Here is a 57,671-nt window from a genome sequence, read left to right as displayed (position 1 = left end):
ACCTGAGGGAAATAGGTGTCAGTAAATAAACCAATTCGCATAAATTACCTCACTTTTTGCCCAAAGCCGCCTGCTCCCGATAGAACTTCAACCAGATTTCCAGTAAATGCTCCTCCGAGTACTCTTTAGAAATTTCTCTAGCTTTTTCTTTTAAGTCTTTCAACTTTTCAGGACGATCTTTGTATTCGAGAATAGCTTTTCTCATCTCTGAAACATCACTTGTAGCACGATAATTCCCTTCGAGAATAACCTTGTATAGATCTAAATCCCTTAGCATAATCGGTGCTTCACAACTAGCTGCTTCTAAGATGGTCATCGGGAATAATTCGTTGTAACTTGGTAGCAAGAAGAGATCCGCTAAAGCATAGAGCTCTCGCATTCGCTCTGGAGGAACAATACCTGGAAAAATTAGATTTTTAGGTGGATTGTCCATGATTTTTTTATAGCGTTCATAACCATCTGTCATCCCACCAAATGAAAAACCACCAGCCCAGATAAAAGTAATTTCTGGCAATTCCTCAGCAAGACGGATAAAGTCATCAATCCCTTTACGTTTCTGAACCTGACCCGCACCAACAACAACAAACTGATCCTCAGCTAAATCCATTTCCTGACGAAGTTTTGCTACTTGGTCAGCTGGCAGTGGATGCCATTTTTCCTTATTTACAAAGTTTGGAATATAAGTTACTTTTTCACGTGGAATACCAGCTGCCACCAAATCCTCGATAAACATGGGATTAACCACTACCAAGTGTTCCATTCGGTTGTAAAATGAAAAAACATAACGTTTGATAATTCCCTTTAAGAAAAATGGAATTTTCAAACTCCCCTCAAGCGTATCAGGCAAAAAATGCACATAGCCAATTTTTCTCCCAGATCGCTTCTTTTGAAATGTAGATAAATAATAAGGGAAATCAATGGTATGAAAGTGAGTTACATCTGCCTCAACAGGAAGATTCTCCGTAACAATTAGCTGGTCTTGGGCATCACGATGTAGAAGACGTACCAACTCACGGTAGGCTCCTGATACTCCTTGACCAGCCACTTTTTCACTTGAACTTAGCATATTAATACGCAATTTTTCGTTTTCCATACCTTTCATTATACCATTTTATTTCTAGAAAATCAGCAAAAGAAAGAGAGACCAGAGGAAAAAGGATAAATTTACCCTATTTTCCAATCATCTCTCACATTATTCTTAGTCTTTATTTAATTCCTAGGGCGATACGTGCATAGCGACTCATTTTTTCAACTGTCCAAGCTGGATACCAGACCAATTTAACTTCGGTATTGGTTACCTCAGGCACATCTGTCATCGCATCATGTATCTGGTCTGTCAAAAGGTCAGCCAGTGGGCAGCCCATAGTTGTCAAGGTCATATCAATTTCAGTGTGACCTGTTTCACCATCAAAACGAATTTCATAAATCAAACCTAGGTTGACAATATCAATCCCCAACTCAGGGTCGATGACTTCTTCCAAAGCATTTAAAATGCGTGTTTTGATCGTTTCAATTTGCTCTTCTGTATAAGCCATGTTATTCCTCACTCTTAGTCTTCAATAAAATCACGAAGGGGTTTACTGCGACTTGGTTGACGCAATTTTCTCAAAGCCTTAGCCTCAATCTGACGGATACGCTCACGAGTCACGTTAAAGACTTTCCCAACATCTTCAAGAGTACGCATTTTTCCATCGTCCAAACCGAAACGCAAGCGCAAGACGTTTTCTTCCCGGTCTGTGAGAGTATCCAAGACTTCATCCAACTGCTCGCGTAAGACGATACGAGTTGTGTAGTCTACTGGATTTTCAATCACTTCGTCTTCGATAAAGTCCCCAAGATGGCTATCGTCCTCTTCACCGATCGGTGTTTCAAGTGATACTGGTTCTTGGGCAATCTTTAGGATTTCACGGACCTTGTCAGGTGTCATATCCATACGCTCAGCAATTTGTTCAGGAGTTGGATCTTGCCCCAATTCTTGAAGGAGATTCCGCTGTTCACGGACAAGCTTGTTAATGGTTTCTACCATGTGGACAGGGATACGAATGGTACGAGCCTGATCAGCGATAGCACGAGTGATTGCCTGACGAATCCACCAAGTTGCGTAAGTTGAAAACTTAAATCCTTTAGAGTAGTCAAACTTATCCACTGCCTTCATCAAGCCCATGTTGCCTTCTTGGATCAAGTCAAGAAATTGCATACCACGTCCTACGTAGCGCTTAGCGATAGAAACCACCAAACGAAGGTTGGCTTCTGCAAGACGTTGTTTGGCTTCGATATCACCAGCCTCAACTGCTAGGGCCAATTCTTTTTCCTCTTCGTTGGTCAAGAGAGGAACGACCCCGATTTCCTTCAAATACATACGGACTGGGTCATTCACCTTGGCAGAGGTTGAGCCAATCAAATCCTCATCACTGAGTTCAGGCTCTTCTTCTGTACTAAGGACACGTGCACTTGGATTCCCTTCGTTATCCGTGATAGAAATTCCAGCATCCTGAATCCGTTGCAAAAGGTCTTCAATGCCGTCTGCATCTAAAGTGAAAGGAATAACCAGACTTGAGTTGATTTCATCGTCTGTTGCTGTTCCTGTTTTTTTGTGGTTACGGATAAAGTCTGCTACTTGCACATCAAATGTGGTTACTTCTTTTTGTTTTGTTGCCATTATTACTCCATTCTTCTCTTTTGGGAAATCAATCGTTGCAATTCTTCCAAGGCTGTGTCTGTATCTCCTACATGACTAGCTTCCTGCACTTTCTTTTTAATCCTTAAATTGTCTTTGCTGAGGAGGGCACGATTACGAGTCGCTTCGACTTCAGAAAGTTCTTGAGGCGACATCTCTGTTGGCAAATCTAGACCAAGAACATGGTACCAGGCATTTTCAACCTCAGGAGTCTGATGAGACAGTTCCTCTGATCCGATTTCTCCCTCTACACTTAATAATTCGTAAAGAATCTGAAATTCTGGGGTATCAAAGAAAAAATCTTCTCTTAATCGGTAGTCATTTAAAACAACTGGATTCTCAGCCATCCTATAAAGGAGATGAGCCTCCGCTCTCATAACTGCTGTCAGTTGCCGCGTCACAGGCAAACTAATCGCTACTGGCGTAGGATGCTCCTTGACCCTCTCCTGTCTTTGAACAATCCGACTTTCATTTACAATCTGTTCCACCTGCTGGTAATCAAAGGAAGGTAGGTTATCCGCCAGAATGTGGATGTAAGAATTCTGGGCAGTGATAGACTTTTCTTTGGCGATTAAGGGCGCAATCTTTTCAATGAACTCAATTTGCGCTTGCAAGTTATCACTATTTTCTGGCTTGAGTTGCTGAATATAGAACTCTATGGGACTAATCCGAGTCTTGGTTAAAAGGTAAGCCAGGTCTTCTGGAGAATTCTTTTGCAAATACTCATCTGGATCCATGGCATCAGGTACTCGGACAACTTCCACTGAAAACTCTTTTAACTCCTCTAGTGCCTTGGCTGTCGCTGCCTGCCCTGCCTTATCACCATCATAGCTGAGAACAATTTTTTTGGTAAAGCGTTTAAGGTGGTCAACATGCTCCTTGCTCAGCGCTGTTCCCATAGAAGCCACAGCATTTTCTATACCAGCACGGTAGGCCGCGATCACATCCATGAAACCTTCCATCAGGTAGAGTTCTGCTATCTTTCCAGTTGCTTTTTTAGCCTTGTCCAAATGATACAATTCGTAACTCTTATTAAAAATTGCAGTCGAACGGCTATTTTTATACTTGGCAGTCTGATTATCCGTTTCTTGCCAAATACGACCTGAAAAGGCAATGACCTGTCCCTTGTCATTGGTCAAAGGAAAAACAATACGTCCGAAAAAGGTATCAAAGAACTGATTGTCATCTGACAAATAAAACAAGCCCGAATCCAATAAATCCTTTTCCTCAAACTTGCCAGATAAACGTTGGTAAAGATAGTTTCTCTCGGCTGGAGCTAGTCCAATTTGGAAGTGCTTCAGGACATCATCCGTCAATCCACGTTTGTAGAGATAAGCCCTTGCTTCTTCTCCCATCTTGGTCGTCATGAGGATTGCATGGTAAAAGCGTGCTGCTTCTTCATGCATATCATATAGAGCTTGATGAGGAGAAAGCTGTTGAGGACGAGACTGGATAGGCATAGCTAGTTGAATACCGACACGCTCACCTAAGTGCTGAACGGCTTCCATAAAGGATACACCTTGGTACTCTTCGATGAACTTAAAAACATCTCCTGAGCGCCCACAACCGAAACAATGGTAAAACTGCTTGTCTTCAACAACATTGAAAGAGGGGGTCTTTTCACCATGAAAAGGACAGAGCCCTAAATAGTTCCGTCCAGCCTTTTGTAAAGAAATCACGTCACCTATGACTTCCACAATGTTGGCATTGTTTTTGATTTCTTCAATGACTTGTTTGTCAACCATACACAATACCTCCATCTTATCATAGTTTCACGTTATCTAGTATAGCTTATTTCTGAAAAAAAGTAAACCATTTCATACACTTTCCGTAATTCTCTTTGCCTTATTTTTCTTGATAGAATGGGAAGATAAAAAACTCAGAAACACTTCCATATTTCTAAGTTTTTCTTCTCTATTTTTTGACGAAAAATTCTCTACTTTATTCAAATAATTGATAGTAGTCTGAAATCTTCATTTTTGCTTTTTCTTCTTTGTTCAAATCTTGGATGATACGACCTTCTTTCATGACAATCAGACGATTGCCATACTTCAACGCATCCTCCATATGGTGGGTAATCATCAAGGCTGTTAGATGATCCTTGTTGACAAACTCATCTGTTAATTCCATCAAGGCCACACTAGTTTTTGGGTCAAGTGCTGCTGTGTGTTCATCCAACAAGAGCAACTCTGGTCGCTTTAAGGTTGCCATCAAAAGACTCAAGGCCTGACGTTGACCACCTGATAGAAATTCAATCGGAGTGTCCAGATGTTTTTCAAGGCCATTTCCAACCTTTTCAATGGTAGCCTGAAACTCTTCTCTATGACTTGATAGTCTTCTAGGCAGGAGCCCTCTCTTCTCACCACGAAACTTGGCAATCAAAAGGTTTTCTGCAACGGTCATACGAGGAGCCGTACCCATTTTAGGATCCTGAAAGACACGAGACAAGTACTTAGCTCGCTTTTCTGGTGAAAAATGCGTCACATCCTCGCCCATGATACGGATACTTCCACTTGTTAAAGGTAGGGTACCTGCAATAGTGTTAAAAAGCGTTGACTTTCCTGCTCCGTTTCCACCTAGGATGGTAATGAAATCATGTTCAAAAATCTCAAGAGAAACATCATTTAGAATGATTTTTTCCTCGTCAAAGCCATTCGTGATGACTTTGGTAGCATTTTTTAATTCTACAATTGCTGTCATTTGCTAAACTTGACTCCTTTCAGGTATTTGCTTTTGAAGGTTGGAATCATAAGGCAAACTGCCAAAATCAAGGCGCTATATAGTCGTAAATAGCTCGTGTTAAATCCAAGAGCAATCACTCCCCATACGAGGAACTGATAAGCGATAGACCCTACAACTATGGTCATGAGTCGCTCCGCTAGGGTCAAACTCTTGAACAAAACCTCACCAATAATCAAGCTAGCAAGCCCTACGACAATCACTCCAATTCCTCGAGAAACATCTGCATATCCTTCTTGTTGAGCAATTAATGCCCCTGCAAGCGCGATAATTCCATTTGAAAGAACCAAACCCATGAGTTCCATACGACCAGTATTGATACCAAAGCTACGAGCCATATCAGGATTATCACCTGTAGCGATGTAGGCCTGACCTAGTTTGGTATCTAGGAAAAAGAGCATGAGACCAATAACAAGGGCAACAAAGATAAAACCAGTCAGGAGTTGATTGAGGTCTGAATCGAAAGGCAAGACATCCTGAATTTGCTTGGTTCCAAGAAGACCCAGATTGGCACGCCCCATAATCATCAGCATGATGGAATGGCAAGAAGTCATGACCAGAATCCCTGATAAGAGGGTTGGGATTTTTCCTTTGGTATATAAGAGACCTGTCGCCATTCCAGCTAGACAGCCTGCTCCTACTGCGGCTAAGGTTGCTAAAAATGGGTTAACTCCCTGTGTTATCAAGGTTACAGCTACTGCTCCCCCAAGAGGAAAAGAACCTTCAGTAGTCATATCAGGGAAATTCAAAATTCGAAAAGTCATAAAGATTCCCAAACCTAGAATCGCCCAAACCATCCCCTGAGAAATAATGGATACTATCATAATCTTTCACTCATTTCTTTCTTTAGTAAAAATGGGAGGAGATGTCCCCAACTCCTCCTTTATCTTTATTCAATCACTTGTCCTGCTTCTTTAAGAACAGACTCAGGAATGGTGATTCCAAGTTCTTGCGCTAGTTTTTTGTTGATAACCGATTTACCAGTTGAGAAGACATTAACTGGAGTATCAGCTGGTTTTTCACCTTTCAAAACTTTAGCAATCATCTTACCAGTAGCCACTCCAAGATCGTGTTGGTCAACTACTACAGATGCCAGACCTCCTGCTTCTACCATGGCAGTGGCACTTGGATAGATTGGCTTTTTAGCTGTTTGGTTGCTTGAAACAACTGTTGAGAATGCTGATGCGATGGTGTTGTCAATTGGAACCCAGATTGCGTCGACCTTGCTAGTCATAACGTTGACTGTTGAAGCAATTTCATTTGTTGAAGGAACTGCAAATGCTTCGACTGTCAAACCTGCTTTTTCAGCATAAGCCTTGAATTCTTCTACCTGTGTTTTTGAGTTATCTTCGCTACTTGAGTAAAGAGCTCCGATTGTTTTCACATTTGGTGTCAAAGTTTTAATCAATTCCACTTGCTGTTCAGCTGGGTTATGATCTGACACCCCTGTGATGTTGCCACCTGGTTTTTTCAAATCTTTGACCAAGTTAGCACCGATTGGATCTGTAATAGCAGCCATGATAACAGGTAGGTCTTTTGTAGCACTAGCAAGTCCTTGAGCAGCTGGTGTTGCAATCCCAACAACAACATCATTTCCATTTGCCACCAATTGTTTACTCATGGTTGCAACCTTGCTCTGATCTCCTTCAGAGTTCATAAAGTCGATTTTTACCTGATCGTCCTTATAGCCTTCTTCAGCTAGTCCATCTTGAATCCCTTGGTAAATCAAGTCCAAGGATGGGTGACTAACAAATTGAAGGACACCAACCTTAGCAACCTTTTGCTCTTCCTTAGCTGCTGGCTTGTTCATTGATGAATAAATCAAGCTAGCCACTACCAATACTGCTAATCCAGCGATAATTCCAATCAAACGTTTATTTTTCATATTCTTTCTCCTTAATTCTTTTATCTTAGCTTTTTAAATCACATCATCAAGCGATGCCATCGTTTAAATTCCATCATCATCCTCCTAATAGAAAAAGTCCTCACACAAAAAACTTGTGTGAGGACGTCGATGCGCGGTGCCACCTCAATTATAGGGAATCCCCCTATCTCTCAATCTCGCTTCACGAGTTGCACTGTAAGGTGTGCTCACCGAATTCTTATGATTTCAAATTCTTTATAACATTCAGCCCAATTTTCATCACTTTCATCTATCTGTTTCCACCAACCACAGACTCTCTAAAAAACTTCAATGATTACTTTCTGAATGTTTAAATTATATCATTTTTCAATTACTTGTCAAGACTATTTTTAGAATTTTTTAAACAATTCAAAAACTTCCCCTAGAAAAAGAGGAAGTTTAGAAAATATCAGCCTGAATTACGCAAACCTGTTGCAATTCCGTTAATGGTTGTATGAATCAGTTTTTCTTCGTCTGCCGACAATTCGCCACGACGTTGACGTTTAATCAACTCCAACTGGATGTAGTTAAGGATATTAAAGTAAGGCATACGATAGTTTAGACTGTCTTTTAGGTAAGAGTTTTCTGCCAATAGTTCGTCATAACCTTCAATAGCTAAAATAACATCCTTGGTCAATTGCCATTCATCTAAAATAGTGTAAAAGATAGCTTGTACTTCTTCATCTTCACAGAGCTTGGCATATTCAAAAGCAATGTTCATATTAGACTTGGACAAGACCATGTCCACATTGGAAAGTAAAGATTGGAAGAAAGGCCAGTTTTGGTACATATCACGAAGAAACTCGATATTTTTCGGATCTTGATCAATAAACTCTTTAAAGCTGGATCCCACTCCATACCATCCAGGGAACATGACACGACTTTGTGACCATGAGAAGACCCAAGGGATAGCACGCAAACCGCCAATTTCAGTGATGGTCTTACGAGCTGCTGGACGCGAACCGATATTGAAGCTTGAAATAGCCTTGATCGGACTGGATTCAAAGAAGTAGTCATAGAAATGTTCATTTCCAAAGACCAAGTCACGGTAGATATCATAACTACGGTCCACTACTTGATCCATAATAGCTTCGTAACGGTTTGATGTGTTGGTATCACTCTTCTTCTTGGTAATCATACGGTTAATGGCTGCAGAAACCAACATCTCAAGGTTGTAATAAGCAGCATCTTTGTTACCGTATTTGTTTCCAATCACTTCTCCTTGCTCAGTCAGACGGATACGGTCCTTGATAGACTTGAGTGGTTGGGATGTAATAGCTTCATAAGTTGGTCCACCACCACGACCTACAGTACCACCACGACCATGGAAGAAAGTGACTTTAACGCCAAATTCATCCCCAATAGCAGTCAGTTGTTGTTGGGCTTTATAGAGGGTCCAACACGATGACAGATAGCCACCGTCCTTGTTACTATCAGAGTAACCGAGCATGATTTCCTGATAGTTATCTTTTGATGCAATCCATTTTTTAGCCAAAGGAAGAGAGAAATATTTTCTCATGGTTTCTTCCGAATGATCCAAGTCTTCGATGGTTTCAAAGAGGGGAACAATCTGAACACGAGCTTTTTGAGCATCCACCAAGCCGACTTCCTTAAGCATAATGGCTAGTTCGAGCATATCGGATACACTTGTTGCGTGCGAAATGATGGTTTGACGAATGACGTTTTCACCCAGTTTATCCTTCAACTTACGCGCAGCTTTAAAGATAGATAGTTCTTTTTCAAGCAGTTCTGACTTTTCAGCATGAGTCGCTGAGAGGATACGAGGGTCTTCTTCCAACTCTTTTAAGAGGAGGCTACATTTTTCATCTTCAGATAGATCGCTATAGTGATCGTTGATACCAGCAGATGCTAGCAATTCAGCTACACAGGCTTCATGAACACTGGAATCTTGGCGCATGTCGATAGAGGCAAGGTAGAAGCCAAAGATTTCGACAGCTTGCATCAATTCGACAAATTCTCCAGAAATCAGGTATTCCCCTTTGTTCTCAAGGAGAGAATCGCGAATCGCCAACAAATCTTGATAGAATTCATCTGCAGTGGCATATCTAGGCTGAAGTTCCTTGTCTTCAATGAGATAAGCCTTGGTTGCCTGCATCTTAGCTTGGATATCAAAAAGAGCACGACGATAGAGTTCTTTTTCACGATAAATCGAGTTATCTTGTGACTTCAGCGCCATCTCACGAACCTTGTCGCTGACATTCACAATACTGGTTGAGAGTGAGAATTCACGATAGAGGTTATAAATCTTCTCATCGTAGTAATTCATGATGACTTCACACTGTGTCAAGGCTGATTTGTTGAGGGTTTCAGCAGTTACGAAAGGATTGCCATCACGGTCTCCTCCAATCCACATTCCCATGGTAATCGGTTTTGGATGTTGGAGCTCGATGCCTTGTTCTTTAGCTAGTTTCTTATACTCAGCCGTCAAACGGGGAACAGCATTCAGGAAAGAACTTTGGTAGTACTCCATCACGTTGGTGATTTCGTTGGTTACTTTCAATTTCTTCTCACGAATCATGTCCGTTTGCATGATAATCTCAATATAACGACGGAGATCCGTGTGCCATTTTTCTTTGTTAATCAAGCCTAGTTTTACATCACGGTACTTACGCAAAAGATTATGGATGTGATTGGTCAAATCCAACATACTCTTACGTTGGACTTGCGTTGGATGGGCGGTCAAGACAGGAACGACATTTAACTTTTCTAAAATTTCAGCTGCATTTTCTTTTTCAGCTACCATCTTAATCGTTGTAGATAGTTTCCCTAGATAGTCTTGGTCCACATTGTTTTGGTGATTGATTTCATAGGCCAAATCCACATCCTCAGAGATATTAATCAAAAGTGGAAGGATAGAGAAATAGCGTGAAATGTAAATCATTTCTTCATTCGAAAGACTGGTCACTAGGTCATTGAGCCCTTGATAATTCTCGCTAGTTGATAATTCCTTCAACTGGATAATCTTTTCAAAGGTTTCTGGCGCCAGCATATTTTTTGTGATATCTTCTAATAGCTCAGTCAGAATCAAGACTTCTTCTTGGACGACTGCTTTATTACTATAGTTTTCTAATTTTTGAAGAGACATAAACTTTCCTTTCCATATGATCCTTATAGGTTTTCAGAAGTTTGACCTTTAAATTCTCTGATAAGTTTGGCACGTTTTTCGCTGGCATCGATATTTAAAACAAAAGCTATGGCTACGGATAAGACCAGAAGGCTATTCCCACCTTGTGAAAGGAAGGGGAAGGTTACCCCTGTAGAAGGAATCAAACCAGAAATCCCACCTATATTGACAAAGACCTGAACAAGGATCATGCCTCCGACACCGATAGCGAACATAGAGTTAAAGGGATCCTTAGCTCGAATTCCGACTAAGATAATTCGCAAAATCAAGAAGAAGACCAGAGCTAAAATCATACTGGCTCCAACGAATCCAAACTCTTCGATGACAATCGAAAAGACAAAATCCGTATGGGCTTCTGGCAGATAACCACGCTTCTCAATAGAATTTCCCAGTCCCAGTCCGAACCAGCCTCCATTTACCATGGCATAGTAGGAATTTGCGAGCTGGTGTCCTGCCCCCGCCAAGTCATTAAAGGGATTAAAGAAAGCACTGAAACGTTTAGCAACGTAACCAAATACAGGAATTTGAGAGAACTTTTCAACCCCTACAAAGCGAATGACAGACAAGACTAACATTGAGCTTCCTGCCAAGAGAGCCAGAATGGTCGAGAACCAACGATAGGCAATGCCGCTAACGGTATACATGATGAGCGCCACCAAGACCAAGATGGTCGCATTTCCCAAGTCTGGGAAAATTCCCAAGCTACCAATCAGAACCAGCAGAACAAAACGCCAGTCGTTAAAAGCTCGAGGCAGCCACTGATTCTGTGTCAAAACCTGGAAGTCATAAACCGCAATCTCATCTTGTTGTTTTGAAAATCGATGTGCCAGGTACCAGATGATGATAATCTTAAGGTACTCCGCAGGCTGAATCGTTACAGGTCCTACAGAAATCCATCCGTATGCTCCATTGATAGGTGTTCCGACCAGTCGCGCCAGAGCTAAAAGAACCATCTCCACAATCATCACGATAAAAATGAGACGTCCGTTTCTTAGGAAACCTAATTTTAATTTATAGATTAAGGCAATCAGAATCAAACTAGCTATCCAGAAGATCCCCTGGTTTCGTACCAATTGAAAGGCACTTTTCCCTTCTTCGATCAAGGTTGCACTCGTTGTCGAGTATACCACAATCAGCCCCAAAATCGATAAAAGGAAGTAAGGAATCAAAATGGAATAGTTTAGTAGGTGCCTTTTACTAATTTTCATATTTCACCACTCTAATAGGAACAGAAGCTTCTGTTCCCAATTCCGTTTTATTTTCTAGTTTTGATTGCTATTATACCATTTTTTCAGAAAGAAAAAAACTCTTATCCTTTAATCCTTCGAATTTTACTCATTTTCTAGTTTCAAGCATAAAAAATACAAACCTCTTTTGAGATTTGTATTTTAAGTTCTTAGTTAGATGAAGAGCTGCTGCTTGAGCTTGAGTCACCACCACCGATGTATTGGGTGAAGATATTTTGGAAGGCTTGGTCTTTAACCTTGATGTTTGCTGCTTGCAATTCTTTACCAATGATTCCTTGAACAAAGGATGAATCATTTTGTTTTTGAGTCAAGATGATGGTCTTCAATTTTTCTTTGTAATCCTCTATATTAGAAGATTTTTCTGTTTTCTTCGTTACTTTGATGATGTAGAACTGACTGCTGTAGGCTTGTGTTCCAGTAGCTGTAATCACATCAGAAACTCCGTTCACATCCAAGGCAAAGGCTGCTTTCTTGACTTGTTCTGGAAGTTCTGTAGAAGCAGAGTCAAAAGTGATTTCGCCACCATTTTCTTTTGTCTTATCATCGTTAGAGTTGTCTTTTGCCAACTGAGCAAAATCTGCACCTTCTGCTTTAGCTTTTTCAAGCACTTCTTTTGCCTTATCTTCATTGTCCATACGGATGATTTGAGCAGTTACGTCTGGTGTATAAGCCTCAAAAGCCTTTTGGTAGGCTTCGTCTGTCAATTCGCTCTCAGCGGCCTTCTTAACAGCCAATTCAACCAATTTGCTAGTACGGATTTGAGCTTTACGAGTCTCAGGTGTCATACCTGCACGTTGAAGCACGCTGTTGTAGCTGTCGCCGTATTTCTTTTGTTCTTCAGCAACGGCGTCATCTACATCTTTATCCGTTACCTCTGATCCATATTGTTGTTCAAATACTTTTTGGATTGTCATATTGAGCAAGACTTGTTGTGCGGTTGGATTGTTCTTTACTTCTTCAAAGAATTGATGCTCTGTAATCACATCGCCCTTCATGCTGATCAAATCTTTTCCTTCAGAACTGTTTGAACAAGCTGCAAGTGTTGCTACTGATAAAAGTGTGATGGCTCCTGCCATAAGTTTTTTCTTCATTTTTACTCCTTTTACGGTAAGTGTTACCTTATCTATTTTACTATATTTTCTTAAATTTTTCTGAAAATCATTCACTCTCAGGAAGTTGAACATCTGCTACATTCTTTCGTAACATGAGAATGCCATCCCCAAGTGGAACTAAAGTTGCTGTTAAATCTGGATTATCTAACGTTGCGTCGAAAAGTCTTTGCAAACCTCGGTAAATGGTTCGTTGACCACGGCGGACTTCCATGATGTCCTTGGCAACATCTCCTCCTTGGAAAATATCATCCAAGACCACCACTCCACCGACTTCCAAATGTTTAAGGATTTCAGGTAGAAAGACGATATACTTGGACTTGGCCGAGTCCATAAAGACAAAATCATAAGTTTCTGTCAGACTAGATAAAACATCGACTGCATCTCCCTCTAAGAGGGTAATTTGCTGACGACTGTCAAACTGGGCAAAGTTTTCCTTGGCAAAGCCTATCATTTCTGGATTTCGATCAATCGTTGTAATCTTGGCATCTGGCGCATGTTCTGCCATCAAAAGTGCTGAAAAACCGATAGCCGTCCCAATTTCCAAAATGTTCTTGGGCTGTATGGTCTCCATGAGAAAACGGAAATACGCAACCGTTTCATGGGGAATAATGGGAATGTTTTCCTTGCGAGCGAAGGTCTCCAATTCTTTCAGGGAGCCTGTCACCTGCTTTTGACGCTGGCGCATGAGTTCAACGATTTCTTCCTTGACGACGGGCCGACGCATATTGTGATTGGCATTTTTACTATAAGACTCTACCATCTTAAGCTAGTCCCAATTTTTCAACAAGGGCTTCAAACTCGTTCAAGCGACGTTCAAAGACTGCAAAGGCATCGTTAAGATAGTCTTCCTTCTCCATATCAACACCAGCTTTTCTCATGACATTGAGCGGATAGTCAGACTTACCAGCCTTGAGGTAGTCGATATAGCGGTCACGATCTTCTTGACTACCATGGACAATCTTTTCAGCTAAGGCTGAAGCAGCTGCAAAACCAGTTGAATACTGATAAACATAGTAGTTATAGTAGAAGTGAGGAATGCGCGCCCACTCGTATTGGATCTGAGGATTGTCTTCCTTGTTGAGTCCGTAGTACTCTTGGTTCAAGTCCGCGTAGAGTTTATTGAGGAAATCACTTATCAAGACTTCTCCATTTTGATCTGCTTGGTGAATGGCATGTTCAAACTCAGCGAATTGAGTCTGACGGAAGACTGTTCCACGGAAACCGTCCAAGAAGTTATTAAGGATAGCAAAGCGTGTTGCATCGTCTTCTACTTCTTCCAACAATTTCTCTGTCAAGATATTTTCATTGGTCGTTGAGGCAATCTCAGCCAAGAAGATAGAGTAATCTCCGTAAACATAAGGCTGAGTTTCACGAGTATAGCTTGAATGCATACTGTGACCTGTTTCATGGACAAGGGTAAAGAGATTATCTAGATTGTCCTGCCAGTTGAGAAGCATAAAGGCATTGGTGTCATAGGAACCACCAGAATAGGCACCTGAACGCTTGCCTTGATTTTCATAGACATCAATCCAACGCTCGCTAAAGGCACGTTTGACACGGCTCAAGTAATCCTCACCCAAGACTGCCAAGGCTTCTTCTGCTTTCTTCAAGGCTTCTTCGTAGGTAAAGCTGTATTCTACTGAAGATAGCGGTGTGTAGACATCATACATCTTGAGATCTGAAATCCCCAAGATTTTAGAACGAAGTTCGAGGTAACGATGCAAGAGTGGCAAATGCTTGCGAACTGCTGCTACTAGATTGTCATAGACACTTTCTGGAACAAAGTTTGCTGCGAGGGCTGCATGGCGAGCACTCTTATAGTTGCGAACTTTGGCACGGTAGTTTTGCACCTTAACATTTGTCTGCAAGGTCTTGGCATAAGTGTGTTGGAATTGCTCGTAAGTCGCATAAAGGGCTTCATAGGCACCACGACGCACTTCACGGTTTTTAGACTCCATCAAACGGATGTAAGTACCGTGTGAGAGTTGCACTTCCTTGCCTTCGTCATCAAGCACATATGGGAAGCTAATATCCGCATTGTCCAAAATAGCGAAAGTTTCACTAGCAGCGCCAAAGATCTCTCCTGCTCCAGCAAGCAATTCTTCCTCACGTTGCGAAAGAACATGGTCTTTCTTTTGCAAGAGCTTGTCAAAAAAGTGCTTATAAACTTGGAGTTTTGGTTGAGCTTCTAGGAAGGCCGCATACTGCTCCTCACTAATCTCCATAAACTCAGGTTCATAGAATGAAAAGGCTTGTTCTAACTGACTGTATAGGGTCATTGCCTTAGCATAGTACTCTTGATACTTGGCTTCACGCGTGTCCTGGTCATTTTTCATATGCGCATAGACATAAAGCTTTTCAACTTGGCGTTCCAAGTCAAGTGAGAATTCTGTGATCTCAAGCAAACTGTCTGCGCTGTCCAAGAGATGTCCCTCATACTGAGATGCTGTTTGTACTTTTTCAGTTAAATCTTTCAAGGCTTCTTCCCAAGCCTGGTCTGTTGGGTAGATTGTTGAAAGATCCCATGTATCTTTTTCATTTATTTCATGTCGTTGTAATACCATAAGATTCCTCCATCCTTTCTATTTTACCACATTTTTTGAGAAATATAAGTGATAAAAGGCTGGTGGATAGAGCTTTTGGCAATTATTTTTCGGTTTTTTTTGATAGTAAGCTTGAAAATTTCTATAATAGCTAGTCAAATCCGTTTCAATCTGCAAAAAATCACCTGACTCTATCGGTCTGACCTGGGGATACCAGTCGTCCACTTGATGGTTTAATAGATTGTCTCCTCGTTGATAAGCCTCCTCCTGCTTTTTCATCCAGTAAGGCGTTTGGTAGTACAACTGCTGACGAATATAGTGACAAATAGTGGAATCTTGCACAACTGCAAAACAAGGCAGTTTTTGTTTCTGATAAGGAAATCGTAGAATTTCCAATAGATTTCCTTGGCCATAGGGAAATTCTTTGACCTGAAAATGAAGCTTGCCACGTAGGTCCTGATGCAAAAGATATTTGAGTCTCAAAATTTTCCTTTTGAGATCCAGTTCCCAAACATAGAATCCCATATTTTGACTAAAATAGAGAAATCCCCTTTGAAGTTGTGTTAATCGCTCCTTTAACCAGAGTTTTTCTCCCAGTAGCCAGATAACCTGATAGCCCTGTCTACGGTAGCCTTGACTTCTATGACCTAAAAGCTTTTGAGACAAGGGGCTACACTGAACCTCCAGAGCTAGTTTCTCATTGACGAGAACATCCGCAACCTGCTGGATCTCGGGCAGACTGTATTCTAAGGCGACCTGATTGTCCTTCTTGGCCCAGTGATAGAGAGCCTCTTTGTTGCCCAAGTGTTCTGAACTTTCATTTTCAAAAATGGCAATACAATCTCTTAACCTTTCATGGGCAAAGTGCGTTCGAATACTCGGTCCTTGGCGTAATCGTAGTCCGCCCCCACAGGCTGGACAAGTGTAGGGCTGCTTTGTTACGTCTTTTTCGAGTGCATTTACCAAATTTCCATTGGCATCTCTAGCAACGAACATGGTCTACCTCCTTTTCTCATTTATTCGAAAAAGAAGTAAAAAAGACTGGAATTCCAGTCTTTCGTATTGCTTTTTTACCTTTTAAACCTCTTAGAGTATTTTTTCAGCATGGGAATGAGATTGGGAATCTGCTCGCTTCTAATGACGAGGACACCGTATTCCTGACAACGATTGGCATAAACAGGATTGATTTTCCCCGTACAAACAATCAACTTGAGGCAACTCTCCCCAGCAAAATGATTGGCATAGACTTCTAGCTCATTGATGGCTTCAACTGATAAATCTGTCATCTTGCAGGAGATAAAGGTAATCGAGCGCCCCTTTCTCAGAATGACATCAATCTCATTTTGAACATTGTCTGCCTCTGGAAAGATGCCATTCCAATCAATCTCACCACCTATCATGCATTCATCAAACAGCTGAGATTCGAGCGCCAAGAGATAGAGATATACCTCTAAAATATGTCCCTTGTTGCGGCAAAAGACTTGAGCTTCTTGACTTGGAAAGCTGTAGCTTACTCGCTCCTTGTCCTCGCCTTCAATACGAAGCATCCCCGCTTCTACTAGTAAGGGGATCAGGGATTCTGGATAGAGGTAATACTTGCCGTTGTTTTCCAGTATTTTTTCGGTTTCCGCATGGAGGTCATTGGTCTTAGCTAGAGAGAAAAATTGGGTTACTTGGTACCAGTGGGCGGGATTGGCAATGGCAGAGCTGGCTAGTTTTTTAATAGCCGCAATTTGCTGAGCTGAGTGGATAGGGCGTTTTGATTTGAGCATTTTTCCACCACGTAAGGCTATCAGCTGTTGGATGCTTAGGGTTGGAATGTCCAAGTCTTCTTTTTCTAACTGACCGGCTACCCACTTGTATTGTTTTCCTCGTTCGACATCCATGGCAACAATGGGGAGGTGGCGATCCAAGCCGTATTGATAGAGGGATAAGGCTAGTAGCGAATCACCACCAAAAACATCAAGAAGAACCTGGTCATAGCCTGCTAAGCAATAATCTAACTGGTCCGCTAGTTGTTCTAAAGATAACTGACGATAGGTCACTCGTTGAATATGAGGCACCTCTTCCATGATAAACTGACGGAGAGAGACTTTCTCTTCATTGCTTATTTTCGTCAAAGAAAGGAAGAGAATCTCGTCACAATCACTGACGAAGGCTTGGTAGACATTCTTTTCCAATACATGCCGATCATACAATTCCACCAAAAGACTTGTCATTCGACCACCTCCATCATAAAGACTTTCTTGCGCTGAGAGTGTCAGCAATATAGTTCTACTGCTCACATTTCCTACTTCTAGTATAGCATAAAATTAAGTTTGTCCCATTCTGCTGCCACAAATAAAAACGAACAGAAACCTTGCAAAGTGGTTTCTATTCGTTTGTAAAGATTTGATTTACTTGATTTTCTTGGCTAACATGGTCGCAAATCGGAGTTGAATGCGATTGCCATTTTCATCACGACGGTGCAGATGTCCTGGATTTTCATTATACTTGACCAATTCCCAATCCTTGTAGTAGTTCGCCAACTCCCCTTCTTTAAAGGTGAATGGGAAGTTGACTGAGCAAGGATAATCCTCTGTATCCATGGCACAGACGATAAGGTTATAGCCACCGACCGTGGTGTGTTCCTGCATATTTTGGATAATAGCTGGAATACGATCCGCTTGAAGAAACATGAGAACAACTGTCGATACGATGAAATCATAGTCTTGGCTAATGCTGGCTGAATTGATATCATAAAGTCCGACAGGCATGTCTAGATCCTCTTGTTCTACGATGCTTTGCAAGATTTCAAGGGACAATTCATTTTGATCCACAGCTGTCACATCAAAACCATTCTGTGCAAGAAAGAGAGAGTTACGGCCTTGACCACAACCCAAATCCAAGACTCTTCCAGGTTTCACCGTCTGCATAGCTTCTAGAACCTCTGAATGAACAGGATTAGTATTGTATTTCTTAGGGAAATAATCCTCAGGTTTACAATAAAATTCCAAGTACCATTCTACATCGTCTGTTGCGGCCTCTACTCGGTGCCAGGCTTGCGGTTGCGCCATGGGATTGTCAGCTCCTGCCTCAAAGAGGTGCTCAGCTAGAACCTCACCATCTTCAGTCAACTCAATAAACTTGATTGCCCCCTTCAAGACAGTAATTTTTCCCCAAGTGCCGACTTTAGTATTGTGCTTTTGCTGAACAGCTTCAGGCATGGTCTGTTTATTCCACAAGGGCATCCGTTTATAGGCAATTAATTTTTCCATTTTACTTCCTCTTCTTAACGCTGGTTGACAGCTTTCATCACACGCGCGATGTCGCGGTTTTGTTCACGTCGCTTGATCGACTCCCGTTTGTCATAGTCATGTTTCCCTTTGGCAAGGCCTAAAAGGAGTTTGGCATAGCCATCTTTGAGATAGACTTTGAGAGGAACTAGGGTCATTCCTGTCCCTTTGGTCTCTTGTTCCAATTTTTGAATTTGCTTCTTATGGAGTAGGAGTTTGCGACGGCGTTCTGGTTCTTGGTTCCAGATATTGCCCTCTTCGTAAGGAGCGATATGAACGTTGCTCAGCCAGACTTCCCCATTTTTTACTTGAGCAAAGCCGTCCTTGAGATTGATTCGAGCAGCTCGAACGCTCTTGATCTCCGTTCCTGTCAGGACCATTCCTGCCTCTAGCGTATCTACGATTGTATAGTCGTGGTGCGCCTTTTTATTTTGTGCGACGACCTTTCCCTCGCCCTTTGCCATGCTTGGCTCCTTTCTTAGCTACTTCCTTGTAAAAAGGTTTCTTGCCTTTTTTCTTTCTATCTTTTTGTGAATGCTTTTGCTTATCATTTGAGCGTCCTGATTTTCTCTTGTCTTCCTTCTTGTCTGAACGACGACTTGAACCACGACCCCTGTCTCTGCGACCAGCTTGTTTCAAGCCTTTTTCAATGACATCAAACTCACTAGGTACGAAAGAGAAGTCAATCTCTCCTGTCATCTTATCGGCTCTTTCTACACGAATACGAATCTGCTGTCCCACACGGAAGGTAATACCTGATTTCTCCCCACGGAGAGTCAAATCCCGCTCATTGAAATGATAAAATTCAGGCAAATTGGTAATGTGAATCAAGCCTTCGACTGTATTTGGCAATTCAACAAAGAGACCGAACTTGACAATGCTGGATACTACCGCATCATACTCTTCGCCCACATATTCTTCCATGTACTCAGCTTTTTTCATGGCTTCGACTTCACGCTCCGCCTCGATGGCACGGCGTTCACGGTTGGAAGACTGGATTGCAATCTCTGGAATCACTTGTTCAAAATGCTCGGCTATTTCCTTAGAACGTCCATAGTCCCGAATCATGCGGTGGACTAGAAGATCTGGATAACGGCGAATGGGGCTGGTAAAGTGAGTGTAATAGTTAGCAGCAAGGCCATAGTGTCCGTGATTGTGCTCAGAATAGCGAGCTTGTTGCATGGAACGGAGAAGCATCATGGATAATACATCCGCATAGGGTTCTCCCTCAACAGCACGCATGATGTCTTGAAGGGCCTCCTGGCTAATCTCGCTAGCAGTTCCATAAATTCGCAATCCAAAGCTCGAAGCGTAATCAATAAACTTCTGAACTTTTTCAGCCTTGGGCTCCTCGTGAATCCGATAGATAAAAGGTAGGTCCAGTTTGCTATAGTGCTCGGCAACCGTTTCGTTGGCTATCAACATGAAGGACTCAATCATCCGCTCAGCAACACCACGCTGACGAAGAACGATATCCACAGGCTTGCCTTTTTTATCCACCAAAATCTTAGCTTCACTGGTATCAAAATCGAGAGCTCCACGTTTCTCACGCATGTTTTCTAGCCTTTCATGAAGCTTGACCATGAGCTCGATACTAGGAACAATTTTCTTAAACTCTTGTCTCTTTTCCTCATCGCCAGCTAGGATGTCATTGACAGCGCTATAGGTCATACGAAAACTAGTCTTGATAACCGTTTGGGTAATGGTGTAGTTGACTACACAACCATGTTTATCAATTTCCATAATGGCAGACTGGGTCAGGCGGTCAACTTGTGGATTAAGAGAGCAAATGCCGTTTGAAAGGCGTTCTGGTAGCATAGGTACTACACGGTCTGTCACATAGACAGAAGTTGCGCGGTTAAGGGCTTCCTTGTCAAGGGCAGAGCCCTCCGTCACATAGTAGGAAACATCCGCGATGTGAACTCCGAGTTCCATATTGCCATTTTTCAAAGGCTTGATGTGAACTGCATCGTCCAAGTCCTTGGCATCCGCTCCGTCAATGGTAAAGGTAAGCTCATCTCTTAAATCAAGACGCCCTTCCATATCCTTTTGAGACGGAGTATCTGGTACACTTTCTGCCTCCTTGAGAACAGCCTCTGGAAATTCAGAGACAATATCCATAGACTCTAAAACTTCCAAGACATCAATCCCAGCATCTGTCGAGTGTCCAACTACATCCAGTACACTAGCGACAAAGAAATCGTGTTTTCTACTTGGGTATTTGTCGATAAAGACCTTGAGAACCTCTGTCCCTTCAAGTTTGAGGGCTGGTTTCTTAACATAGATTGGTTGGCTGATTTTCTGATTTTTTGAACGGATGTAGCCCGCATACTTGGGTTTTTCCTGATCCAGAACGATTTGCCCGACAACGGTTGTCAAACTGTGTTCTAGGATATCGATAATCTTAGCTTCGGCAGCTGTTCCCTTGTTACGATCAGCAACTTTCTTGATGACCACCTCAACGGTATCGCCATCAATGGCATAGTTGACATCGTTTTTTCCTACAAAAAGGTCGTCCTCTTCGCCTTCTAGACTAACAAAACCAAAACCATTTTTATGGGCATGAAAAATCCCTTTGAGGGTGATTTCATGTTTCTTCTTCTGGTCCAAGGTGAGGCTGCCATCATCTTCAAAACGAATCTGGTGTTTTCTTTCCATGAGAGACAGGGTCTTAACCAACTCACGGAAATCCTTGGATCCATCCTTTCCGAGAGCCTGAGCTAGGTCATTTACCGTCACTCGCCCCTTCTCTTGCAAATATTCTTTAATTTTATCTTTCATGTTTTCTTTCTAGATTTTTATAATTTTTTTGATTGATAACTTTGTAAGTGTCGTTAAAAATAAAAATAGGCTAAGACCTAGTCTCGCCCATTTCTTATCTACTTGATAATACCGTCAATGCTAAGGCAATGGCTAGCCAGAAAAAGACTAAAATACCTGTCAAACGTTGCATCACAGCTTCAAAACCACGCGCTTTACTACGTTCAAACAAATCACCTGAGCTGGCATCAAATACATTACTGGATTGGTTCTTGGTTGGTTGCATGAAAATCGCAATCACAATCACAACAGATAATACTAATAAAATGGTTAATAATAGGTTATACATATCAAACTCCTTAAAATCCCTATTATTTTACCATAAATTCTACTTAGATTCAAGATGTAAAGTTACTTTTCTTTCCTTTGGACAATATTTTAACACCTCAATCTTGTCTGGATGGGTTTTGGAGTTCTTACTGGTTAGATAATTCATGCTGCCACAAGAGGAGCACTTGAGATTGATTTTTACTCGCACTAGATTTCCTTTACTTTTAATAATGATCTAAATTGCACTATGTTACATAAACAACTGAAAGCTACACAGGCTGCTGTCGCATAAAAGACAGCATGATAGCCCAAATATCCTGCAACTGCGGATCCCGCCATAGGTCCAATCACTCCACCGAGGTAAAAAAAGACTTGGTTGAAGGCGAAAATCCTTGAAATACCTGATTTTGGAGTCATTTTACTAAGCAAGGCATTGATACCTGGTATCAGAGCGCCCGTTCCTAAACCAAAGAGAAAACGATACAAGCCAAGTTGAAGGGGGCTGGTCGCATGGGCACAAAGAAGGTAGATGATGACTGAATACATCTGAGCCAGAATCAGAAGTCGATGATTCCCTAGCTTATCACCAAGCTTTCCCATCACTCCAGCGCTCATCATACTAGAAAATCCCATACTAGATACAATCAAGCCTGAGACAAATAGGAGATTTTCGGACTGCCCTAAGTCCCGCACATAGAGAGCTAGAATGGGACCAATGGATTGAGCTGAAAATTGAATGACAAAGCTCGTCAAAAATAAACTAATCAAAAGATGAGAGTGCTTGATTGAACCGAGCAATTCTTTTGTTGGTATTGCTTTCTCCTTAGCTATTGGCTGAAAATCCTCCTTGATAAAGAAAATGGTTAAGAGTGCAGCTAAAAAAAAGAAGGCACCAATCAACAGAAAAACATTTCGAATACCAAAAATTTCAGCAACTAAGCCCCCAACAAAGGGGCCCGTTAGGGTTCCAGCTACTACTCCCGTTGATAAAGTCCCCAAAGCATAGCCAGACTTATCCTTAGGAACTTGACTGGCTATTAAAGCCGTCGCATTTGGAACGAAACCTGTAAATACACCATTTAGTAATCTAAGAAAGATTAGCCAATAGATATTCGGCACGAAGGCCAAACCTCCCATGGTGATGGTCATGGCAAGGCCTGCTCGAATCATCATGGGTTTTCGACCGTACTTGTCAGCAAGAATGCCCCAGATGGGAGAAACTAAAGCTGCTGAAACAGCTGAAAATGAGATGGCTAATCCAGCATAGAAAGCAACTTGATCCTGCTCGATTCCCAACTGCTCCACAAAGATAGGCATAAAAGGGACGACTAAGGATATACTGGCTCCCGTTAGAAAGCTACCAAACCAGGCGACACGAAGATTATCTTTCCAACTAATCTCTTGCACAGCTATCGCCTCCTTCAAGTAACTTGACTACTTGACTTACAAGCTGATCACGACTGCCATTATTATCTAATATACGACTCGCTAGTTTTTTCTTTTCTTCTAAAGACCACTGGGCGGAAAGACGGGACTCTGCTACTTCCTTAGAAAGATGATCCCGTTTCATGAAACGTTCTAATTGGATATCATAGTCCACATAGACCAGCCACGTTTCATCAAACCAGTTGGCATATCCCTGTTCAAAAAGCAGGGGAATATCCATGAAAAAAATTGCTTCTGTCTGAGCTAGCTGATCTCGCAATGCTGCCAGTTCCTCACGAATGATCTCTCCTTGTGTTTGCTTAGACCATTCCCGCTCTTCAGGATTTGAAAAGATAAGACTAGCTAGGAGAGGGCGATTGAGTTCTCCATTTTCTAAGATAATTTCCTGACCAAAATGCTGGACTAAGACCTGATAAAGGCGACCCCCAGGTTTTTGTAGATCATGGACGACTGCGTCGGCATCCACCACTTGAAAACCTTTCTGTCTCAAAAAATTTGTCACAGTTGACTTACCCGAAGCAATGCCACCTGTGATTCCAATGATTTTCCCCATCAGTCCCTCCTTTGACACTGAGGACAAAAATGAGTTCCCCTTCCACCGAGCTGGAATTTCTCAATGATGGTGCCACAGCGTGAACATGCTTGACCAGTCTTATCATAGACCTGATGAAAATCCTGCATGGTTCCATCTTCCCCAAAGGCATTGGTATAGGTTCTAATGGTGGAACCACCCTTTTCGACTGCCTGTCCCAAAACAGCAATGGTCTGGTCATGAATAGCTGACGCTTCCTCTGCTGTCAAAGTCTGGGAAGATCTAGCTGGATGAACCTGAGCTCGCCAGAGAACCTCATCCACATAGATATTTCCAAGACCAGCGACCAAGGTTTGGTCTAGAAGGTGGGATTTGATAGGCTTTTTAGACTTGGAGAGGGCAGCTTGAAAGACCTGCAAATCAAAGTCCTGCTCTTTTGGCTCAGGTCCTATTTTTTTAGAAACAAAGTAGGCATCCAATAGGTCGGGTGCCAACAGTTCCATGGTACCAAACTTGCGTACGTCCTCATAAACAAGAGTGCCACCATCCTCAAAATGAAAGAAAACATGGGCGTGCTTGCGTTCAGGAACCTGGTCTGGATAGTAAAAATACTTGCCCTCCATCCGTAGATGCGAAATCAAGACTTTGTCTGTTAGGTAAAAAAGTAGATATTTGCCACGGCGCCCCATGGACTCAATTACTTGACCAGGCACTTCCTTTCGAAACTCGTCCAAATCCGTCTTGATCATCTTAGGATAAGTAATCTCTACACTCGAAATCTTCTTTCCCAAAATCAATTTTTCTAAGCCACGACGAACCGTTTCAACCTCAGGTAATTCAGGCATAAATCCTCCTTCTGTAAAAACAAGAAGCAGGCATGAGCCCACCTCTACTTAGTATTCTTTTTCATTATAGCCAAAGTCAGCCAAATCTAGCTTTTTATCACGCCAGTTTTTCTTGACCTTGACCCAAGTTTCTAGGAAAACCTTATCCCCTAGCATGAGTTCGATATCACGACGGGCCATGGTCCCAATCTTCTTAAGCATGGCGCCACCTTTACCGATGATGATACCTTTTTGACTATCACGCTCGACCATGATGGTTGCACGGATATGAACCTTGTCTGTCTCTTCGTCACGCTTCATGGAGTCAACTACCACTGCAACTGAGTGAGGAATCTCTTCACGAGTTAGGTGCAAGACTTTCTCACGAATCATCTCTGAAACCAAGAAACGCTCTGGGTGGTCTGTGATTTGATCAGCTGGGAAATACTGGAAACCTTCCTCAAGATTTTCACTGAGGATGTCAATTAGACGAGAAACGTTATTTCCTTGAAGGGCTGAGATAGGGACAATTTCCTTAAAGTCCATCTGGTTACGGAAGTCATCAATCTGAGCCAGAAGTTGGTCTGGATGAACCTTGTCAATCTTGTTCACCACCAAAATAACTGGAACCTTGGCAGCTTTCAGGCGTTCGATAATCATATCGTCCCCCTTACCACGTGGCTCATCAGCTGGCACCATGAAAAGAACGGTATCCACTTCACGAAGGGTACTGTAGGCAGATTCCACCATAAAATCTCCAAGAGCCGTCTTAGGCTTGTGAATCCCTGGCGTGTCGATAAAGACAATCTGCTCCTTATCCGTGGTGTAAATCCCCATGATTTTATTGCGCGTTGTTTGCGCCTTGTCACTCATGATAGCAATTTTTTGCCCCATAACGTGATTTAAAAAGGTTGACTTCCCAACATTGGGACGTCCTAAAATGGCTACAAAGCCTGATTTAAATGTCATAATTTCCTCTTAATCTTTAAAATAGTAAATCCCAAATGCGTGGGAGAAAGATAAGTGCACCAATCACTGCGGCAAGAAGGGAAACCACAAGCACAGCACCAGCTGCCATGTCCTTGGCTTTTTTTGCCAACATAGAAAAGTGATAGTGACTGGCTAGATCCACCACATTTTCAATGGCAGAGTTAATAATTTCAAAGGCTACTACCAAGAAAATGCTCATTAGGAGAAAGAGCCATTCGATTCGTGACACCTGAAAAACAAAACCTGCAAGGATGACTACTAGAGCCGTCACTGCATGCTTTCGCATATTGCGTTCTTCCTTGATAGCAGTCAGAATGCCTGTCAGGGCAAATTCTAAACTGGATACAAGGTCACGATTTTTCCATTTTCGTTTATTGTCTTGTGAGTCCATAGGCTGTTAAAATTTCTTCTTGTAAACCGAACATCTCCGCTTCTTCTTCCGGAGTGTAGTGATCGTAGCCGTTGATATGTAAAAAGCCGTGTACCGCCAAGAAGCCCATCTCGCGCTCAAAGCTGTGGCCATATTCCTCAGCCTGCTCATGCGCTTTATCGATAGAGATGAACAGTTCCCCAATATAGGCATCAAACTCAGACATCATCTCTGCCAATTCAGGATTTTCAAACAAATCCTCTTCGTCAAAGGAGATGTCCAACTCTGGTTTATACTCAAGGCTAATGACATCTGTCGGACGATCCGTATCACGGTACTCGAGATTGAGTTCGTGGCTACGCTCGTTGGTCACAAAAGTGACTGCCATCTCCTTGTCTTCTTTTCCTATTTTTTGGGCAGCAAATTCCAAAATCTCTTGGGTTTGTTGCAAGATTTCTTGTGAAACTTGACCAGTTTCATCTACCATTTCAATATACATGTACTTCTCGATTCTCTTTACTTGGCTTTATTATACCATATTTCTATGATTTTATTCTACCTTTTTGATATAATACTATGGAATACAATCACAAGGAGAGAACGATGTCATTTGACGGATTTTTTTTACACCACATGATTGAGGAATTGCGAAGAGAGTTAGTCAATGGTCGCATCCAGAAAATCAATCAACCTTTTGAACAAGAATTGGTCTTGCAAATCCGCAGCAATCGCCAAAGTCATCGCCTGCTCCTTTCTGCTCATCCCGTTTTTGGACGCATTCAGCTGACCCAAACGACCTTTGAAAATCCAGCCCAACCTTCTACCTTTATCATGGTTTTGAGAAAGTATTTACAAGGTGCCGTAATTGAGTCCATCGAGCAAATCGAAAATGACCGCATCGTAGAAATCACAGTTTCCAATAAAAACGAGATTGGAGATCATATCCAGGCGACTCTGATTATAGAGATCATGGGCAAACACAGCAATATCCTTCTAGTTGATAAGAGCAGCCACAAAATTCTCGAAGTCATCAAACATGTCGGCTTTTCACAAAATAGCTACCGCACCTTGCTCCCCGGATCGACCTATATCGCTCCACCAAGTACCGAATCCCACAACCCTTTTACTATCAAGGATGAAAAACTATTTGAAATCTTACAAACTCAAGAACTAACTGCAAAAAATCTTCAAAGTCTCTTTCAAGGTTTGGGGCGAGATACGGCAAAAGAACTGGAAAGACTCCTGGTTCGTGATAAACTTTCTACCTTCCGTCACTTTTTCGGACAAGAAACCAAGCCTTACCTAACAGAGTCTTCTTTCAGTCCAATTCCCTTCGAAAATAGTGTAGGAGAACCTTTTGCCAATCTTTCTGATCTTCTGGATACCTACTACAAAGACAAGGCAGAGCGCGATCGTGTCAAACAGCAAGCCAGCGAACTCATTCGCCGCGTTGAAAACGAGCTTCAGAAAAATCGCCACAAACTCAGAAAACAAGAAAAAGAATTATTGGCGACAGACAACGCTGAGGAGTTTCGCCAAAAAGGAGAGTTGCTGACAACCTTCCTCCACCAAGTACCCAATGACCAAGATCAGGTTGTCTTGGACAACTACTACACCAACCAGCCTATTACGATTGCGCTTGATAAGGCCTTGACTCCCAGTCAGAATGCCCAGCGCTATTTTAAACGTTACCAGAAACTTAAAGAAGCTGTCAAATACCTGACTGAACTGATTGAAGAAACCAAGGCAACCATTCTCTATCTGGAAAGTGTGGAGACTGTTCTCAACCAAGCTGGACTGGAAGAAATCGCTGAAATCCGTGAAGAATTGATTCAAACAGGCTTCATTAGAAGACGCCAACGCGAAAAAATCCAGAAACGCAAAAAACCAGAACAGTATCTAGCAAGCGATGGCAAAACCATCATTTATGTCGGACGCAATAACCTGCAAAATGAAGAGCTAACCTTTAAAATGGCCCGCAAAGAAGAACTCTGGTTCCATGCCAAGGACATCCCTGGAAGCCACGTCGTCATCTCAGGAAATCTTGACCCTTCTGACGAAGTTAAGACAGATGCAGCGGAGCTAGCTGCCTACTTCTCCAAAGGGCGCTTGTCAAATCTCGTGCAAGTAGATATGATTGAAGTGAAAAAACTCAACAAACCAACAGGTGGAAAACCTGGCTTTGTAACCTACACTGGACAAAAGACCCTTCGCGTTACACCAGACCCAGAAAAAATCGCATCCATGAAAAAATCCTGATTTCACTTGAAATCAGGATTTTTTATTAGATTTTAGTCTGCAATCAAGTTTTCCAAGCCGACCTTCATCATATCGGTGAAGGTGTTTTGATTTTTCCAGCCAGTTTTTAATAACTCTCAAAGAGCGAGATAGTGGTCAGTAAATGAGATAGTTTTCTCTTTCAAGTAACAAGATTTTGTTGCTATCTTCTAAAATTCTTTTATTGTCTCAATTTCGAAAAGACTTCCCCAATCTTGCCTTCAATGACCAATGTAGCTTGGCTATCTTGTGGAATACTGGTTTTATTGATAAGGACCAGATTTGTTCCAGAAAAATAGTTTACTAGGCTAGCTGCAGGATAAACAACCAAGGAAGTCCCACCAATTATTAGCAAGTCAGCTTGCCGAATAGCTTGTGCAGCTTGGCTAAAAACATCCATGTCAAGTGATTCTTCATACAAGGTCACGTCAGGCTTGACCACCTTGCCACAGTCTAAGCAGTGGGGAACCGGTCCCTCGAGGGCAAGAAAAGCAGTTAAGTCATAGAAACGTTGACAACCTAGGCAGTAATTCCGGTCCGCACTCCCATGCAATTTAAAGACTTTTTGGGAGCCAGCCATTTCATGAAGACTATCGATATTTTGTGTCACAACAGCCTTTAGCTTACCTGTCTTTTCCAAAGCAGCTAGATAAGCGTGAGCAGCATTAGGCTTGGCTTCTGGATAAATCAGGTATTTTTTATAGAAGTCAAAAAAATCTTCTGGATAGCGCTCAAACATGGTCCGAGAAACGAGTTGCTCTGCCGTAAAATGACGGCCTAACTGATGACTATAAACACCATCTGAACTACGAAAATCTGGGATATTAGACTCGGTTGACACTCCTGCCCCTCCAAAGAAAACAATCCGTTGGCTTTGATCTATCAAGTCTTGTAATTGTTCAATTTTATCCATCACATTTCTCCTTAAGCTGGGTTCTAAAAAAGTTGAAAATCAATAGTTGGATTTTCAACTCTTTCTTTATCATTTCTAAGATATTGAAAATAAATCACTTACAACAGTTCTTGTAACTAATGTAATTGAAAAGCTATTCTCTGATTACTCTGCAATCAAGGTTTCCAAGCCGACCTTCATCATATCGGTGAAGGTGTTTTGGCGTTCTTCTGCAGTGGTGTCTTCATCTGGATTGACCAAGCTATCAGAAATGGTCATGATAGCAAGTGCATCGACGTGGTGTTGGGCGGCAAGATAGTAAAGAGCTGCTGCTTCCATTTCCACAGCCTTGACTCCCCATTTACCAAGCTCAATGTTCTTTTCAAAGTAGTTTGAGTAAAAGACATCTGATGACAAAACATTCCCAACGTGGGTAGTCATACCGTGTTCTTTGGCGATATGGTAGGCCTTATCTAGTAAATCAAAGCTAGCGATTTGTGGAAAATCATACTGTGGCCAGTCGTTGCGGATGATGTTTGAGTTAGTCGCAGCTGCTTGCGCCAAGACCAATTCACGAACGTGAACATCCTCATTCAAGGAACCAGCAGTTCCGACACGGATCAATTTTTTCACTCCGTAGTCTACAATCAATTCACGGGCATAGATAGAGATTGAAGGCATCCCCATCCCAGTTCCCATGACAGATACACGGTGACCCTTGTAAGTACCAGTGTAACCAAACATGTTACGCACTTCGTTAAAACAAACAGCATCTTCAAGGAAGTTCTCCGCAATAAACTTAGCACGAAGAGGATCCCCTGGAAGAAGAATTTTATCAGCAATTTCACCCTGCTGAGCAGCAATATGGATAGACATAATTTATGATACAAAGAGCGACAAGAAAACGACTGAAAATTAGGAATCTGACGAGAAATCCTGATTTCTCAATCAGATTATCTATTTTCCGAGTTTTCCGCTCGTGTTCAAATTAGAACACCTCACTCTACCTTTCTTTATTGTATATTTAGGATAGCGACAGAGAACAAAGTAAAAATAGGAAACTGACGAAGCATCGCAGATGTTAGACAATTTATCTTTTTTACACAGTTCGCCGCCCGTATTCAGTTCAGTGAATACAAGGAGCCCATCCTTTCTTTAATTTATATTTGATATTTAGAAAGATACCAAACCCGTCAAAAAGCAAAGGGAAAATAGGAGTTGGGTGCAGTGAGCGATGCTCGCTAGACCAACTGTCTTTTTCCCACTGCTTTTAGGGTGGGTTCAATTCCTTTCTTTCTTAATTTTGATTTAGAGGAGAGCAGTCCGTATTCAGTTCAGTAAATACGGTTTACTCATCCTTCCTTTTATTGTTATGAAAGGCTTTCCGATCGTGTTCAAATTTAAACACACGCTCTACCTTTCTTTATTCAAAATGTTATACTTTGTACTTAGACATTTAACCTCTGGTCAGTGCCTTTTATAAGTCTTTTCTGATTACAATTCTGCAATAATCGCTTTAAGCAAGCCTTTGAAGTCGCCTTTGACACGTTCAGTCACTTCTACAACTTCTTCGTGGTTGAGTTCTTCTTGGAAACCAGCAGCATGGTTAGTGATACATGAAATACCGAGAACTTTCAAACCTGAGTGAGCTGCAACAATAACTTCAGGAACAGTAGACATACCAACTGCATCTGCTCCCAATGTCTTATAGGCACGAATCTCTGCTGGGGTTTCATAAGTCGGACCTGTTACACCAATATAGACACCTTCATCAAGCTTGATACCAAGTTTTTTAGCCACTTCATGGGCAGTAGCACGATATTCTGGAGTATAGGCTTTAGACATATCCGGGAAACGTGGACCAAAGTCATCCAAGTTTTCACCCATCAATGGGTTTTGTCCCGTCATATTGATATGGTCTGAGATAGCCATCAAGGTACCAGGACCAAATCCAATACCTCCAGCTGCATTGGTAACAATGACACCTTCACATCCGAGGACTTTCATGACACGTACAGGGAAAGTCACAACTTCAAGAGGATTTCCTTCGTAGAAATGGAAACGCCCTTGAAGAGCCAAGACCTTGCGACCTGCAAGTTCACCATATACCAATTTACCAGCGTGTCCGACTACTGTGGAACGGCCCCAGTTTGGAATATCTGCATAGTCTACTACAACTGGATTTTCGATTTCTTCTGCCAATTCTCCAAGTCCTGATCCAAGGATTAGACCGAACTCAGGTGCTTGGATTCCCTTGTCTTTCAGGAAGGCAGCTGTTTCCTTGATCTTATTTAAAAACGCCATTGTGTCTCCTTTATTATTTTTTTAGCATTTGACCGATTTTGTCAAAAGTTTTAGCATTGCGAATGGTGATTTGGCGGTAGAAAGGCATCTTGAGCAAGTACTTATGATAGGCAGTTGCATAGTAGGATTCTTCAGAGAATTTCCCCCAGAAAATCCCAACTCTTCCAAAATGAACCACTTCATCTACCAGTTCCAAACTGTTCACTTTCTCGATCACTTGATCCACATCCAAGCTCTCCGTGTAGAAGAGCACATCTTTTCGAGCCAGGTCTTTGGTCCACCAATCTGGCAGATTCTCCAGCTCTGCTTCATAATCTTCCTGACTCAGTAAGGAAAAGCTCTGAATAAATGGATAATGGACTGCAAAGAAAGCCTCTAACTTTTCAACCAATTGGGCTTTGGGAGCTGTAGAAGTAAAGAAAATATTGCCACTGTTGATGTAGGTCTCAACCTTTTCCAGTCCCAACTCTGTCAGTTCTTGACGAAGTTGCGCCATGACAACCTTATTTTTCCCACCGACATTAATGCCCCTTACCAGTAAAGCATAGCGTTTCATCTTACACCAATTTATCTAAGAAACTTTTCCCAATCATAGCAGTTTCAACACCAAAGTTTTCCGCAACTGTCGCTGAGATATCTGCAAAATGTCCGACAGGAATGAGACCATTTCCTTTAAAGGAAGGGCTATAGGCCAACAGTGGAATATATTCACGAGTGTGGTCAGTTCCTGCATAGGTTGGGTCATTTCCATGGTCCGCAGTAATCAAGAGAAGGTCATTCTCTCTCATGGCTGCGATAATTTCAGGCAAGCGTTCATCAAACTCATGCAAGCAATCACGGTAACCATGAGCATTGCGGCGGTGGCCATAAAGGGCATCAAAGTCAACTAAGTTTGTGAAGGAGAATCCTTTTTCAAACTCAGCAAGTCCCATAGTCTTCAATAGTGTATCAATTCCGTGGCTGTTTGACTTGTTGTGGCCCATGTCATGATTGATACCAGCACCGTTAAAAATATCATTGATTTTTCCAACAGCGTAAGTATCGATACCAGCCTCATTCAATTTATCCAAAACAGTTGGTGCAAATGGAGAAACGGCCAAGTCACGACGATTTGCTGTACGAGTGAAGTTACCTGGCTCACCCACATAAGGACGGGCAATGATACGACCTAGAAGGGCAGGACGCTCAAGGGTAATCGAACGAACATATTCACAAATACGATACAATTCATCTAAAGGAATGATGTCTTCGTGGGCAGCAATTTGCAAAACAGGGTCAGCTGAAGTATAGATAATCAACTCGCCAGTTTCCATTTGACGTGGTCCAAAGTCATCGATAACAGCTGTTCCTGAGTAAGGTTTGTTGGCTTCACGAATGACCTTACGTCCTGAAAATTCTTCGATCTTTGTCAAGATTTCTTCTGGGAATCCGTTCCAGAAAGTATCGAAAGGCTCGGTAATGTTGAGTCCCATGATTTCCCAGTGTCCAGTCATAGTATCCTTACCAAGAGATACTTCTTCCAATTTTGTTGCATAACCTGTTGGATTGCTTTCAGCTGGTACAGTCTTTAGAGGAGTTTCACGTGGAATATTTCCTAGACCGATTTTGGCCATGTTTGGCACATTCAAACCAACTGTTTTTGAAATGTGTCCCAGTGTGTCAGAAGCACCGTCTGGAACCCCTGCATTGACAAAGTTATTGGCATCTGGTGCAGCACCGATTCCCACGGAATCCAGTACCACCAAGTGAATCCGATTAAATTTTGACATAGTGTATCTCCTTATTATGTTGATTAGTTTGCTTTTGTTGAAGTTAAAATATGAACACCGTCTCGTCCAGCAACGATGACCTTATCCACCATTTGGTTGAACAAGCCATGCTCTACGACACCAACGACATGGTCCAATTCTTGCCCAAAGGCAATTGGATCCTCAATGACATCCAAGGCTAGGTCAATGATAAAGTTCTGCATATCGGTCACAAAACGTTGGCCATCTTTTCCACGGAAACTTGGTTTATAGCCAGCTCGCTCAAACCGACGAAAGACCTGTTCTGAGCCATACTGAACTACTTCTACAGGCAATTTAAAAGCACCTAGTTTCTCTACCAGTTTGCTTTCATCTACCACCCAAATGTATTCTTTTGAGGGCGTTGCGACAACCTTCTCCATGAGAAGGGCCCCACCACCGCCTTTGATCCCGTTGAACTGGCTATCTACTTCATCCGCCCCGTCAACCGTCACATCGACAAAGTCTACTTGATCAATCGACTTGAGCGGGATGTTAAGACCTTCAGCCTGTTTACTGGTCACACTGGAAGTCGTTACAGCAGTAATCTGCAAACCTTCTTCCTTAATCCGACGACCGATTTCTTCTACGAAATAGTAGGCAGTAGAGCCCGTTCCAAGTCCGACTACCATGCCATCCTTGACAAACTCAGCAGCCTTGATACCTGCCATTTTCTTCAGATTCTCCACTTAAACACCTCCATTAAAGAGCTATTTTTATTATAACATGTATCCGTTTTTATTTCATGTATACACTGGAAAAACCCGAACATTTTTATTTCGGGTTTTGGTGTCCTATTTAACCATATCAGGATCGTAATCATAGAATCCAGTATCGAGAAAACGGTTTTTAGGGTGTAACTTGCGCACTTCCTCATCTAACAAGAAGGCTTGGTCATGGCTAAAGTTGCCCTCTTGGATCAAGCCACGCGCTTGAATAAAGAGTTTGGCAATTTCTACAAAATTCTGACCAGGTGTGTAGAGACCCTCTAGCTTCCAGTGAGTGAAACCATGCTCCACCAATTCTGTCAATTTAGTCATCAAATCAAGGTCATTGTTAGCAAAGATATGGGTACCATGATTATCTTCAAAGATGGAATAATGGCTCTCTGGGTCACTTGGTTCTGCCAAGAAGAGGTCACGTTTACGTGTCTTTTCATCATCAATATGCGTAAAGTTATAGTAGTTTTGTAAGAGCGGACGCTTAGAATGGTGAATGACACTAGCCCCGTAAACCAATACTTCAGCAGGAATTTCCAAAATCTCTGGCATCTTGAAGAGCTCAGCAGATGGAATTTCACGCGCCAAAACCGCCTCAGAAGCTCCTGCCTTTTGTCCCCAGAAGTTAATCTGACGACTGCTAGTCACCATGGTTGAAGCATCGTAGATGGTCTTGAAGGAATAGCCATCACGATTGACCACGTAAAAGACACCTGCATCTCCAACAGTGATATAGTCTGTCTTGATTTCTTCCAAGAAGTCTAGGAAGGGCTTGATACGGTCCATCATATCTTGATGCATGAGGGCATTAACCGCGACAATCAATTCCTTGCCTGCTTCATGAACCAACTTAGCAATCTCACGCAATTGGTCATGACTAAAAATCGTTGGCAGACGGAGGCCAAAATCTTTCTCACCGACATAGATACGGTCTACGTCGGCTTCGAGTAACTGTTCAACTTGTTCAATACTTTCAGCAGTTGCTGTAATGATAATCTTTTCCATAAGAAAAATTATACCACATTTCTCAAAAATCAGCTATGGGTACTGGGAGTTTCACAAAAAGTTAAACTGATTTCTATCTTTGCCAATCAAAAAAATGAACAGTAACTAGTACCGTCCACTTTCTTTTTTATGCATGTGTTTTTTCTACTAGGTGTCCATCATTCATAACATAAATACGGTCAACCTTATCAAGAAGGCGTGTATCATGTGTAATCATGACAACTCCTCTACCTTGTTCGTGGGCAATGGCAGCCAACATCTCCGTTACTTGGTAAGCACGCTCAGTGTCTAGACTTGCTGTCGGTTCGTCTGCAAGTACGATACTTGGATTATTATAAAGCGCTCTAGCTATCGCGGCACGTTGACGTTCGCCACCTGATAAAGCCTTTGGATAATGATCTTTTACTTTTTCCAAATCCAACAACTCAAAGAGCTCTTTTCGGTCACTTTTACTATTTTTCCCCTTATCCAGTCTGTCAATCAAATCCAGCTGTTCCTTGACCGTTAGAAAAGGAATTAAGTTTGAAGCCTGGAGAATGAAGCCAAACTCTCTAAAACGGAGATCTGTTTTTTCCTTCTCTGTCAAACTGCCTGTTTCTTTCCCCTTTACCAAAATCTTTCCACTCGATGCTTCCTGAAGTTGTCCTAGAGTTGTTAGAAAGGTCGTCTTTCCAGAACCTGAAGGTCCAACGATAGCTACGAACTCTCCCGCATTTAGCTGAAAATTCGTCTCATGCAGGGCTACGACTTTCATCTTTCCTTCCCCATAGGTTTTTGTCACTTGAGTCATTTCAATCAATGCTGTCATACTATTCTCCTTATCACTCTGCAATCGCAGTAATCGGGTCCACCTTTAACAAGCGTGGAAGTGAAATGACACCACCTAGAAGGGCCATCAAGCAAATTACCAAACTTAGGACAGAGTAGGCTATCCAACTTGGGTAGAAAAAGAAGGTAGCTGGTAAGACTAAAATCACTCCTCCGATTGCCAGCAAGGCTAAAGCAATCCCCATACCAGCTAGGAGGAAGATTTGACAGAAAAGAGACCATACAATGGTTTTGATCTGTATCCCTTGAGCCCGCATTATTCCATAAAGACCTAGTTTTTGGATGGTAATGATATAAACAAAAATACCCACAATCAAGCCTGTGATGACAATCATAGCAAGAATCATCCCTGAAAATACATTAACCTGTGGTGTGTACCCAGGGATTTTCGAAATCATTTTTGGAATGGAAATCTGTTTCAGTCCGTCTCCAGCCACTTCTATATCATTTTTCAATACCAAGGCAGAGATGGATCGATTGGCTTTCAAGGTCCCTTGTAAGGTCCAATAAGTTGTCAGACTCGTAAAGACAACAGGCTCGGTGAAAAACTTATTTCCTTGAGTCAAGCCTACGATCTTGTAACTTGAATCGCTTCCATTGAGCTGAATGGCATCGCCTAGCTTCATCCCATAGTTCTCAAAAGACTGATCCACGACAACCTCATCATCTCCTTCAGGATAACGACCCTCCGTCAAACTAGGTGAGATAAAAGCGTCCCAGTCTTGAGCAAAAATGGAAACATTGACCTTTTCACTACCATCGACTAGATTGGTCACAGCGAACATATAGCCCAATGGAGCAGCCTCTTCAGAACTCTTATCCTTGTAGTCCTTTTCAGGAATAAAAGATGCTGTCAAATTATCATTTGCGTAGTCGGATAAAACAACACCCGTTGCTTGCCAATTATCAATAGCTGCTCGGTTGTTTCGCACAAGACCAAGAGCTAGACTGGTCATAAAAAAGACCATAAAAGCGATAAGAAAAATGGTAGTTAGAATCAAACTATATCGAAGTTTGTTTCGTACTATTTCTTTGATAGCAAGATACATGCTTATCTCCTTTTACTTTCCCCAGAGGTAGCAAAAAACCACCCAGTCCAATAGACAGAATCGCTGTCTTATCATCCATTCAAAACAACTCCTACCAATACTCTACAAAAGTATCCAGGTAGCAACTCAACAAATCATCTTAGGAAAAAGCCTCAGCTTGCTATCAATTTATATAAGTTATCCTTTCCTTTCTCAGTATATTTATAATAGAGAAGGTTAGGTCATCTGTTTTAAGTGTAACATCCATGCTATCACTTTCCCTAGTAGGTGTCAAGAAGAGTGACTTAGAAGTTGATAAGAGACTTTAGTAGTTTTGTAACAATTCTGTAATAATTCTCTGCATAAAAAATGATAAAATAGTTATGTACTGTTAAGGAGAGAATCATGTCCGCAAGAAAACTAGAAGCTTATGAGTTTGAACAAGCTCCCGAATCAAATCAAACTCCACTTTATCAAGATTATACACCAGAAGCCCCAGTCGGCCCTAACCTAAAAGAGATTTTATTTTTTGTAAATATCGCTTGTTTTTGTATTTTTATGGTGCTTTTTAGCTTTATCTTTTTAGCCTTAAAATTTAATACAGCTTTATCATTTATCGCTGCTATGGCAACAAGCTTCGCACTTTTACAACTTCAAAGAAAGATAATGAAACGAAAACTTTCAAAATAAAGGTTGGTACTACTACCAACCTCTTTTCTAGTTATCTAAAAAGACAGTTCTATAACTGTCTTTTTTATTTATTCTTTCGTTTTGAAGGAGATTGGATGGCAATCTTAACTTCAAAAATTGTTCCTCTAGGTTTGTTATCTTTTACGGTAATCGTTCCTCGTAAGGCATCTACGATTTGCTTGGCCAAAGATAGTCCCAGGCCGAAACCACCTTTCTGACGGGTTCTTGCCTTGTCTACACGATAAAAACGGTCAAAGATTTTCTTCTTATCGGCAGCTGAGATTCCAATTCCATTATCCGTCACTGTAAGATAGAGGTGGCGATCTGTAGCATGAACTACAAACTCAATTTCCCCATCTTCTTCAGTATACTTGATGGCATTATCAAACAAGATAGTCATGAGTTGTTTTAAGAGCAACTGATCGGTCATGAATGGACGGTAAATTCGATTTTCATAGTTGAAAACACGATCATTTTCATAAGCAATCAACTCATAGTTGGCAAAGGTTGTTTTAAAGAATTGTGGAGAAACTTCTGCTATTTCTGGTTTGATTCCATCATCTCGACGTGCAAGGTTGAGAAGATTGGTCGTAAGGAAACGCATGTTGCGAACCTCTTCAAGACTGGAAGCAATACTTTCGCTTGATTCCATGATTGTTGCCTCTGGTTTTCGAAAAAGATTCTCTAAACGATTTTGTAAAACGGCCAGAGGCGTTCTCAGTTCGTGACTCGCATTTTCAACAAAGGACTTCTGCTTTTGCATGCTTTCCAGCAAGGGTTTGACACTGACACGTGCCAGGTAAACACTGGCAATTAAAGACAGGAGCCAGAAACTAGCCATCACTACAACAATTAAATGCTCGTGATTTTGGCTGATTTGCTCAAGCTGGCTGGTATTGATTAGAACCGCCGCATATTTGACATTACTTGATACGGTGGAAGAGTTGGTTTCCATCAAGACCATTCGATAGGTTTCTTCCTGACCGTAGCTATTGACAACTTGGATTTGCCGAATATGATTCAACTCTTTCTTGTCCAGCTTGATCTTATCCAAGCCTAAAAAGCGATTACCCAGTAAGAGTTGGTTAAAATCCTTGTCAAAAAGCAAAACTTCCGTATTGGAGCTAACATTGGGCTTGATTTCAGCCTTGCTGGCATCCGCTGTTGCTGTTTGAATATCCTTGACTTCCTCAGTTGCCCGATTAAGGGCTAACTGGATGACAGCTTGTGGACTACTACTAAGGGCTTGGAGTTTTTCATCTACAGAAGTGTAGAGACTGGAGTGCATGACCTGAAGGATAATCAAGGTCATAGCAGAGAAAATCAAGGTGAACACTCCGAAGTTTCGAATGAAATAGCTGAAATCATCCGCATACCATGTTTTTTTTAGTTTATTGAACATCTTTTAAAATATACCCGACACTACGCAAGGTTTGAAGATTTTCAGCAAAGGCTGTCCCCTTCAATTTCTTACGAACTTTTGAGACATAGACTTCTACAACGGAAATCGTCGTATCGCTATCAAATCCCCATAGACGGTCAAAAATCTGTGTCTTGGGAAGAATGACATTTTGATTTTGAAGGAAGTAAACCAATAACTCAAACTCTTTTCCGAGCAGTTCCACAGGAGTATCTTCCACTTTCACTTCATTCGTTGAAAGGTTGACGACAACATCCCCATAGGTCAAGGTATTTTCGTTAAACTTACCTGAACGTTTGAGAAGTGCTTGGATCCGCATTTTGAGTTCTTCTAGGTAGAAAGGTTTGGTGAGGTAGTCATCCGCTCCCAACTCAAAACCATGTCCCTTGTCATCCAAACTTTCCTTAGCAGTCATGATAAGGACTGGTGTCGTAATTCCTTTTTCTCGCAACTCTTTCAAGACTTGGAAGCCATTTTTTTCAGGCAACATCAGGTCAAGCAAAATCAAGTCATAGACGCCACTTTCAGCTTCGTAGAGACCTTCTTCTCCATCAAAAACCTGCATGACATCTGCAAAATCATCCAAAAAGTCAAATACTGAGTTTGACAGACCCAGGTCATCTTCTACTAATAAGATTTTTATCATCAGAAACTCCTCCTTGTTATGATTATTATACCAAAATTGCCTTAAAAAAAACTCAACTCTCTCTTCTTTTCAGATAGAAAGTTGAGTTTTTGTTTACATTTTGAACGAATTAAGCCTTGCCATATTGAGCTACAACAGTTTCTACTGCTGCTTTCTCACGCTTAATCAAGTCAACACGCGCTGCGATATCTTTGATACCCATACGAATGTTACGGCTAAGAGCAAGGTCAGAGAGTTGTGGCTCAAAGAATTCCTTGTACTCTGCCAAGCGTTGCTCAGTTTTAAAGATGTGTGATGGGAAGATGACAAAGCTGTCAAAGCTCATGTCGCCACCAAGAGCTGCCTTGATCCAATCCCAGTTTTCACGCGCCCAAACCCAAATAGTTTCTTGGGTAGCTTGGTGTCCTAGGAATTGGAGGTACCATGAAGAAAGGTCTTGTGGTTTCACCACAAATTTGTCCTTCCATGAACTAATCAAGGTTTGGATATTGTCAGCATCTGTACTGTAGGCTAGAGCAGCTGCCAACTGGCGTTTGAAAACAGCATCTGTGGCATGAGTGTAGAGGTCCAGATAAGTTGCGACCAAGTCCTTTGTCTCATGGTGTTTCATCTCATTGATGAGAACTTGTGCACGGATGGCTGCTGGAAGTCCTGCAAGATTTTCCTTGTGAGTTGCAAAGATTTGGCTAGCGACTTGACTAGCTTCTGCATCATTTGAGCGAATCATCATAGAAACAGCCAACTGACGAACCAATTCGTCTTCATCCGATTCACCATCTTTGGCTTCAAAACCAAGACGGGCATAGTTATGACGAGCCAATTTAGCAACCAGACGGTTAAAGGCTTTCTCAGTTTCTGTTCCTTCATCAATAAAGCGTTCAAGGGCAGAAATCACTTGAGAAACAGCTGAAACCACAAGGTAAGACTCTTCCTTAGCAAGTTTATCAAGGACTGGGAGCAAGTCTGCATAAGAAATATGACCTGCCTCAGCCAACAAACGACGTTCTTGAACAATTTGCAGTTTGCTTGTGTTATCAAGTGTCTCTAGCTCAGCAAGAACAGCTTCTAACAAGTCTCCTTGATAGTCGGTAATATAGTGGGCAGTATTTTCAGTGTTGAGACGAAGAGCTCCTTCATTTTCAGCAAGAAGAGCGGCGTAGCCAGAGATTTCGATACTTTCAGTTTCGAGTGTATCTGGCAAGCCTTTCCAGTTGCTATTCAGTGGTACAACCCAGAGACGGTTCTTGTCTTCGTGCTCACCGATGAAGAATTGTTTTTGTGAAATCTTTAAGACATCATTTTCAACTTTGACAGTGAGAACTGGATAACCAGGTTGTTCCAACCAAGAATCCATGAAGGCTGCGACATCACGCCCTGATGCTTGTCCAAGGGCATTCCATAGGTCACGACCAATGGTATTTCCATATTGGTGCTTTTCAAAGTAAGCATGCAAACCTTTAGCAAAATCAGCATCACCTAGCCAACGACGAAGCATGTGCATGAGACGGCTTCCTTTGGCATAGACGATAGCTCCGTCAAAGAGGGTATTGATTTCGTCTGGGTGTTTAACTTCGACGTGGACAGACTGAACGCCATCAGTCGCATCACGTTTAAGTGCTCCCGGCACACCACCTGTTTGGAAGTCTTCAAAGATATTCCAACTTGGCTCGATGGCGTCGACACAGACGTATTCCATCATGTTGGCGAAGCTTTCATTAAGCCAGAGGTCATCCCACCATTTCATAGTAACGAGGTTACCAAACCATTGGTGAGCCAACTCATGTGCTACAACTAGGGCAACTTGTTGACGGCTAGCAAAGGTTGAGTTCTCATCCACAACCAAGTAAACTTCACGGTAGGTTACCAGACCCCAGTTTTCCATTGCACCCGCTGAGAAGTCAGGGAGGGCGATATGCAGAGATTGAGGGATTGGGTACTTAACTCCGTAGTAATCTTCGTAAAACTCGATTGAGCGAACGGCGATGTCCAGTGAGAAATCAAGGTTAGATAGTGGGTGAGCTTTTGTTGAGTAGACACCTACAAGGGTACCGTTTTTAGTTTTAGCGGTCACCCCTTGCAAATCACCTGCTACAAAAGCCAACAAGTAAGAAGACATGCGAGGTGTTGTCTCGAACTTCCAGATACCTGTTTCCTTGCGGTTTTCCACATCAATCTCAGGCATGTTTGACAAGGCAACTTCACCTTCTGCCTGATCAAAACGTAGAGCGAGATCAAAGGTTGCTTTGGCTTCTGGCTCATCCACACATGGGAAGGCTTCACGCGCAAAGTGGCTCTCGAACTGAGTAGACAAGACTTCCTTCTTGACACCATCCACTGTGTAGTAAGAAGGGTAAATCCCTGTCATGTTGTCTGTTATTTTTCCTGAAAAAGCAATGACTAATTCAACTTGACCAGCCTCAGCCAATTCGATATGCAGGGCTTCATTTTCATAATCAACTGTAAATGGACGAGCTTGACCCGCAACTTCTACAGAAGCGATTTCCAAGTCCTTTTGGTGAAGGGAAATACGGTCACTCTTGGCTTGACCAGTGATGGTCACCTTCCCAGAAAAGGTCTTGGTCTCACGACTCAAGTCTAAGAATAAATCATAATGTTCAGGAACAAATTGCGTAATAAAATGTTCAACTGCTTGCATAGTTTTCTCCTATTCTAAGTTTAAGAGTTTTACTCTTCTTCAAACAAACTTATTATATCATGTTTTGCTTAAGAAAAAAGGATTGGACGGTGATTTCCAAAACTTTCTTTCTTCTAGCAGTCTACAGTGGGTAGACTTTACGAAATTCTTCTAAAACAACCTTGCTGTCAGACGTAAAAGTTAGTCCTGCCTCTCTCAGCCACTCGGCGAAACAGTCCTCATGAACCTGACGCCAATAGGCTAGGGATTTGTCACCTTCCGCTTCCTTAAAGGCATGTTCAGCAGAAACTTGATTAAAGGATTCGACAGAAACCTTTGTAATTTCGACAATGCAGACAGCCCGATCTTGGCCATCTAAAATGATATCAAAAGTTCCTTCTCGCGGAAGGGGTTCGTTATCAACTGCATAAAGATCATAGGCTGATGCAGTTGCCGTCTTTTCACCTTTTAAAACCAAATCTGCCAAGAGATCGGCTTCCACTCCAAAAGCCCAAGCATCAATCTCATCTCCGATCGAGGGATTGATTTTCTTGTATGCATTCCACATTTCTTGCGGTGTCATGGGTTGCTCCTTTGTAATTTTTTACTTACTTCTTTTACACGTTTGAGGTGGTCTGGATGATCAATCTCTAAACCAAAAATCTCTGGAATAGAACTGTAGTGGATAATACACTTGATACCCATCTGATTCATTTTTTCTATGAAAGAAAGATTCAGATAGCCTGCTACAGCAAAGTCAATCTTTTTCATCCTTGCTTTATCCAGCATCTGTCTTAGCATATCTAACATTATTGGACTTTCCATATCATGCCATTGACTGTTTCTCACAGTCGCAAAAACAAAAGAAGTCAAATCATTCATTCCAACTATAATCTTTGAAATACCCGTTTCCAGTATCCTGTCCAAGTCAAAATAAGCTGAAGGTAATTCAATCATTGTGCCGACTTTCCCAGTAAAACCATGCTGACGTAATACCCTTATAGCTTGCTTTAACTGCTTAGCATCATTGACAAAAGGAAAGATAACAGACAGATTGGGATTGGTTTGATAAACTTCTGTAACGACATGTGCTTCAGCCTGAAATTCATCAGGACACGCCAGCAAGCGCCTAGTTCCTCTATAACCAAACAAGGGATGATTTTCATCAAAATGCTCTTTAGTCCCCTCTAAACAATTAGCTTCTGTATTTGTTAACTCTGAAAAACGATACCAAACCTCTTCATCTGAGTACAAGGAGCAAATGGTGTCTAGATAATCTTTTACAAATTGCTGACAACATGCTAATAGAATGTTTTGATTGAGCTCTCTCAGTAAGTATTCCCCACGAATCATGCCAACATGATGAAATAGTTGTGGGTAAACTTTTTCAGCAATTTGTTCTCCACTAAGGGCAAGTTGGTTTCTCATCATTCACCTTCCAATTCATATACAAGGTCTTGTCCAGTTCTGGAAATCCTAATAATTCAGACTTAACCTTCAAGACTAATGGCGATGCATTTTCTTCTTTGATCTCTTGAATATCCATCCAAACATATCCGAGTGAATCATTCGCACCATCAGACACAGCTTCCGAAATCGTAACTTGAGCTTCCTTCTTGTTTATCTCAATATCATAAAATGCCATGATATGGTGAACAGTAAAATTTGTTAACTCTTCCCTGACGAAAACATCGTAGATTCGAGGATTGGAGTAACTTCTAACAGTAAATCCTGTCTCTTCCATAACTTCTCTAATCAGCGTTTCCGTCAGTCCTTCTCCAAATTGCTGACTACCACCAGGTAGATCATAACGATGTTGATAAGGGCCTCTCGTTTTTTCAATGCAGAGTAACTTCCCGTTTTCAAAGCAAACAGCATAGACTCCAAAGTGTTTTTTGATTTCCATCAGATCCTCCTACTTCAAAGACCAGCCACCATCAATCGTCAAGATTTGCCCCTGCATGGCGCTTGCTTTTCCGCTTGCTAGAAAAAGTGTAAGATCTGCCACTTCCTTTGGCTCAATCCAGCGCTTGATTGGCGTTTCACTAGCCACCCAGTCAGCTAAGCCACCGGGTTCAAAGTCGGCAGCAGTCATGCTCGTCTTGACAGCACCTGGAGCAATCCCAAAGACCTGAATTCCAGCTTCCGCATAGTCTAGAGCCAACTGCTTGGTAAATCCAGCCAAGGCATGCTTAGACGATGTATAAGCGTGTCCACCTCCACCCGCTAGACTAGAAGCAATCGAACACATATTGATAATGGTCCCTTTTTTATTCTCTAGCATTTGCGTCAAATAATAGCGAGTCAACTCAACAGGAGTCACGTAGTTGATTTCAAAAATCTCTTGAATTTCCTGGGTTGATTGTTCCAAAAGCGGTTTGTAATCATCCAAGACTCCTGCAGTATTGCACAAAATATCCACCTGAGGGCACCAGTCAAAAACAGGTTTCAAGTCTAAGGTCAAATCTCTCTGTAAAAAGTGAAAATCACCCTCCAAGAGTGGATTTTCATCTTGGTCAACTCCATAAACTTGATAGCCATTCTCTAAAAAGAGTCGAGCTTGAGCCAGTCCAATACCTGAACTCACTCCCGTAATCAATACACGTCTAGTCATGCACTTCTACCCAATCCGTCGCCAAAACATCACAAGGTGTCGGACTCCACATGGAAAAACCTTCCCCTTCTCCTGACACGTTGATGAGGAAATAAGGCGTCACTTCAAGTGCAACCCCGTTTTGCTCGATAGTGTCAAAGAGTTGCACATAGTTTTCAGCCCCTCCCCAACCAATTCGTACATATTTTTTCTTGGCCTTTAATCCAGGCAGGATTTCTTCAAAAGTCATGATGTTCTCCTTTAATTCTAAATTCTTAGTTTAATTATAACAAAAAACCGTTTTCCAACGGCTTTTTGACTGTATCTTACTTCAATAAAACAAATAGCTATCCAATTATTTAATTATTCAGTTCAATTAGTTTATTGTAGATTTTCTCGGTCAGTTCTTTCTGTTGCGTTCCTGTTAAATGGTGAGAAGTGCGAATTAATACAGTTCCATAAACATAGTGTGATCCTGGATTTAAAGCAGTTCCATCAAAAGCACTGATATAAGTATTGCGTTTTTCTGCATCTTCTTTTGTCTTATAAACCTCTATATTTCCTCCAACATCATTGCCTTTCTGAACAATATCTGAGCCTTCTACAGATTCAGTCACTTGATTGTCAACAAAATATACAGACGCTGTATACCCACCTTGTTTATTCAATTTTTTATTAGGGTCATTATCCTCCGTAACAGATTGTACTCCAGTAATTGATTCAATTTCTTTAAGCCTTTCTTCAATAAAAGAATTTGAAGGATTTGTAATTTGTTTTAATTGAAGAATGCTATTTTGATAATGAGTCTGTTTGTCAGATAAATTCTTTTTTGTTTCACTATAATCTAATGGTTGACTTAATTCTTCAATTTGCTTTTCAATTTGCTCAGTTTGTTTTTCAATATCTGGTATTTTACGAAGTGAATCTTTGCTATCCTTTATAGTTGATTTCAATTCTTCCAATGTCTTAGAATCAAGAGGTTCTTCATCATTATCAATAATCTTTTCAGCCTCAGCTATTTGATCTTCAACTTCTTTATTTTTTTCATTTAAATCTTTTACTACATCTTCAAACTTAGTTACAGCAGCTTGATGAGGCGCATAGGATAAGAAATAGTATCCTGTTGCTAATCCTAAAGCGATAAAAATGATAAGCCCGACAATCATTGATTTCTTCATTTTAAACTCCTTGAATTATAAATAATTTCTTTTATATTTTAATATATTGTCTGATAAATTTCAAGTTTGTAAAGCTATTCAATCAACTCATTGTCTATTAAAAAAACGATAACCACTTTGCAGTAGTTACCGTTGATTTTTTTGATTAGTCTTTCCAACCAAGTCTACTATTGATGGTCATCATGATGCTGGCTATTTTCTCACCCCAGTATGGATCTGAAGCATAGCGAACATTCATTCCGGTTGCTTTATTTCCAAGGTGGTCTCTGCCATAGTCAATGTAATTCTCACGAATCCACTTGGCCGCTCCGAGGATTCCTTTGTCCACATTATCAAAGCTTTTGGCTGAGAGATATGGGCTAGTATCATAAGCAGCAATACCAAAGAAGTTGTTCTTATCTCTGGCAATTTGACTGCGTCCCCACGCACTTTCAAGAGCGCTATGCGCCATCAAGTAAAGGGCATTGACACCGTAGCGTTCCTCAGCTTCTTTGAAAGTTGCTCCTTTACCCGCAAGAGGACTATCCTGCAAGTTCATCATCGAATACAGTTTATCCAACTCAGCTGCACTATAATTACTTGGCTCTCTCAAGTTTTTATAGAGGAAAGGATTTTTAATGGTAAAGCCATCAAAATGCTCTCCATCAGTTGAGTAGTACTTCTTACCAATAACCATAGCAGATGTGTGTGGAGCTACTTTGATACTCGTATAAGGAGAGAGTTCATGGTAGAGGAATTTCCCATCACTAGTATAATGTGGGATAAACTCGCTTCCTTCATCCACTGCTGTCAAATCACTTTGATTCATATAGCCAGACAAGCCAGAAATCGAAACTGCAAGTCTGCCTCCTTTACGGGTCGAGCTGTCCAGTGAAACGATGCTTCCTTGGTTAATGTAACTCAAAATTTCTCCAGATGCACTATAGACATAAGCTGTGATAGGTTTTACCTTATAATACTTGGTTTTATCCGCAACATGCCATTTACCTGAGGCATCCAAGGTATGACCATCTACAGTTTCATTTTGTGCCATATAGCCACCTGATTTGAGATAGTACCAAGCTTGGTTAACTGAATCATAAATCAGCTCTTTTTCTGCCATCTTCCCATTCGACTTGAGGTAGAACCAATTATTCTTGTACCAAACCCACTCACTTGTGGCCATGTAGCCGCCTGATTTTAGATAATAGTAGCCATTATCCCAGAGCCATTCTTTATTGGCGTAATTTCCATCAGCCTTAATATAGAACCAAGAGTTATATTTCTTATCAAAGAGCCAGCCCTTTCCTGCTTTTGCTCCGCTGGTCGTCACATAACTGCGGTCAATCCAAGTTTCTGTAGAAAGGTAGCCGCCTGATTTGAAATGGTAATCCTTGCCTTTAATGGTTTTCCAACCTTTTTCAGCATAGGTTCCGTCCTCTTTCAGGTAGAACCAAGACTGGTAATTTTTATCAAAGAACCACTCTGATTTTAGTTTGGCACCACTCTTAGCAACATAGAAGCGGTCAATCCAACTTTCTGTAGAAAGATAGCCACCTGATTTGAAATGGTAATCTTTTCCATCAATTGTTTGCCAGCCTTTTTCTACATAGTCGCCTTCGGCATTGAGATAGAACCATGATTCGTAATTTTTATCAAAAATCCAGCTTGTTTTCGCCTTATGGCCACTTGAAGTTACATAAGATTTTCCAAGCCAGGTATTTGTAGCCAGATAACCACCCTGTTTGAAGTAATAATCTTTCCCTTTAACTGTTTGCCAACCGTTTTCTGCGTAGTTGCCATCCGCTTTCAGGTAGAACCAACTGCTATAATTAGCATCATAGATCCAGGACTGTTTGACCTTATTTCCTTTATCAGATAGGTAGTGAGAACCAAGCCAGGTATTTTTTAAAATTTTCCCTTGAGAATTGACATAGTACTGGTCTTTACCTTGAGTGATCCACTCATCTTTGGCCATCTTGCCATCTTCTTTAAAGTAATATTTTTCCTGTCCTTGACTAATCCACTCGTTTTTAGCTCTCTGACCATCAGCCTTGAGGTAAAGCCAGCTCTGTCCTTCTTGGTCAAAAAGCCACTGGTCCTTAACCTTGGCACCATTAGCATTAACATAATATTGGTTGACCCAAGTATTTGTAGCCAAGATTCCATTAGCATCAAAGTAGTAGTCCTTACCAGCAATAGTCAACCAACCGTTTTCCACACGTTGACCATCTTCTTTAAGATAAAACCAGTTCTGATGCGTTTGGTCAAAAAGCCATTGCTTGGTTGCTGGTTTCCCATCTGCTTTGAGGTAGGTCTTTCCTTGCCAAGTTCCCTCTTCTGCTTTTGCTGTCTCCACTACAGTAAAAAAACACCCCAATAAGCTAGCACTTACTAGGGCCACTTTCCATCGTTTCATTTAAATGCTCCAATAACGTTTTCTAATCCCTATTGTAACATAGTTAATAGACGGAAATATTACAAATTGATGAAGATTCTATTTCTTGTTGACGATAAGGAAGACCTAGCTTATCTCAGACTGGCTTTGACTTCCTGACGGAGTTCTTCTAAACTGCTAATGCCATATTTGTCCATGACTTTTGGCAGATTTTCGATGATATCAGGACAGGCATAAGGATTGGTAAAGTTGGCTGTTCCAACTCCGATGGCAGAGGCACCAGCCAGATACATTTCTAGCGCAGCTTCAGCAGAATCCACTCCCCCCATTCCAATGATGGGAAGGTCTGTTGTTTGAGCTACTTGTCGGATGAGTTTGAGGGCTACTGGGAAAACTGCTGGGCCTGACATCCCACCCGTTCCATTGGCTAAGATTGGTTTTCTAGTTTTGAGGTCAAAGCGCATACCGACAAGAGTATTGATCATGGTTAACCCACTTGCTCCTGCATCTTCTGCGGCTTTAGCAATAGTGACAACATCCGTTACACTAGGAGTTAACTTAACATAAACTGGCACATCAGAGGCTTCCACAGCTGCTTTTACTACTTCATAAGCTAGATCCGGATCTTGCCCAATCAAAAGTCCGTGATTGCCGTGATCCACATTAGGACAAGAGATATTGAGCTCGATAGCTTTTACATTTGCAGCCTTAGAAATTCCTCGAGAAACGGCAGCGTACTCTTGTTTTGAAAAGCCTGCTACATTGGCGATGATGGGAAGCGTAGGATACTCTCTTTCCAGCCAAGGCAACTTTTCAGCTAAAACAGCTTCTAAACCTGGATTTTGCAAGCCGATTGCATTGAGCATACCAGCAGGCGTCTCTGCTACTCTAGGAGTTGGATTGCCAAAACGGGGTTCAAGTGTTGTCGCCTTGATCATAATAGAGCCTAAAAGGTCTAAATCATAGTACTTGGCATACTCTTGGCCAAAACCAAAACAGCCTGATGCTGGTATGATGGGGTTTTTCAAGTCCAAGCCCGGTAGAGAAACTTGTAAACGTTTGTTAGTCATGACTTTCTCCTTATAATACAACTGTTCCTGTACGGAAAACAGGGCCATCTTCACAGACGCGTTGACTGACAGTCTCACTATCTGGCACTTTTAGAACGCAGGCATAGCAGGCCCCCATCCCGCAAGCCATACGAGATTCTAGAGATAGATAGGCTCTTGGGTGGTCATAAAACCTTTGATTGATGTACTTCATCATTCCTGGAGCTCCACATGAGTAAACAGCATCAAATTGACTGTCTAAGTCATTAATGACGACTGACACATTTCCCTTGATACCATAAGAACCATCATCTGTCGTAACAAAGACCTGACCATATTGGGCCAATTCCTTTTCGAGTATGACAGCATCCTTATTAGCAAAACCAAGAACTGTTACTAGTTTCACCCCCCGCGCATGCAATTCCTTGGCTACTTCGAGCAAAGGTGGAACACCAATCCCCCCACCAACGAGGAGAACTTGACTCTGATTGTCTAAATCAGACAAGTCAAAACCATTCCCCTGAGGTCCCATTACATCAAGAGTATCTCCCTGACTTAATGTTGAAAAAATAGCTGTCCCAGCACCTTCAATCCGATAAATGAGGCGACACTGCTTGTTTGCCTTGTCAATAGATGAGATTGAAATAGGGCGACGTAAGAGATGGGCATCGTCAGGCACGCGCAGATGGAGAAATTGGCCTGCTCGCATGGCTTCAACCATTTCCCCTTCTAGGACTAATTCAAAGATTGCTGGCGCAATTTCCTCCTGTGTAACCACTTTCATGCTTTCCAAACGAATAGCACCCATACGCTTCTTACATGTGGGATTCATGACTTTTCCTCCTTAAATTTTAAGGGGACCAGATAAAGAAAAGACCTTGCTATTGCAAGGTCTCAGTCGAGATAAGACAGAATTCATGCGCACACCTAAAAAGTCTCCACAGAGAGTTCCCTATCACTTTTATCTGACACCTTGTGAGTCTCTCTGGACTCCCCTTAAAGGTTAAATTTGTATTAGTATACTCTTTCAAAGTAAAAAAGTCAAGTAGAAAACGAACATTCTACTTGACTGTACTGGATTATTTTTCACGAATCACTTCGACCTTGTAACCATCAGGATCCTTGACAAAGTAATAGTTTGGTGGGTTTCCAGGTAGGCCTTTTGGCTCTGTAACCTCATAGCCTTTGTTGCTATGTTCTTGATGAAGTGCCTCAAGGTCAGGTGTACTGAGGGCAATATGGGCAAAGCCGTCTCCTACCACATAAGGGCCGTGGTCATAGTTATAGGTCAATTCCAACTCGTAGTCATCACCGTCCAGTCCTAGATAGACAATGGTGAAAGCATGATCTGGGAAATCCTTGCGACGCAATTCTTTAAAACCAAAAGCATCTTGATAGAATGCGATTGATTTTTCAAGATTTTCTACTCGCAAGCAAGTGTGTAGCATTTTTGAAGCCATTTTCATTACCTCTTTCATTTGAATAGTTCCATTATACCTTTATTCAGAAAAATTTACTAGAAACTTGAACTAGAGTCCTCTTTTCTGCTCTTTCATTCTATGCAGAATTTTTCCGATTTTCCTTGCGTATATTGTCAATAAGGAAAAGCAGGATAAGGAAAAAGAGTCCCTCGAGGAAGTAGAAAGCAAATTCGCTATTCAAAATTAACAGGTCTTTTTCAAAATAAACTTTGCTAAAATCAGGGATAAGTGCGAATAGGATTCGGAACAGTCTTCTTAGGAAAATAAAGATCTGCAATCCATAAATCATAAAGACCTTCTTTACACCAATCATGAAGCCTTGTTCCTTTGTAAAATAAGACAAGGCAATTCCATTTAACAAGAGAACAACTGTTATGGTCAGAGTTTCATTTCTTAGGATATTTGGATTAAAGATGTTTAAGCGGCTATGAACGAAAGGCAATAATTGAAAGAGTAGGATACCCAAGATTGCTGGAAGGAGAATTTTTTTCAATGATGGTGGAAACCCGGGACTAAATCTTGTAAATGACAAGCAAATCACAAGGATTGCAAAAATATGGAAGTACATCATTGCAACTCCGGAAATGATCTGGTTTCGATTTACCAAAGCGGATAAGAAGCCAGCAGAAAGAAAGATACCGACAGAAATCAGCTTATCCAAAGAATAATCCCACTTCAGCCCTTGACTCACCTGGAAACCATCGATGAGACAGAAAAATGTAATGAAAATAAGGGCCCCAATAAGACCAAACGGTAAGAATGGAGTGACGAGGAGCAATAACAAGATGAATAGGAACCATGGATGGGGACTGTGGTAGAATTTTCGTTTTGAACCCCTAGCTGTCACTCCTTCCTCAATTGGTGTTTGCCTTAGTTTTAGCATATAGACGTAAAAGAGAGACAACATACCAGCATAGACCCAAGAATTATAACCAGGTTCCTCTAGAACACTGAGTATCAGACTCACAATCGTAAAGAGGCTAAAGAGTATCTGTAGAAACTTATTTTTGAAGACCTGTCTTTTTTTCCAATTTAAATAAGATAACTTGGCCTTTGGATGACAAAGTTCATAGGCATAGGCTGTCATCTCTTCTAGTTTCTGGTCTGTCTCCTCCGTCATCATTTGGCTAGCCATTTTAGAAGTCGGAAAAGGAGTTAAAACATATCTCAGGAGCTCGCCATCTGTAAATCGATGGTACTCCTTATAGATCTGTTGAAGCAAAACAGTTAGAATGCGTGGTCTTCCTTTAAAGTAGCTTTTCCACTTCTCCCAATCATTGATATCTTCATCACTCTTGGTGAGCTTGTCAATATAGAGATAACCTTCATTGTACCAGTAGTCAAAATTTTCTTTTTTATCTAGTGCGTACTCCTCTACCACTGAAGGATAAGACTGGACACTCTTCCAGAAATGAAGCTTTTTCAGATATGGATTTGCTGCCTCATCACTGTAACGCTCTACAAATTGGAGAACGAGGGCTAACACTTTTCCATTGGTTAAAGGATAGACGTCCACTTTTTCTAACAGATAAAGTAGGAACGTGTGATCTTTAATTGTTTCAAAAAGATATTGCCAATCACGTAAAAGCTTGTATTCGTCTTGATAGCGAGCATAGAGCAGCTCATAAAAGGCTGCCTCAACTTCATCTGGATTATCTAGAGCGTAGTGACTAAAGTCAACGTTTTCTCCAAATTCTTCTTTTAATTGCTCTAAGTAATCAGCCAAGTCATCCAAGAGTGGATAATCCTCTTCATACATGACTTGTCGGTTTTTTTCAAGGATATAGGTTAAAACAGGCACACTCTTGATTATTTGACGATTCTGATTTACTTGATCCAAGACCATAAAGGCCAAAAAGGGGTGCTTGAAAAACTCGATCCAAGAGCTTAATTGATTTGCTTTGTTAGAATCTTGAAGAATTTCTTGGCAAAGTTGATAGGAATAAGAGAATTGCTCAGTAGCTTCTTGTGCGCTTTCAAGCGAACTTCCTTCCTCTTCTGCTATATCTCTTTTAACTTGCCAGTACTTGAGTTTATAGTAATATCCCCAGTATCGAAAGTCAGGTACATAGTCTTCCAGCAAGGGAATGAGGATAGAGAATTGCTCCGGTTTGTTAAAAATATAAACATCCATTTCCTCTAAAACGGATTGAACAATGTCCATATCATACTGATACTGATGAAAGAACTGACGCCATAGATGCTCTTGTTCTTCTGGACTGTAATCATCATTTTTAACAATACTTTCAATCGCATTTCGAATTAAATAGGCTGCTTCATTATAACTACTAAAGTCAAGGGTGGACTTTGGCTCATCCTCTTCTGCTTTAAAAGTTTCAAAGTTAAAAGAATCGCTGGTTTTATCAGTTGATTGCTGATAATCACTGAAATCAAGACTAGATCTTTCAGACTCTTCGTTCTCAGTTTTCGTTTCTTCAGTCAAATTTTCAAAGTTGAGACTAGAGTTAGGCTTTCCATTTGCCTCTTCTTCAAGTTCAGCAGCTTCTTGAGAGTCATTCGCTTTTCTTAGACTATTTTCTAGTCTCGCTTTTCTAGACCTCGCATAAGTCAAGGCCTCTTGGTATGCTTCAACAATTTCTTGGTAAATTTCTGGTTGGTCTTCTGGGTGATAGAGGCGGACCAGATCAGCATAACGTCTTCTAATAAGCTTGACGTCAGTTGTTGGCTCTATCCCTAAAGTTTCCCATATATTCATATCGTCTCCTCTTCTACAGTCCTCGCTCTAGGAACTCTAGGTAGTTTGAAAATGATTGATAAAGTTTAGGTAGGTGGTACATAGAAGCTTGCTTTACTTCTTCTTCAAATTGTCTAGTTGATGCCATCAGTTCTTCTCTTCTTCTTCCTAAAAGCATACTGTAAAGACGATTTGCTTTCTCCATCAAGAATCGGTAAACCTCTGTTTCTTGAGCATTGATCTTATAGCGAGACAATTCTGCTTGCTTAACCTTGATTTCCTTTTCTGTAAGGGTAATGCTCTCTTGGAGAATAACATGACTAAAGACTTCCTGTGTGGAATCAATTTTGACTTCTACATCCAAAATTCCATTTAAATCATAGGTAAAACGAACTGTTAAACTTTCTTTTTCGCGAGTATTCACAGGTACGGGAACTTCTAATTCACCTAAGAAGAGGTTTTGTGAAGCCTTCATCATCTCACCTTGATAGACCTTTATCTTGACTTGGCTCTGTCCCAATTCAGCTGTATAATACTGCTCAATGCGTGAAGCAGGTAGGGTGGAATTTCGCTCAATAATCGGAGAAAAGCGGTCGCCAACTATCTCTATCCCCAGTGTAAAAGGACAAATATCAGACAGTAATAAATCTCGTATCTCACCCTTCCGTTCTTTTATTCCTGCTAAAAGGGCACAACCTCTCGCAATCATCCGATCAGGATCATCCGATACCTGAACCATTTGATTGATACAGTAGGATAAAAAGTCCTGAACCAAGCGGAGTTTCGAAGTCCCCCCAACAAGAACAAAGTTATCTGATGATACATAGCTATAGCGTGCATCTATCAAGGCACGATCCAAAACGGCCTTAACACGGGCTAGCAGAGGTTGACAAAGCTCATAAAAGCGTTGGTAGCTCAAGTCTAAAGTGTATTCCTGTTCTTGGTCCAGAACCGTCATCTTCACTTCTTCTTTATCATTGAGTTCTAGTTTTGTCTTTTCAGCCTGTACCAGAATTTTGCTATAAAATTCTCGGGAAATCGTATCCTTGGTTAATTGATTGGAAACTAAAAATTCCTCAGCAATAGCCGCAGTAAAGTCTTCTCCTCCCAAACGATTATCCCCTGCGATCGACACGATTTCGACAATGTTATCAAAAAGCTCTACAACTGAAATATCAAGAGTCCCACCGCCAAAATCGACCACAATAAAAGATTGATCTTCTTGGTTTACCATAGATCTTTTAGCAAGAGCCGCTGCAGAGGGTTCATTGATAATCCGATCAATCTGAACGCCTGCAAATTTCCCTGCTAGTTTGGTCGCATAGCGTTGAGCATCGTTGAAATAGGCTGGTACACTGACAATCACTTCCTCGACCTTTTCTCCAAGATAGGTCTCTGCATCATCTACCAACTTTCGAATGATAAAGGAGCTTAATTCTTCAGCCTTATATGCTCGATTTCCTAGCGTCAACTCATGTTTGGTCCCCATAAAACGCTTAAACTGTGAAACCGTCTTATTTGGGTGTGTCACCAAGCGTTCCTTGGCAATTTTTCCAACTATAATCTCATCATTGTCATCTAAAGCCACAACAGAAGGAGTCAAATACTCACCAAAAGCATTGGGAATCAGCTTAACCTGGCCATCTTGATAAACCCCTACTAAAGAATTAGTCGTTCCTAAATCAATACCTACTATCATCTTCTTCTAACTCCAAATCTTTTTTAGATATTCCTATTATACAAGAAATATCCTATTTTCTTTGAAAAAATCTGTTATTTACTCTTTAAAATAGAAAATCGTTTAAGGAAAATAAAAAAGTTTCACCCTACTCTTGCGGTAAAAACCACGAGAGTAAGAATGAAACAGTTTGTCATTATTTACCAAGTTTTGCTTTAGCTGCATCTGCAAGAGCTGTGAAAGCTGCTGCATCATTAACAGCCAAGTCAGCAAGCATTTTACGGTTAACTTCGATTTCAGCCAATTTCAAACCATGCATCAATTGTGAGTATGAAAGTCCGTTCAAACGAGCTGCCGCATTGATACGAGTGATCCACAATTTACGGAAGTCACGTTTTTTCTGACGACGGTCACGGTATGCATAGTAGTAAGAGTTCATTACTTGTTCTTTTGCAGTACGGAACAAGATGTGTTTAGCTCCATAGTAACCTTTTGCTAATTTAAGAATACGTTTACGACGTTTGCGTGATACAACGCCACCTTTAACACGTGCCATGTTTTATTTCCTCCAAATATTTCCTAGAATTGTTTACTTACTGTTAGGCTATTATTTCAAGCGAGTAAGCATTGCTTTGATACGTTTGAAATCTCCTGAATGCACCATAGATGCTTTACGAAGATGACGACGTTGTTTCTTAGTTTTTCCGTGGAAACGGTGAGAAGTGTAAGCACGGAAACGTTTAAGTCCACCAGAACCTGTACGTTTGAAACGTTTAGCTGATGCGCGGTGTGTTTTTTGTTTTGGCATGATTTTTTCTCCTTTATTTAACTTTCTGACAATTATTTTTTGTCAGTTGCTGGCGCCAACTGCATGAACATTTGGCGTCCATCCATCTTAGCTCGTTGTTCGATGATTGCAATATCTTGTGTTGCTTCAGCAAACTCGGCTAAAACTTTTGCACCAATCTCTTTATGGGTGATCATACGCCCTTTAAAGCGAATAGATACCTTAACTTTATTTCCTTTTTCAAGGAACTTGCGTGCATTGCGAAGTTTTGTGTCAAAGTCACCCTTGTCAATAGTTGGACTCAGACGAACTTCTTTCACAGTAACAACACTTTGTTTTTTACGTTGTTCTTTTTGCTTTTTCTGATACTCAAATTTGAACTTACCGTAGTCCATAATTTTAGCAACAGGTGGTTTTGCTTGGGGTTGAATCAATACTAAGTCAACATTTGCACTATCAGCTAATGCTTGCGCTTCGCTGAGTGGCTTGATGCCTAGCTGTTCTCCCTCAAGACCGATCAAGCGAACTTCACGTACACGAATTTCATCATTGATGAATAAGTCTTGCTTTGCTATGGTTTTCACCTCTTTTTTATTATTAGAGAAAAACAATAGCGGACTCGTAATGATACAAGCCCGCACGTTATGATAGCGTTTCTTAGAAACTTTTCATCCGTAGGGCCAGGCAACTTGATGTCACAAGGCGAGAAGCTCTCACTTCTGCTTTTCTCAACTTTTATATGATACCAAGTTTTCTATTCCTTGTCAAGATAAAAAGTCAATTTTTCGAAAAAGTTTATCTATTTTATCGCACTGTTTCCATTCGCCAACTCTTCCAACCTTTAAAGCGAGTAGCTCCGTTCTGGTCAGTTCGGTAAATTTTACTATTGATGCTTTCTAGTCGTGCCAAGATTTCCTGATGGGGAAGTTTGGCACGATTGCTCTTTCCAACTGAAATGAGAGTAATGTGCGGTTTGAGCTTCTCTAAAAAAGCTTGACTAGATGAAGTCTTTGAACCATGTTGACCTGCCTTCAATATATCCACCTCTAAGGTAGGGTATTGCTTTAAAAGTTCTTTCTCTCCCTTCTCTTTCAAATTTCCTGTGAAGAGAAAGTGCCTATCCAAAAGTTTTCCATAAAGAACCAGGGAACCATCACGATCCTCATCTTCAATCTTCCTTGGAGATAGGACTTCTAAGTAACTGCCAAAAATCGGTAAATTCTCCCCTGCTGTCACACTGCGTACCTTGGTTTGACTTGCTTCTAGTTCTGCTACAAATTCCTTCTGTGTCAAACTTCCTTTTGATACTAAAATCTCACCGACATGGAAAGCCTTGGTCACCTCCAGCAAATCTCCAACATGCTCCTTGTCTGTATTGGTCAAAACCATCTGATCAATCTTATCTACTCCTCGACTTTTAAGATAGGGAATCAAGTTTCGCTGGGCATTGCTGGTTGTCGACTTTTCTTGCCAAGCTTGGATTTTCTTGTCGGTTTCTGCTTTACCACTCACATCTATAAGAATGGTTTTACCAGTTACATCCCGTAGAAAAATGCTTTCTCCCTGCCCTACATCCAGCATGGTGATTTCATTTTCCAGCGGGTGTTTGGTTAAGAAAAAGAGTCCCACGATAAAGAGGCTGAACCCTGCTAGTCTTTTGATATTTTTCCTAAAGTCATAGACCAAGGCCAATGAAACTAAGAGAAGAA

55 protein-coding genes, 1 pseudogene and 2 other annotated features (2 of these 58 cut by a window edge) are annotated in these 57,671 nt (G+C 41.3%); of the genes and pseudogenes, 2 read left to right on the top strand and 54 right to left on the bottom strand.

Annotation, left to right across the window (positions count from 1 at the left end; genetic code table 11):
- The 26 genes from ACVC7S_RS02255 to ybeY all read right to left on the bottom strand — a co-directional run.
- On the bottom strand, nt 1–41 hold the 5' end (the start) of the coding sequence (locus ACVC7S_RS02255; protein ID WP_447266023.1) for a glycosyltransferase family 4 protein. Its footprint begins 1,276 nt before the window's first position; only the first 41 of its 1,317 coding nucleotides appear in the window; its start codon is at nt 39–41; the stop codon falls past the left edge of the window.
- Nucleotides 42–49: 8 nt separating this feature from the next.
- A complete protein-coding gene (locus ACVC7S_RS02250; protein WP_447266022.1) occupies nt 50–1,102 on the bottom strand; it encodes a glycosyltransferase family 4 protein in 1,053 nt (350 codons plus the stop codon).
- A 103-nt stretch (nt 1,103–1,205) separates the two neighbouring features.
- Complete coding sequence (locus ACVC7S_RS02245; protein WP_000331930.1) at nt 1,206–1,535, bottom strand: metal-sulfur cluster assembly factor; 330 nt, start codon at nt 1,533–1,535, stop codon at nt 1,206–1,208.
- A 14-nt stretch (nt 1,536–1,549) separates the two neighbouring features.
- A complete protein-coding gene (gene rpoD / locus ACVC7S_RS02240) occupies nt 1,550–2,659 on the bottom strand; it encodes an RNA polymerase sigma factor RpoD (protein ID WP_000201893.1) in 1,110 nt (369 codons plus the stop codon).
- Nucleotides 2,660–2,661: 2 nt separating this feature from the next.
- Complete coding sequence (dnaG, locus tag ACVC7S_RS02235) at nt 2,662–4,422, bottom strand: DNA primase (RefSeq protein WP_447266021.1); 1,761 nt, start codon at nt 4,420–4,422, stop codon at nt 2,662–2,664.
- Nucleotides 4,423–4,618: 196 nt separating this feature from the next.
- Nucleotides 4,619–5,377: an ABC transporter ATP-binding protein gene (locus ACVC7S_RS02230; RefSeq protein WP_447266020.1), complete on the bottom strand. Its 759-nt coding sequence runs from the start codon at nt 5,375–5,377 to the stop codon at nt 4,619–4,621.
- Nucleotides 5,374–6,240, bottom strand: coding sequence for an ABC transporter permease (locus ACVC7S_RS02225; RefSeq protein WP_000637252.1), 867 nt, complete (start codon nt 6,238–6,240; stop codon nt 5,374–5,376). Before ACVC7S_RS02225 ends, ACVC7S_RS02230 begins: the two co-directional genes overlap by 4 nt.
- 65 nt (nt 6,241–6,305) lie before the next feature.
- Nucleotides 6,306–7,301 carry a tryptophan ABC transporter substrate-binding protein gene (gene trpX, locus ACVC7S_RS02220; RefSeq protein WP_447266019.1) on the bottom strand — a complete coding sequence of 332 codons (996 nt, stop codon included), beginning with the start codon at nt 7,299–7,301 and terminating at the stop codon, nt 6,306–6,308.
- A 116-nt stretch (nt 7,302–7,417) separates the two neighbouring features.
- Nucleotides 7,418–7,633 (bottom strand) — a binding site (T-box leader).
- A gap of 95 nt (nt 7,634–7,728) precedes the next feature.
- Nucleotides 7,729–10,425 (bottom strand): phosphoenolpyruvate carboxylase, encoded by a 2,697-nt coding sequence (gene ppc, locus ACVC7S_RS02215; protein WP_447266018.1) that lies wholly within the window; start codon nt 10,423–10,425, stop codon nt 7,729–7,731.
- Between the two features lie 23 nt (nt 10,426–10,448).
- Nucleotides 10,449–11,672, bottom strand: coding sequence for a cell division peptidoglycan polymerase FtsW (ftsW, locus tag ACVC7S_RS02210; RefSeq protein WP_447266017.1), 1,224 nt, complete (start codon nt 11,670–11,672; stop codon nt 10,449–10,451).
- Between the two features lie 188 nt (nt 11,673–11,860).
- A complete protein-coding gene (gene prsA / locus ACVC7S_RS02205; protein ID WP_447266016.1) occupies nt 11,861–12,802 on the bottom strand; it encodes a peptidylprolyl isomerase PrsA in 942 nt (313 codons plus the stop codon).
- 67 nt (nt 12,803–12,869) lie between these two features.
- Nucleotides 12,870–13,583 carry an O-methyltransferase gene (locus ACVC7S_RS02200; RefSeq protein ID WP_447266015.1) on the bottom strand — a complete coding sequence of 238 codons (714 nt, stop codon included), beginning with the start codon at nt 13,581–13,583 and terminating at the stop codon, nt 12,870–12,872.
- Nucleotide 13,584: 1 nt separating this feature from the next.
- Nucleotides 13,585–15,387, bottom strand: a complete 1,803-nt coding sequence (gene pepF, locus ACVC7S_RS02195; protein ID WP_447266014.1) for an oligoendopeptidase F — start codon at nt 15,385–15,387, stop codon at nt 13,585–13,587.
- Between the two features lie 18 nt (nt 15,388–15,405).
- Nucleotides 15,406–16,362, bottom strand: coding sequence for a competence protein CoiA (locus tag ACVC7S_RS02190; protein ID WP_447266013.1), 957 nt, complete (start codon nt 16,360–16,362; stop codon nt 15,406–15,408).
- A 74-nt stretch (nt 16,363–16,436) separates the two neighbouring features.
- Nucleotides 16,437–17,585 (bottom strand): hypothetical protein, encoded by a 1,149-nt coding sequence (locus tag ACVC7S_RS02185; protein WP_447266045.1) that lies wholly within the window; start codon nt 17,583–17,585, stop codon nt 16,437–16,439.
- Between the two features lie 177 nt (nt 17,586–17,762).
- On the bottom strand, nt 17,763–18,623 hold the full coding sequence (gene tehB, locus ACVC7S_RS02180) for an SAM-dependent methyltransferase TehB (protein WP_447266012.1): 861 nt from the start codon (nt 18,621–18,623) through the stop codon (nt 17,763–17,765).
- Between the two features lie 14 nt (nt 18,624–18,637).
- Complete coding sequence (gene smpB / locus ACVC7S_RS02175; protein WP_001051743.1) at nt 18,638–19,105, bottom strand: SsrA-binding protein SmpB; 468 nt, start codon at nt 19,103–19,105, stop codon at nt 18,638–18,640.
- Nucleotides 19,068–21,422, bottom strand: coding sequence for a ribonuclease R (gene rnr / locus ACVC7S_RS02170; protein WP_447266011.1), 2,355 nt, complete (start codon nt 21,420–21,422; stop codon nt 19,068–19,070). The genes smpB and rnr overlap by 38 nt, the downstream gene beginning before the upstream one ends.
- Nucleotides 21,423–21,516: 94 nt before the next feature.
- Nucleotides 21,517–21,750 carry a preprotein translocase subunit SecG gene (gene secG, locus ACVC7S_RS02165; protein ID WP_000282517.1) on the bottom strand — a complete coding sequence of 78 codons (234 nt, stop codon included), beginning with the start codon at nt 21,748–21,750 and terminating at the stop codon, nt 21,517–21,519.
- Between the two features lie 39 nt (nt 21,751–21,789).
- Nucleotides 21,790–21,939: a 50S ribosomal protein L33 gene (gene rpmG / locus ACVC7S_RS02160; RefSeq protein ID WP_007519517.1), complete on the bottom strand. Its 150-nt coding sequence runs from the start codon at nt 21,937–21,939 to the stop codon at nt 21,790–21,792.
- Entirely contained in the window at nt 21,939–23,138 is a 1,200-nt protein-coding gene (locus tag ACVC7S_RS02155; RefSeq protein WP_447266010.1) for a multidrug efflux MFS transporter, read from the bottom strand. Before ACVC7S_RS02155 ends, rpmG begins: the two co-directional genes overlap by 1 nt.
- A complete protein-coding gene (coaE, locus tag ACVC7S_RS02150) occupies nt 23,125–23,730 on the bottom strand; it encodes a dephospho-CoA kinase (RefSeq protein ID WP_447266009.1) in 606 nt (201 codons plus the stop codon). The genes ACVC7S_RS02155 and coaE overlap by 14 nt, the downstream gene beginning before the upstream one ends.
- The gene (mutM, locus tag ACVC7S_RS02145) at nt 23,730–24,554 is read right to left on the bottom strand and encodes a DNA-formamidopyrimidine glycosylase (RefSeq protein ID WP_447266008.1); all 825 of its coding nucleotides are present in this window, start codon (nt 24,552–24,554) and stop codon (nt 23,730–23,732) included. The genes coaE and mutM overlap by 1 nt, the downstream gene beginning before the upstream one ends.
- Before the next feature lie 48 nt (nt 24,555–24,602).
- The gene (era, locus tag ACVC7S_RS02140) at nt 24,603–25,502 is read right to left on the bottom strand and encodes a GTPase Era (protein ID WP_000143274.1); all 900 of its coding nucleotides are present in this window, start codon (nt 25,500–25,502) and stop codon (nt 24,603–24,605) included.
- A gap of 16 nt (nt 25,503–25,518) precedes the next feature.
- On the bottom strand, nt 25,519–25,914 hold the full coding sequence (locus ACVC7S_RS02135) for a diacylglycerol kinase family protein (RefSeq protein ID WP_061409093.1): 396 nt from the start codon (nt 25,912–25,914) through the stop codon (nt 25,519–25,521).
- The gene (gene ybeY, locus ACVC7S_RS02130; protein ID WP_447266007.1) at nt 25,895–26,392 is read right to left on the bottom strand and encodes an rRNA maturation RNase YbeY; all 498 of its coding nucleotides are present in this window, start codon (nt 26,390–26,392) and stop codon (nt 25,895–25,897) included. Before ybeY ends, ACVC7S_RS02135 begins: the two co-directional genes overlap by 20 nt.
- A 104-nt stretch (nt 26,393–26,496) precedes the next feature.
- Here ybeY and pavA point away from each other — a divergent pair, with 104 nt between their 5' ends.
- The gene (gene pavA, locus ACVC7S_RS02125; RefSeq protein WP_447266006.1) at nt 26,497–28,152 is read left to right on the top strand and encodes an Rqc2 family fibronectin-binding protein PavA; all 1,656 of its coding nucleotides are present in this window, start codon (nt 26,497–26,499) and stop codon (nt 28,150–28,152) included.
- A 199-nt stretch (nt 28,153–28,351) separates the two neighbouring features.
- Here the strand turns inward: pavA and ACVC7S_RS02120 are convergent, their stop codons facing one another.
- The 9 genes and pseudogenes from ACVC7S_RS02120 to ACVC7S_RS02080 all read right to left on the bottom strand — a co-directional run bounded on the left by ACVC7S_RS02120 (nt 28,352) and on the right by ACVC7S_RS02080 (nt 36,754).
- Nucleotides 28,352–29,083 (bottom strand): NAD-dependent protein deacylase, encoded by a 732-nt coding sequence (locus tag ACVC7S_RS02120; protein WP_447266005.1) that lies wholly within the window; start codon nt 29,081–29,083, stop codon nt 28,352–28,354.
- Between the two features lie 144 nt (nt 29,084–29,227).
- The gene (deoD, locus tag ACVC7S_RS02115) at nt 29,228–29,938 is read right to left on the bottom strand and encodes a purine-nucleoside phosphorylase (protein WP_447266004.1); all 711 of its coding nucleotides are present in this window, start codon (nt 29,936–29,938) and stop codon (nt 29,228–29,230) included.
- 618 nt (nt 29,939–30,556) lie between these two features.
- The gene (locus tag ACVC7S_RS02110; RefSeq protein ID WP_061409077.1) at nt 30,557–31,366 is read right to left on the bottom strand and encodes a purine-nucleoside phosphorylase; all 810 of its coding nucleotides are present in this window, start codon (nt 31,364–31,366) and stop codon (nt 30,557–30,559) included.
- Nucleotides 31,367–31,922, bottom strand: a pseudogene (locus tag ACVC7S_RS02105) (DUF1697 domain-containing protein); the annotation flags it as partial.
- A gap of 1 nt (nt 31,923) precedes the next feature.
- Nucleotides 31,924–33,135 (bottom strand): phosphopentomutase, encoded by a 1,212-nt coding sequence (locus ACVC7S_RS02100; RefSeq protein WP_447266003.1) that lies wholly within the window; start codon nt 33,133–33,135, stop codon nt 31,924–31,926.
- Nucleotides 33,136–33,158: 23 nt separating this feature from the next.
- A complete protein-coding gene (gene rpiA, locus ACVC7S_RS02095; protein WP_447266002.1) occupies nt 33,159–33,842 on the bottom strand; it encodes a ribose-5-phosphate isomerase RpiA in 684 nt (227 codons plus the stop codon).
- Nucleotides 33,843–33,947: 105 nt separating this feature from the next.
- Nucleotides 33,948–34,877, bottom strand: a complete 930-nt coding sequence (locus tag ACVC7S_RS02090; RefSeq protein WP_447266001.1) for a peptidase U32 family protein — start codon at nt 34,875–34,877, stop codon at nt 33,948–33,950.
- A 127-nt stretch (nt 34,878–35,004) separates the two neighbouring features.
- A complete protein-coding gene (locus ACVC7S_RS02085; protein WP_447266000.1) occupies nt 35,005–35,685 on the bottom strand; it encodes an ABC transporter ATP-binding protein in 681 nt (226 codons plus the stop codon).
- Nucleotides 35,686–35,698: 13 nt separating this feature from the next.
- Nucleotides 35,699–36,754 (bottom strand): ABC transporter permease, encoded by a 1,056-nt coding sequence (locus ACVC7S_RS02080; RefSeq protein WP_447265999.1) that lies wholly within the window; start codon nt 36,752–36,754, stop codon nt 35,699–35,701.
- Between the two features lie 384 nt (nt 36,755–37,138).
- On the opposite strand from ACVC7S_RS02080, the gene ACVC7S_RS02075 reads away from it, so the two are divergent.
- Nucleotides 37,139–37,423 (top strand): DUF3270 domain-containing protein, encoded by a 285-nt coding sequence (locus tag ACVC7S_RS02075; RefSeq protein ID WP_447265998.1) that lies wholly within the window; start codon nt 37,139–37,141, stop codon nt 37,421–37,423.
- Between the two features lie 64 nt (nt 37,424–37,487).
- Here the strand turns inward: ACVC7S_RS02075 and ACVC7S_RS02070 are convergent, their stop codons facing one another.
- The 19 genes from ACVC7S_RS02070 to ACVC7S_RS01980 form a co-directional block, all read right to left on the bottom strand.
- On the bottom strand, nt 37,488–38,825 hold the full coding sequence (locus tag ACVC7S_RS02070) for a sensor histidine kinase (RefSeq protein WP_447265997.1): 1,338 nt from the start codon (nt 38,823–38,825) through the stop codon (nt 37,488–37,490).
- On the bottom strand, nt 38,815–39,489 hold the full coding sequence (gene ciaR / locus ACVC7S_RS02065; protein ID WP_000590635.1) for a two-component system response regulator CiaR: 675 nt from the start codon (nt 39,487–39,489) through the stop codon (nt 38,815–38,817). The genes ACVC7S_RS02070 and ciaR overlap by 11 nt, the downstream gene beginning before the upstream one ends.
- Before the next feature lie 109 nt (nt 39,490–39,598).
- The gene (locus tag ACVC7S_RS02060; protein WP_447265996.1) at nt 39,599–42,145 is read right to left on the bottom strand and encodes a M1 family metallopeptidase; all 2,547 of its coding nucleotides are present in this window, start codon (nt 42,143–42,145) and stop codon (nt 39,599–39,601) included.
- Between the two features lie 121 nt (nt 42,146–42,266).
- Nucleotides 42,267–42,707: an ASCH domain-containing protein gene (locus ACVC7S_RS02055; protein WP_447265995.1), complete on the bottom strand. Its 441-nt coding sequence runs from the start codon at nt 42,705–42,707 to the stop codon at nt 42,267–42,269.
- Nucleotides 42,704–43,552 (bottom strand): putative PEP-binding protein, encoded by an 849-nt coding sequence (locus ACVC7S_RS02050; protein ID WP_447266044.1) that lies wholly within the window; start codon nt 43,550–43,552, stop codon nt 42,704–42,706. Before ACVC7S_RS02050 ends, ACVC7S_RS02055 begins: the two co-directional genes overlap by 4 nt.
- The gene (locus tag ACVC7S_RS02045; RefSeq protein ID WP_247929633.1) at nt 43,530–44,030 is read right to left on the bottom strand and encodes an NUDIX hydrolase; all 501 of its coding nucleotides are present in this window, start codon (nt 44,028–44,030) and stop codon (nt 43,530–43,532) included. The genes ACVC7S_RS02050 and ACVC7S_RS02045 overlap by 23 nt, the downstream gene beginning before the upstream one ends.
- A 9-nt stretch (nt 44,031–44,039) precedes the next feature.
- Complete coding sequence (locus ACVC7S_RS02040) at nt 44,040–44,738, bottom strand: 3-oxoacyl-ACP reductase (RefSeq protein ID WP_447265994.1); 699 nt, start codon at nt 44,736–44,738, stop codon at nt 44,040–44,042.
- Nucleotides 44,731–44,967: a DUF2829 domain-containing protein gene (locus ACVC7S_RS02035; protein ID WP_000141907.1), complete on the bottom strand. Its 237-nt coding sequence runs from the start codon at nt 44,965–44,967 to the stop codon at nt 44,731–44,733. Before ACVC7S_RS02035 ends, ACVC7S_RS02040 begins: the two co-directional genes overlap by 8 nt.
- A gap of 109 nt (nt 44,968–45,076) precedes the next feature.
- On the bottom strand, nt 45,077–45,895 hold the full coding sequence (locus tag ACVC7S_RS02030) for an EbhA (RefSeq protein WP_447265993.1): 819 nt from the start codon (nt 45,893–45,895) through the stop codon (nt 45,077–45,079).
- A 145-nt stretch (nt 45,896–46,040) separates the two neighbouring features.
- Nucleotides 46,041–48,293 (bottom strand): glucosaminidase domain-containing protein, encoded by a 2,253-nt coding sequence (locus ACVC7S_RS02025; RefSeq protein ID WP_447265992.1) that lies wholly within the window; start codon nt 48,291–48,293, stop codon nt 46,041–46,043.
- 110 nt (nt 48,294–48,403) lie between these two features.
- Entirely contained in the window at nt 48,404–49,390 is a 987-nt protein-coding gene (locus ACVC7S_RS02020; RefSeq protein WP_437236444.1) for a dihydroorotate dehydrogenase, read from the bottom strand.
- On the bottom strand, nt 49,353–50,153 hold the full coding sequence (locus ACVC7S_RS02015) for a dihydroorotate dehydrogenase electron transfer subunit (RefSeq protein WP_447265991.1): 801 nt from the start codon (nt 50,151–50,153) through the stop codon (nt 49,353–49,355). Before ACVC7S_RS02015 ends, ACVC7S_RS02020 begins: the two co-directional genes overlap by 38 nt.
- A 247-nt stretch (nt 50,154–50,400) precedes the next feature.
- On the bottom strand, nt 50,401–50,781 hold the full coding sequence (gloA, locus tag ACVC7S_RS02010) for a lactoylglutathione lyase (protein ID WP_447265990.1): 381 nt from the start codon (nt 50,779–50,781) through the stop codon (nt 50,401–50,403).
- Nucleotides 50,782–50,878: 97 nt separating this feature from the next.
- Nucleotides 50,879–53,518, bottom strand: a complete 2,640-nt coding sequence (locus tag ACVC7S_RS02005; RefSeq protein ID WP_447265989.1) for a molecular chaperone DnaJ — start codon at nt 53,516–53,518, stop codon at nt 50,879–50,881.
- Between the two features lie 13 nt (nt 53,519–53,531).
- Nucleotides 53,532–55,196 (bottom strand): Hsp70 family protein, encoded by a 1,665-nt coding sequence (locus ACVC7S_RS02000; protein WP_447265988.1) that lies wholly within the window; start codon nt 55,194–55,196, stop codon nt 53,532–53,534.
- 175 nt (nt 55,197–55,371) lie between these two features.
- The gene (gene rplT / locus ACVC7S_RS01995; protein WP_000124830.1) at nt 55,372–55,731 is read right to left on the bottom strand and encodes a 50S ribosomal protein L20; all 360 of its coding nucleotides are present in this window, start codon (nt 55,729–55,731) and stop codon (nt 55,372–55,374) included.
- Between the two features lie 51 nt (nt 55,732–55,782).
- Nucleotides 55,783–55,983, bottom strand: coding sequence for a 50S ribosomal protein L35 (gene rpmI, locus ACVC7S_RS01990; protein ID WP_001125942.1), 201 nt, complete (start codon nt 55,981–55,983; stop codon nt 55,783–55,785).
- Nucleotides 55,984–56,015: 32 nt separating this feature from the next.
- Nucleotides 56,016–56,546 carry a translation initiation factor IF-3 gene (gene infC, locus ACVC7S_RS01985; protein ID WP_000848184.1) on the bottom strand — a complete coding sequence of 177 codons (531 nt, stop codon included), beginning with the start codon at nt 56,544–56,546 and terminating at the stop codon, nt 56,016–56,018.
- A 15-nt stretch (nt 56,547–56,561) separates the two neighbouring features.
- Nucleotides 56,562–56,693, bottom strand: a sequence feature (ribosomal protein L20 leader region).
- 73 nt (nt 56,694–56,766) lie between these two features.
- Nucleotides 56,767–57,671 carry the final stretch of a DNA internalization-related competence protein ComEC/Rec2 gene (locus ACVC7S_RS01980; RefSeq protein WP_447265987.1) on the bottom strand. It continues 1,336 nt past the right edge of the window, so 905 of the gene's 2,241 nt are visible here — the last part of the coding sequence; its start codon lies beyond the right edge, outside the window; its stop codon occupies nt 56,767–56,769.

The sequence above is a fragment of the Streptococcus sp. Z556 genome (assembly GCF_053010225.1).
The sequence above is the reverse complement of the archived record's forward strand: the minus strand, read 5'-3'. Positions and strand labels throughout refer to the sequence as shown.

Coding starts and splice junctions, on each gene's coding strand:
- ACVC7S_RS02250 (WP_447266022.1), bottom strand. CDS start 1,102: ATGAAAGGTATGGAAAACGAAAAATTGCGTATTAATATGCTAAGTTCA.
- ACVC7S_RS02245 (WP_000331930.1), bottom strand. CDS start 1,535: ATGGCTTATACAGAAGAGCAAATTGAAACGATCAAAACACGCATTTTA.
- rpoD (WP_000201893.1), bottom strand. CDS start 2,659: ATGGCAACAAAACAAAAAGAAGTAACCACATTTGATGTGCAAGTAGCA.
- dnaG (WP_447266021.1), bottom strand. CDS start 4,422: ATGGTTGACAAACAAGTCATTGAAGAAATCAAAAACAATGCCAACATT.
- ACVC7S_RS02230 (WP_447266020.1), bottom strand. CDS start 5,377: ATGACAGCAATTGTAGAATTAAAAAATGCTACCAAAGTCATCACGAAT.
- ACVC7S_RS02225 (WP_000637252.1), bottom strand. CDS start 6,240: ATGATAGTATCCATTATTTCTCAGGGGATGGTTTGGGCGATTCTAGGT.
- trpX (WP_447266019.1), bottom strand. CDS start 7,301: ATGAAAAATAAACGTTTGATTGGAATTATCGCTGGATTAGCAGTATTG.
- ppc (WP_447266018.1), bottom strand. CDS start 10,425: ATGTCTCTTCAAAAATTAGAAAACTATAGTAATAAAGCAGTCGTCCAA.
- ftsW (WP_447266017.1), bottom strand. CDS start 11,672: ATGAAAATTAGTAAAAGGCACCTACTAAACTATTCCATTTTGATTCCT.
- prsA (WP_447266016.1), bottom strand. CDS start 12,802: ATGAAGAAAAAACTTATGGCAGGAGCCATCACACTTTTATCAGTAGCA.
- ACVC7S_RS02200 (WP_447266015.1), bottom strand. CDS start 13,583: ATGGTAGAGTCTTATAGTAAAAATGCCAATCACAATATGCGTCGGCCC.
- pepF (WP_447266014.1), bottom strand. CDS start 15,387: ATGGTATTACAACGACATGAAATAAATGAAAAAGATACATGGGATCTT.
- ACVC7S_RS02190 (WP_447266013.1), bottom strand. CDS start 16,362: ATGTTCGTTGCTAGAGATGCCAATGGAAATTTGGTAAATGCACTCGAA.
- ACVC7S_RS02185 (WP_447266045.1), bottom strand. CDS start 17,585: ATGACAAGTCTTTTGGTGGAATTGTATGATCGGCATGTATTGGAAAAG.
- tehB (WP_447266012.1), bottom strand. CDS start 18,623: ATGGAAAAATTAATTGCCTATAAACGGATGCCCTTGTGGAATAAACAG.
- smpB (WP_001051743.1), bottom strand. CDS start 19,105: ATGGCAAAGGGCGAGGGAAAGGTCGTCGCACAAAATAAAAAGGCGCAC.
- rnr (WP_447266011.1), bottom strand. CDS start 21,422: ATGAAAGATAAAATTAAAGAATATTTGCAAGAGAAGGGGCGAGTGACG.
- secG (WP_000282517.1), bottom strand. CDS start 21,750: ATGTATAACCTATTATTAACCATTTTATTAGTATTATCTGTTGTGATT.
- coaE (WP_447266009.1), bottom strand. CDS start 23,730: ATGGGGAAAATCATTGGAATCACAGGTGGCATTGCTTCGGGTAAGTCA.
- mutM (WP_447266008.1), bottom strand. CDS start 24,554: ATGCCTGAATTACCTGAGGTTGAAACGGTTCGTCGTGGCTTAGAAAAA.
- era (WP_000143274.1), bottom strand. CDS start 25,502: ATGACATTTAAATCAGGCTTTGTAGCCATTTTAGGACGTCCCAATGTT.
- ACVC7S_RS02135 (WP_061409093.1), bottom strand. CDS start 25,914: ATGGACTCACAAGACAATAAACGAAAATGGAAAAATCGTGACCTTGTA.
- ybeY (WP_447266007.1), bottom strand. CDS start 26,392: ATGTATATTGAAATGGTAGATGAAACTGGTCAAGTTTCACAAGAAATC.
- pavA (WP_447266006.1), top strand. CDS start 26,497: ATGTCATTTGACGGATTTTTTTTACACCACATGATTGAGGAATTGCGA.
- ACVC7S_RS02120 (WP_447266005.1), bottom strand. CDS start 29,083: ATGGATAAAATTGAACAATTACAAGACTTGATAGATCAAAGCCAACGG.
- deoD (WP_447266004.1), bottom strand. CDS start 29,938: ATGTCTATCCATATTGCTGCTCAGCAGGGTGAAATTGCTGATAAAATT.
- ACVC7S_RS02110 (WP_061409077.1), bottom strand. CDS start 31,366: ATGGCGTTTTTAAATAAGATCAAGGAAACAGCTGCCTTCCTGAAAGAC.
- ACVC7S_RS02100 (WP_447266003.1), bottom strand. CDS start 33,135: ATGTCAAAATTTAATCGGATTCACTTGGTGGTACTGGATTCCGTGGGA.
- ACVC7S_RS02090 (WP_447266001.1), bottom strand. CDS start 34,877: ATGGAAAAGATTATCATTACAGCAACTGCTGAAAGTATTGAACAAGTT.
- ACVC7S_RS02085 (WP_447266000.1), bottom strand. CDS start 35,685: ATGACAGCATTGATTGAAATGACTCAAGTGACAAAAACCTATGGGGAA.
- ACVC7S_RS02080 (WP_447265999.1), bottom strand. CDS start 36,754: ATGTATCTTGCTATCAAAGAAATAGTACGAAACAAACTTCGATATAGT.
- ACVC7S_RS02075 (WP_447265998.1), top strand. CDS start 37,139: ATGTCCGCAAGAAAACTAGAAGCTTATGAGTTTGAACAAGCTCCCGAA.
- ACVC7S_RS02070 (WP_447265997.1), bottom strand. CDS start 38,825: ATGTTCAATAAACTAAAAAAAACATGGTATGCGGATGATTTCAGCTAT.
- ciaR (WP_000590635.1), bottom strand. CDS start 39,489: ATGATAAAAATCTTATTAGTAGAAGATGACCTGGGTCTGTCAAACTCA.
- ACVC7S_RS02060 (WP_447265996.1), bottom strand. CDS start 42,145: ATGCAAGCAGTTGAACATTTTATTACGCAATTTGTTCCTGAACATTAT.
- ACVC7S_RS02055 (WP_447265995.1), bottom strand. CDS start 42,707: ATGACACCGCAAGAAATGTGGAATGCATACAAGAAAATCAATCCCTCG.
- ACVC7S_RS02050 (WP_447266044.1), bottom strand. CDS start 43,552: ATGAGAAACCAACTTGCCCTTAGTGGAGAACAAATTGCTGAAAAAGTT.
- ACVC7S_RS02045 (WP_247929633.1), bottom strand. CDS start 44,030: ATGGAAATCAAAAAACACTTTGGAGTCTATGCTGTTTGCTTTGAAAAC.
- ACVC7S_RS02040 (WP_447265994.1), bottom strand. CDS start 44,738: ATGACTAGACGTGTATTGATTACGGGAGTGAGTTCAGGTATTGGACTG.
- ACVC7S_RS02035 (WP_000141907.1), bottom strand. CDS start 44,967: ATGACTTTTGAAGAAATCCTGCCTGGATTAAAGGCCAAGAAAAAATAT.
- ACVC7S_RS02030 (WP_447265993.1), bottom strand. CDS start 45,895: ATGAAGAAATCAATGATTGTCGGGCTTATCATTTTTATCGCTTTAGGA.
- ACVC7S_RS02025 (WP_447265992.1), bottom strand. CDS start 48,293: ATGAAACGATGGAAAGTGGCCCTAGTAAGTGCTAGCTTATTGGGGTGT.
- ACVC7S_RS02020 (WP_437236444.1), bottom strand. CDS start 49,390: ATGGCCCTGTTTTCCGTACAGGAACAGTTGTATTATAAGGAGAAAGTC.
- ACVC7S_RS02015 (WP_447265991.1), bottom strand. CDS start 50,153: ATGAATCCCACATGTAAGAAGCGTATGGGTGCTATTCGTTTGGAAAGC.
- gloA (WP_447265990.1), bottom strand. CDS start 50,781: ATGGCTTCAAAAATGCTACACACTTGCTTGCGAGTAGAAAATCTTGAA.
- ACVC7S_RS02005 (WP_447265989.1), bottom strand. CDS start 53,518: ATGAATATATGGGAAACTTTAGGGATAGAGCCAACAACTGACGTCAAG.
- ACVC7S_RS02000 (WP_447265988.1), bottom strand. CDS start 55,196: ATGATAGTAGGTATTGATTTAGGAACGACTAATTCTTTAGTAGGGGTT.
- rplT (WP_000124830.1), bottom strand. CDS start 55,731: ATGGCACGTGTTAAAGGTGGCGTTGTATCACGCAAACGTCGTAAACGT.
- rpmI (WP_001125942.1), bottom strand. CDS start 55,983: ATGCCAAAACAAAAAACACACCGCGCATCAGCTAAACGTTTCAAACGT.